The following is a 57671-nucleotide window of genomic DNA, read 5'->3' as shown; positions in this document are numbered from 1 at the left end:
GGGGGCTATTTTTGGATTCATTTCCATTGGGCGGGAGTCATCTTGTTTATCACAGCTTTATTGCTATCAAGCTTACCTTTTATTCGGTATGCTGAGAAACGTCTTTAACCGTCAGAAAGTATAATAGATTAGTGCAGAAAAAAAACGCTTAGCCTGTCGGAAGAACTGAACGTTTTTTCAAGAAAAAATTTATGGTGTTCGGATTATCGTGCAAATTCCCATAAAAATTAGAGATGGATCAGCATGTCATAAGCAGAAAATTGCATGGAATTCCTGTAAACTGTCTACTGTTTTACACAGCTCATTTCACGTAAAATCCCTCCAAAAATGCCACTTTTCAAAATAAAAATATGGCAACCTTCATCTTTAAAAAGTTCCAGAAAATAACATCTTTTTCTATTGACTTTTACGTTGCGTAACACCTTATAGTTGCTAACGCAGAGATGTAATAGGTGACAATGAAGGTAAAAGAAGCAGGGGCTTTTCAAATAATCAAAATTTGCAAGGTGGAAGCAATGAAAATAGTCATCGAAAATACAATCGAACAAGATGAAATTGTTCGATTTCTTTCAAATCTTGCTTGATATATAAAACTTGTAGTAATTGATATGTGGAACTCTTATAAACTGTCAATTGTGATAGCTAAAATTCATATTGTTAAGTCAGCAAACAAAACCTGATAGAAAATCCGGAAGGCTGTCAGTTAGAATGGATTAGCCAAATGAATGGGTTTATGAAAAAGTGTTAGATCATGATTTTCTATTGTAGCTAAAAGCATGGAAGAGGGTGTTTTTACCCTCTTTCCACACTTTTTTAGATTTCCAAAATTATATTAATTGAAGAGAAACGAACTTAATTTCTAGGAATTCGTCCAGCCCGTAGTGGCTTCCTTCTCTTCCAAGGCCGCTCTCTTTCATTCCGCCAAAAGGTGCTTGGGCGACAGACGGAAGGCCGTCATTGATTCCGACAATGCCGTATTCTAGATTTTCAGAAAACCAAACAGCCTTTTTGAGAGATTGGGTGTAAACATACGCAGCCAAACCAAATGGTGTACCATTTGCACGTTGGATAACTTCTTCATCATCTGAATATGTGCTGACCGGTGCCAATGGACCAAATGTTTCTTCCTGCATGCACAACATATCATCTGTTACATCAGAGATTACAACCGGCTTCATAAAATATCCTTTGTCCATATTCACGGCAGGTCCTTCATGGAGTTTCGCGCCTTTTTCGACTGCATCTTCTAATTGATGTTGAACTTTTTTGACTGCATTTTCGTCAATAAGCGGTCCAATGTCTACCTTCTCGTCAAGGCCATTCCCTACTTGCAGTGTTAAAACAGCTTCATGAAATGCTTTTAAAAACGGCTCCTTAATTGACTCATGGACATAAATCCGGTTGGCGCATACGCACGTTTGACCCGCATTTCTGAATTTTGATTGCACAACGCCCTTTACAGCTTCTTGAATATTTGCATCTTCTGTTATGATAAAAGGTGCCAAGCCTCCAAGTTCAAGCGATACTTTTTTTACAGTATCCGCTGCTTTTCTCATTAACAGCTTTCCAACTGGAGTAGACCCTGTAAAAGTAACCTTCTTAACGCGTGAATCTTCCATCCAAACATCAACGACTTCAGCTGGTTTTTCAGTCGTTATAACATTGATGACACCTGCTGGAAAACCTGCTTCATGAGCACATTCTGCTAATAAAAGTGCTGTAAGCGGTGTTTGTTCAGCCGGTTTTATGACAACTGTGCATCCGGCTGCAAGGGCAGGGGCGACTTTCCGTGTGATCATCGCCGCCGGAAAGTTCCAAGGAGTTATGGCAGCAACAACTCCTACAGGTTGTTTTTGAACGATAATTCTCTTCGAATGAACAGATGCCGGAATCGTTTCGCCATAAATCCGTTTCGCTTCTTCTGCAAACCATTTCACAAAGCTGTTTGCATATTGTATTTCGCCTTTCGCCTCGGCGAGCGGTTTTCCCTGCTCGATTGTCATCGTGGATGCCAACACTTCCAGCCGATCATTTATGAGCTTATACCATTTTTCCAGTAATTCTGCTCGTTCATAGGCTGTCGTTTTTGACCAAGTTTTAAAAGCTTCGTGAGCTGCATCGACAGCCAGCTTTGCTTCCTTGGCGGTTCCGTTCGGCACATAACCAACTGTTTCAAAAGTGGCAGGGTTTTGAACGACAAAATTGTCATCCAACTGAACAAATTCTCCGTTAAGATACAGCCCTTTTGTCAATGGTTGTTCTTTCATACTGCTTGAATCTCCTCTCTTTCTTTTTCTTCATTCGAGTGGTGCGTAAATATGCGGTCGTTTTCTCCGCGCAGAAAATCTTTTCCATAGAGCAGGATGCATAAAAGGATGCCGGCAGCAAAAGCCATTGTTGCTCCTTTTATGACGAGGATTGCACCAACAATCCCCGCAATTCCGAGATCACGCTGGCTGCGGGACTGCATGACACCGATACGAACGCTTACATAACCTTGTACCAACAATGTCAAAGCTAAAGCAACTCCAAGTATCGGTTGTACTAAACTTACTATAGGCAGCAAAAATAATCCAGTATTTGTACCCCAACGGAACGATCCTGCTCCGCCGAAAAACGAATGCATCGCTTCTTTACCTTTTTTAAACCGCTCGATCACGACCACTTGCATGGCAGCCCACATCGGACCGCACATCGTAATATCAGGGCCGATCATGCTCATTAGAATGTTTCGGCCACCAAATATTAAGTGGGCGCGGTTCGGATTGTAATCAACTTTTTCATCCGTACGTATGACATCAGATTCAGAAAGGAGAGCTTTCGTTTTCAGCACATCTCCAAACACAACTAAATACGTTGCAAAAACAGCAGGGACTGCCTTCACGAAAAACGATAACGCAGGGAAGCCCAGGCCAAATACCGTATATTCCGCCCAAAGTGTGGCGAAATCTGGTTTACTGAAGCCCCATTGAATGTCCGGCCATTTCGCTTCTCCAACAAGAGGCGCTACGAAAACAGCTAGCAAAATAGCTGGTAAAATCCCTAAATTCCCCAACAAAGCCCAGCCTTTGTTTTTTTGCTTTAATTTTTCGAAATGTTTAGAGAATATTAGATAAAACGCAAAGCCAATGCAAATTGTGATCGTAATCGGGAATAATTCAAACTTTCCTCCGGCTTCAAAAATCGATACGACAGCTCCAATTCCGGCACCCAGTATAATACCTGATTTAATGGCGTCAGGCACTAAACGCACCACTTTGCTGGCAAGTCCCGTTACTCCTAAAATGATGGATAAAATTCCAAGAGTCAACTGAAATGCAATGAGTGCATATATTCGGTCCTCACCTTCTGGAAATTGTTTAACAAACAAAACAATCAATGGAATCGCGGGAGTGACCCAACCTGGAATGACCGGGTCACCAAGCAGATGATGCAGTAAATATAAAAGTCCATTCAATACAACAACAGCGAGAGCCACTTCAAACGGCATCCCTAAATGATCCGCTAAAAGAGTAATAGCCCCAAGGTCTACCGCACACATGAGCAAACCCTGCACATAATCGGGCCATTCAAACCGATAATGAATAAACGGCAGCCGTATTTTAAAGGGACCTGCAGGGATATATGGCGTTTCAGCGCCGTGCGGACGATTTTTCCATTTCATGATCATGATTTTCCCTCCTATCAATAGGCAGCACGGTATATTTGTTCAATATCTTTTTTGCTTAATTTTCGAGGGTTATTGCGCAGAAGCCGCGTTTGCTTTAAAGCTTCCTCAGCCATTTCAGAAATCGCGGATTCCGGAATATTAAATTCACGCAAAGATTGTGGAATTTCCACATAGCGGCATATCCGGATCATCGCTTCAATCGCTGCATCAGCCGCTTGATCATCGTTTAGATGATCTACTTTTTCACCTAACGCTTCTGCGATATCACGGAATCTTTCTAAACAAGCTATTTTGTTCCATTTCATGACGTATGGAAGCAGCAAGGAGTTGCTTACACCGTGTGCTATATGAAAACGTCCTCCAAGAGGATAAGCGAGAGCGTGCACTGCTCCAACGCCTGCATTACCAAAAGCCAATCCCGCCATGAGACTCGCTGTAATCATCGCCTCACGTGATTCGATGTTTTCCGGGTTTGAATACGCTTTCGGTAAATGGGTGGAAATAAGTTTCATCGCACCAATTGCCAGTGCATCCGTAATCGGAGAAGCAAACTTCGAAATATATGCTTCCACAGCATGAACCAATGCATCCACTCCGCTTGCTGCTGTCACGCTAGGAGGGCACGTAATGGTCATGATCGGCGAAACAATTGCGACATCAGGTAATAAGAACGGACTGACAATCCCTTTTTTCACCTGCTCTTTCGTATCCGACAAGATTGAAATATTCGTAACTTCGGAACCTGTTCCGGCAGTTGTCGGAATGGCTATTAAAGGCAGCCCTGAGAAAGGTCGAGTCCAGTAGAATAGTTGATTTCTAACTTCCCGCTTCTAAAGGATGCAAAAAAAAATGAACATTGTTTAAACAAAATCGAATTTGCAAAGACTTGAATTAAAAAAAATGAATCCTTGCATAAAGTTAATCGTAAATTATATCAAAAGAATAAAACATTAACCGTCATATCGAAGATCAAATTTGCGGGGGAAACTATGTATACACACGCTACGAATAGAAGACAAATGCCCAGTGTTTTAAAGTCGTTTGCCGTTTCTTTGGCTATCGCCATGCTAGGAATGGCAGCGGGAATATATGTGCCGCCATCACTGTTTTTGCCTCTTGCCATAATTGAACTTGGCATGATTATTTTTGCATTCTTTTTGCGCAGAAAAAAAGCTATTTCTTATACATTTCTATATAGTTTTACGTTTATTTCAGGGATTACAGCCTATCCAATGATCTCGCATTATGTTTCAACAATCGGCGCGCACGCGGTCATTATGGCACTAGCCGCCACAACCGCTGTTTTTACTGGATTAGCTGTATATGCAACTGCAACAAAACGAGATTTCTCATTTCTTGGCGGAATGTTATTTTCTGCCCTGCTCGCTTTTCTGATCATTTATGTTCTTAATCTTTTTTGGCCGTTGAACTCAGGCGGCATGCTCGCATTTTCCTTCATAGGAGTATTAATTTTCAGCGGCTACGTATTATATGACTTTAATCGAATGAAGCATTACGGTGTTCATCCAGAAGAAGTGCCGTTAATAGCCCTAAATCTATATTTAGACTTCATCAACCTGTTCATTCAAATTTTACGAATCTTTGGCATTCTTTCTTCAAAAGATTGAAGGAGAGCTAAAAAAAGAAAGCTGCTTGCAAAAATTTCGGGTATTTAAAAATTTGTAGAACCGGATCAATTTTTATGTCAGAGTCATCTAGTGCCGGTTCTTCTTTTCACTCGTTAGGAAAGCTTTTACGGTTCCTTTTTTTTTATTTTACTTTTGCTTGCTGCTCTCCTTTTTTGTCCTTGCAACAAGCCTAATATTTCAGCATGTTTGTTCTTTTTGCCCGGCGTTTCACTGCAAGCTTCAAACGCGTTTGCCCTGTACGGCTGACGGTTACGTGCAACTGAAATTTGCTGTAATCAACTCTTTTTGACAAATACCCGATTTGAGTATTTTCCAGAATTATTCCAACTTACATTTTTACCTATAATCTTTTATAATAAAAAATATAGTGAAAAGAAAGGAGGCAGCCCTTTTAGTATGGAAGACGTTGCATTAAAAACAATTTTACAGGCGCTGAAAGAGCATTCTGAGCACATTGACTCAAGATTTGATCATCTTGAAAAAAGAATGGATGGCTTAGAGGCAAGAATGGACAAACTGGAATCTAGAATGGATAAGCTGGAATCTAGAATGGACAAGCTGGAATCAAGAATGGATAAACTGGAAAACGATTTGCAATCTTTTAGAAAAAACGTGGATGAACGCTTTACACGCTTAGAGAAAAAATTGGAAGGGATTCGCGCTGAATTAACAGACGCACAAGAAACCCTCGACTTCGTGTCCAGCAAAACATTGAAGCATGAAAAAAAGCTTAGACAATTATAGCTTAAGTTCTCATCTTCCAAAAATCGCTGCAATATTTTTTCCTTTCCTATTCACCTTCAGTTTCTGCATCTTTAGCCTTTTTGACAAAACGTAATAATCAAAAAATAAAAAGGGCGCCAAAAAGAAGCTTTCGGCACCCGTATTATCTAGTTATTTAATTGTTACTTTTACTTGTTTACGTCCGAATTGGATCGCATCTTGTTCAGTAGGCATATGGATATCAATTTTTTTGCCGCGGATTGCACTGCCCGTATCAGCAGCAGTATATGTCCCGTATCCTTCTATATATACTTTGCTTCCTAACGGTATAACACTTGGATCTACAGATACAACTTTTGAGTCTTTTGTTAATACAGTTCCATTTGCTGTTTTATTTCCTACTAAAGAATATGCGGTGGCTTCCATTGTAATCGTTTCGCCAGCATCTTTCGCTCCGTTATCTTCTTGAGCTTTCGTTGCAGTTTCTCTCGCTTGAACTTCTTGCTTGCTGACAGTTTGATTAGAGCTGTTTTCCTCTTTAGGTGAAGAAGACGTTGCTTCTTCTTTTTTTAAACTCTTTTCATTCGCAGCATATGTACTGGTTTTATTTGCAGATGCTGTGTTTTTATCATTCGTCGTTGTTTCTTGCTGTACGACTGGTTTGTTCACTTTCTTTTCTACTGTACGTTCCTCTTTCGCTGCTTGATCAATTATTAAAACATCACCAGCAAAAATTAAATCGGATGTTAAGTTATTCGCAGATTTTAGTGACGAAACGGTCACACCGAATTGATCGGCAATACTGCTTAACGTATCTCCAGATTTGATTGTATATTTTATTTTTTCACTTACGACTAATTCTTGATTTGGATAAATCGTTTCAGTCGTTAAGCCGTTCCATTCTTTTATATCTGCCACTGATACATTATATTCTTTAGAGATTTCCCAAAGAGAATCACCTTGTTTTACCTTATATGTTTCAGCAGAAGCTTGACCTACAAATGGAAGCGAAGTCGCTACTGCAGCTGTAAAAGCAATGATTGTTTTTTTCATGATGAAAAATCCCTCCTTTTCCCTACGACGACATCATAGCAATTTTATGTAACAATAGCTTTGCAAAAAGATATTAAATAGATAACAGTTGCTTTTCAAAGAAGAAAAAAATGTAAAATTTCATACTAATATTTAGGAATTTTTCACTTCAGTTACTGTTACACCAGTGCATAATTCCTTCTCTTCTGATTGCTCAGGCAAAATATAAGCCTTGCCATATTTTCGCTTAAACCTCACTTCACTGCTATTTCATCCAGTCCTCAAATAAATTGGTCGTGTTATATATGGAGGGATTTTCAGACATGAATTGATAGCTTATCATTCTTGATCTACATTGATTGGACAGTCGATCTTTATCCAAACCGATCTATATGTCATAAAATCTCGAAAACCAATCGTTATACACCATTCTAGAAAAACAAGGAGACGGTGCTCAGACCAACCGACTCAGTGCCATCATCATGGATATCTCTGGTAAAATAACGAAAGACATGAACCTCCATTTTTGCTAGGAGATTCATGTCTATTTCAAAAGGCCGATTTCCCCTTCTTTGACTTCAAAGTTAAATCCCTTTAATGCCGTTTTCGCTTGTTTTGGGTATGTGTAGGTTAATTGTTTAATCTCAATCATTCCTCCACCAATCCTTTCGCCAGCCATTTCGCTTGAAGCACTAACGCTTCGGCAAACTTCTCCCCTATCTCATCGCGGTACAAAAGCTGCAAAAAGAAGCTGCGTATGACCGCGACGATTGTACGTGGGTTTTCTTTTACCATAACTCCTTCGGCTTGCCATTTTTCAATAAGAGGCACAAGTGCATCTTCATCCTCTGTCGTATGCTGGTCAACATATTCCGGCGGTAACTTCCGCATTAAAAGTTCATATTCTTTTCGATCAATCATCAAGCGCAAAATCGGTTCTTGTTCGATCAACTTTACAGCTTGTACTAACAAATCTGCCAATCGTTCTTGCGTTAACGGCTTCTCTGTCCACTCAACTAGAAGCATTTCTCTTAATTTTCGTTCCTCCATTTGAAACACTTCATAAAACAACGCTTCTTTGGAGGGGAAAAATAAATAAAACGCTCCTTGTGAAATGCCAGCAGCTTCAGTCAAAGCCGCAACAGTTGTTTTTTGTATCCCGTATTGACGAAACATTGCTTTGGCTGTTTCTAATAATGTTTGACGTATCGTTTCCTTTTCTTCCTCACGAAATTTACGTGGGCATCGAATCACCTTCTTTATGTTTATATGAATATTTTTATTTTATATTCACAGAAAGTGTGAAAAAAATCAAGAAAAATATTTCTTCAAGAATGGGGCTGTCTAATAAGTCGTTTTTTCGGCTTATTGACGGCCCCCTTTTATGTTTTAGAAACGTTGATATATCATCGATGTTTATGATTTTTGTTTTCAATAGGGATTTGACTTTCTAAGACAGCTCCTTCTGTTTTTTTACCATATTTACTAAATTCTATTTCATTTTTTCCCCAAAGCATGCAGAAAATTCTCTTAAACCTGAATTTGTCCAAAATCTGACTTCTTTTTTCAAGACTTATTGCACAGCTCTTCTTTTAACAGCTTCGGTAAATAATCGATATGAAATACATCATCTGGAAAGGTGATTCCTAAGTCTTCATCTTCATATAAAAACTCTTGAAGCACCTCATTTAATGCCGTCATATAAAATTCATGCAAAAATTCGTAGCTGAAGGTTTCCCGAGGCATTAAAGATTGCGCACACACATTCGGATGGCAATAATTTAAATACGTGCGGCACGGAGTCGGTCTGACCTCGTAAACTTTGCAAGTATTGGACGACCGATCTAAAAATGGACAGCTCACTTGTTCAGAAATGTACTTGAATTTAAATTGAGGATCTTCATGAAAATCGATGGAGCATACTTTTTCCAGTTGCTCCTTGTTCGATTCGAAATAATTCAATAAATGTTCAAAAATATCTTGCTTCTGTTCTTCTGGCAGGCTTTGAATATATTGCAAAATTAATTTGGCTTCCAAGCGGGTGGTGATAATCGGAAAATAACAACAATAAGCACAGCCTTTAAAACAGGAAGGTTGTATATTCACTTTTGTTTCAATTTCTTTAATTTGGGAATCTATTAATTTTAAGAGTGCTGTAAATGTTTCTAGAATAATTTCGGAAGCACTTTTGTTTTCTGGGTTTTCTAAAATATGATCAATCGTGTCATAAAACAGCTGCTCATCCGGAATATAATGTATATTAATTGTTTCACAGATTTTCAACATGTCTTCGTAGGTTAATCGATTATCCAAAAGACTTCGACTCCTTGCAACAATGTCTTTTCAATATCGTAAATCATCGCCTTCAAAAAATCCATCAGGTACATCTTTTAAAATTTCAGCAACCAAAATGCACCTTTGGCCGTCAAACCGCTTCCAATCAGCCGCTTTCTACAAATGATTCGATAATTTTAACATTCGTTACAGTCCCAGTTTGTCTCAAGTACTTTCAGGTGCTGAGCGCTGGAATATGTCTATTTTCAGGAGATCATTCCCAAAAGACTTTCCTTATTTTAAATATTTCAAAATAAGCTCATAGCAAGTTTTCTTATAAAACTCATGAAGATGATCTTCATCACGCATTAACCACTGAATGAGACATCCATCGATGATCGAGCGAATCATTTTGGAAGCTGTATCGACATCAATGTCAGCTGAAAACGTTCCTTCCTCTTGACCAAGAGCAACAATGTCACGGCCGATTTTCCAGCAGTTTTCGTAAAACTTGAGATTTATAAGCCGATATTGCGGATTTCGGCTCGCTTGTGCCATAAAATCAAGATACACTTTGTAAAATTTTTTATTCTTTTTTGGATCGATAAAAACAGAATGGATATAAGCCTCTAATTTATTTATCGCTGCTGTCTGCTTACTAACCGCTTTATACTCTTGTTGATAAATGCGATCCGTCACCCATTCCAGCAAGCTTAAAAAAACGTCCTCCTTATTTTCAAAGTAATAATTCGTAACCCCTTTGCTTACACCTGCATAATCAGCAATATCCTGCAATGTTACCGTTTCGTACCCTTTATCTGAAACAGCTTGAAAAGCAGCCCTTAAAATTTGTTCTCGCCTTTCTTCTGCTTTTTTCTTCATAAAAACACCCCTCGAACTTCGGTCATAACGATATTATACATGAATTTTTGACGATAAAAATATTTTGACCGGTCAGAATAATTTTGTTATCGTAAAAGCAAGAATATGAAAAACAATAAGGGGGATGTCGAGTGGACCACTTCAAAGCGTTAGTAGTGAACAAAACGGAGACAGATTTTTCAGTGAAAGTACAAACCATTTCCATGAATGACCTTCCAGAAGGAGATGTCGTCATAAAAGTTGCTTATTCCAGTGTCAATTATAAAGATGGATTAGCTTCCATTCCGAATGGGAAAATTGTAAAATCGTATCCGTTCGTACCAGGTATCGATCTAGCCGGCACTGTTGTTTCTTCTAAAGATCCGCGCTTTAAAGAGGGAGACGAAGTTATTGCAACAAGCTATGAAATCGGCGTGACACATTACGGCGGCTACAGCGAATACGCCCGCATTCCTGCAGATTGGATTGTCCCTCTTCCAAAAGGATTGACACTAAAAGAAGCTATGGCTTTAGGAACAGCTGGATTTACGGCGGCATTGTCTGTCCATCGTTTAGAAGAAAATGGGTTAACTCCTGACAAAGGAAAAGTACTCGTTACAGGAGCAACCGGCGGAGTCGGAAGCATCGCAGTTTCCATGTTGGCAAAACGAAACTATCATGTTGTCGCAAGTACAGGCAAAGAAACAGAACATGAATATTTACGCGAGCTTGGCGCAAAAGAAATCCTTTCTCGCGAAGAAGTTTGTCCAGAACAGATCCGTCCGTTAGATAAACAATATTGGGCAGCAGCCGTTGACCCTGTAGGCGGGAAAACCCTTGCCGCAATCCTTAGCAGAATTCAATACAACGGCTCTGTAGCAGTCAGTGGGCTAACTGGAGGCAGCGACGTTCCAACGACTGTCTTCCCATTTATTCTACGCGGAGTCAACCTGCTTGGCATCGATTCGGTCTATTGCCAAATGGAATTGCGAAAACAAATTTGGGAGCGAATGGCCGCTGATTTAAAACCTGATAAACTACTAGAATCTATTGCGCAAGAAATCACACTCGATCAGCTTCCTGACGCATTATCGAACATTCTAAAAGGCAAACTGCGCGGCAGAACGGTTGTAAAGCTCTCATAATACTCGCAGCATTTTCTGGGTTTTGATTGAAAATAGTTCCCTTTTTGAAACGGGAAATCGGTATTTAAAAAAATTTTTAGTGAATTGATGACAAAAAGCTCAGCATATGCCGAGCTTTTTGTCTGTCAACAGTTCTTAAAAAAGTTTGCAACTCATTACTAGCAACTAATCCGCAGTTTTTTTAGATAAATTATTTCTTTTAGTTCGGTCTCAGTATTTTACGTACATGGTATGCAACAGAAAATTCGACCCTAGCTCTACACCTTTGTTTACACAGTCAACTTGTTTAAAACAGCGGAATAGGTTTAATCATTTGCTGTTTTTATCCTTAACTAGAGATTACACAAGAGACTGAATATTCAGTCTCTTGTACGGAAAATAGGAACCATTTTTTTACCTTAGTTAAGTTCATCTAATTGTGCAAATTTTGTATGAATGATTATTGCAATGTCAATTCGGCTTCTGATTGAAGAACTGTTGGATCATCATGCTTTTTTCGAACGAGAAGCAGTGCCAAGGCTGCGCAAATGCCCGGAGCTGCAAAGGCAATAAAGCATATGCCAATCGGTGCTTTCAGAGATAAAAGCATCCCGCCCAATGTAGGGCCAACCATGCCGCCGAGACGTCCTACACCATTCGCCAATCCAACCCCTGTTGAACGCACATGTGCGGGATAATACTGGGAAACAAATGCGTTTAATAAGCTTTGGTTCCCCATCGTACAAACACCAGCAATGGCGATGAGCAAATAAAGGAAGAAAATATTGCTTTTGATCCCAAGAAGAGCAAGACACACTGCGCCGAGAATATACAAACCGGTAATTAATGCTTTCGAACCTCTGCGATCCGCCAAAATACCAATGATAATAGTTCCCAGCAATGCACCGCCGTTTAAGAAGATCGCAAATCCGAGACTGGAGATAAGCGGATAGCCTGCTGTCTCCATTAATTTAGGAAGCCAAGTATTTAGGCCATAGATCATTAACAACCCCATAAAGTAAACAATACAGAAAAGAATCGTAGGCAATGCCAGTTTGTTTTGAAAAAGCCCAATAAATGGAATTTTCTCTGTTTTCATCTCAGGTTCCTGTTCGGTTTCAATCAACTGCTTTTTATAGTCGGGGTCAATTTTTCTTAAAGTGCGCTCTAAATCGTCCAGTTTGCCTTTGCGAATTAAAAATTGTGGAGACTCAGGCAAAGACTTAATCATAAAAGGGATGATGAACAAAGGAATAACAGAAAACCATAGAACAGGTCTCCAGCCGAATGATGTGATAAATAAAACTCCGACAAGCGGTGCAAGTATACCGCCGACTTGGTTTCCGCACAATGCCAATGTAATCGCTTTATTTTTACTGGATTTAGGAATATATTCTGTAAGAAGTGAGATCACTGAAGGCAATGCGCCGCCAAAGCCAATTCCTGCTAAAAATCTGCACCATGAAAACAATGTTGCATTATCAACAAATCCCGATATTGTTGTCGCAAGACTAAAAATGATAATAGAGATGATGATAAGCGGCTTGCGCCCGAATTTATCTGCCAAAAGGCTGAGAATGATCGAACCGAACATCATGCCAAACAATCCATAGCTGCCAATAATGCCCGCCTGGATCGGCGACAGCTCCCATTCTTTCGATAATACCGGAACTACAGTACCATAAACAACCAAATCATACCCCTCAAAGCTAATCGTGAAAAGCCCCCAAAGCAATAAAACAGTGTGAAAGCGGTTAAATTTACTTGCATCTAAAAAATTTTTTACGGAAAGGCTTGTCATGTTCTCACTTCCTCCTTTTTTCGGCAAGATATAATAATTTAGAAAGGAAAAACTTCTTAAATGAATTTCATAGTTTTGATTACTTGTTCTTTTCAATGAAATATCGCTGAATGATTTGGTTATGGCGGAGGGGAGCGCTCCGCCACCATGGATTGCAAAAATCAAATCATGCGGGTGGACTTTTTGTGATGCTCCTCGTTCATGATCTTAAAATCATCGAGGGCATCCTTCTTCCACTCTTTTGCCAAATTCCTTCCTGAAACCTACGAAAAGCTTCAATCAAAATGCTGTGTGGAGCGGAAAGTAATGACACTATATCTCGTTAATGTTCGCTAGAATCCAATAAATCAATTAATTGGCTATAATAACTAGGAACTTGGTTGTTCAACTTTTCCCGAACTCCGCTGTCAACAAGTAATTGCAACTTCCTTTTCACAGCTTCAGACATCGTAGCATCCACATTTAACATACCGAGTGTGTCGATTACTTCATTCATCTCGGCCACCCGCCGTTCTGCATGGATGGCCGTTCTGGTCAACAACATATTAGCAGTTTCACCTAATGGTTTTCCTGTAACGGATTGATTCAATGATTCCATAACGATTTCTTCCACCCCGTATTTTCTGCTGGATTGAATGGTTTCCAACAGAAGTGCAGAAAACCCTTTCATAAAAATGCTGCGGAACATTTTGATGGCAGAAGAACTGCCGGCTTTTTCGCTAATAAATGTAAGATTCATTCCAAACTGTGTACCGATTTTTTGGAAATCTAGTGCACCTGAACCGCTTATATACATTGGCACTTTATGTTTTTTTAATGGTACGGAATCCATGACTGCCGCATCCACAAATTTTGCTCTTGTCTCAGCAACATAATCTGCAACCTTTTCCATTACCATTGGCGAAGCGGCATTTATATCAATATAGTAATGGTCGGGTGTTAAGTACGATTTGATATCTTTTGCGATAGGTTCGGCCGCTTTTGCACTCGTAGCGCAAAAAATGTACTCCGTTTTTTCACAAAGCTCTTCCAACGACGAAGCAAGTGGAATATGCAGCTTTTCCGTTCGCTCCCGGATAGCCGGTCCAAATGTCGGATGGTTAGCATTAACATCATACGCATAAATGATTTTTATTCCTTCTTGAAGCAGCCCTTCTGAAATTAAATAAGCTGCTTCGCCAAACCCTATAAAACCTACTATTGGTGCAGCCATGTACAATCTCCCCATCTCTTAGTCTAATAAACAATTAAAAATGTCCCATAACGGAATCCTGATATAGCTTCGCCTACGACAGCAAAGATTTTTTAAATGTCTCTTCATCCTCATAATAAATAACATTTTCCTTTTGTAACGTTTCTCTCAGATTGTAAAAATCAACGCTCAATTCGCCGTTTTCGATTTTTTCTTTTGTCCCTTTTTCTTTTTCCACTCTATTTTTGGCTGCTTCTAACGACGATTTAACATCTTCTTTCCGGATGACAACAATACCGTCGTCATCCGCCATAATTAAGTCACCAGGATTTACTTGCGTGCCGGCGCATACTGCCGGAGCGTTCACCCAGCCTCCTCTTGTTTTGGTTGTGCCTTCTGAATAAACTGCTTTCGACCATACTGGAAAACCAAGTTCACGAATTTGTTTCACATCTCGGATGCCGGCATCAATGACGACACCTTGTACACCGCGTTTCATAAGAGCTCGGACGATCAGCTCGCCAATCATTCCATGAACACCTTCACCGATTGTCGTAATCACTAATATATCACCCGGCTTGCAAACTTCGATAGCCGCATGAATCATCAAATTATCACCTGCATAGCAAATAGCTGTCACGGCAGGTCCGCAAATTAGTTTTCCTTCTTTAACAGGCTTCAGTTGATGTCCCAAGAGTCCTTGTTTACCTTGCGCCTCATAAACCGTCGACACGTCATAGTTTTTAAATTCCTCAATTAATTTCGGATCAGGCCGTTGAATATTTTGAACCACATATTTTTCCATTATACCAATTCACCACCAACGAGCGGGAAGAATCTGCTGAAAGCTTCCGCATATTTGTATTGTTGGTTGCCAGAGCATCTTCTTGCATGATTTCCACGCAGAGCTGCTTTAGCGGCATAATATTCAATCAAGTGCTTTTGAGCTTTAAAGCAGTTCATAGCTTCATATTTTTGTTCGTACGTATCAGTAATATCAACAATCACTTCCGGTTTAAAATCGCTGATTTCCGACTGATGCGGTTCAAAGCCGAAGATTTTCGGCTGTTTAATTTTTGGAAGTTCAACGTCGCGTACACCTGCCGAAGTTGCTAATACTGAAGCTTCAAATACAAACCGAGAAACGGTTTCATGGTCAGGATTAAACGCATCCCGCGGACCATGAGTCAAAATCACCTGCGGCTGTACTTCCCTGATTTTCTTAAGCAATTGCAGGGTGCGTTCCGGTGTGATGGTCATATGATAATCTTGATAGTCCCAGATTTCATAATCTTTAACACCTAAGCATTTGATGGCTGCCTCGATTTCGCTTCTGCGGACAGATTTTACGTTATCCAATGTTTGCCCTTCGATTTTCCATAAGTCATTGGACTCTCCTCTTGCCCCGTAGCTTAAAATAACGAGAGAAACTTTTGCTCCAGCTTTTACATATTTTGCAATGGTGCCGCCGCCTCTCCAAACAAAGTCCCCTGCATGAGCACTTACAACTAATAGATTCGTATTTTGATCAATCATATTTTTACCCCCTGTTCTTCTACCAATAATGAGGTATTAATGGTTGTCATACGCTTCACTTCCTCTTTCGTAAAACCGCCGTTATCAATTAGTTGACGAACAAATTCCAATATCCCTTCATCCGGATAAACATTTTTTTGTTGGCCTAAGTCTGTTGATAAAATGCAATGTTCAGGTCCAACATAACGGATTTCTTCAAAAACAGATTCCCAAGTCGCTTTATTTGAATATGGGGTCGTAAAACAATGTTCCATAACCGCTCCCATATCTGCTAATTCTTTTTGCTCTTCTTTTGATAGATTGATAGATGGAAAGTTAGGATGTGTAATGACAATTTTTTTTACACCCAATTTTCCTGCTTCTTTTACTAATTCATAAATTTCTTTTTTTCCTAAATGTCCGGTAGCCAAAATTAAATCGTGTTCCTTGATTACTTCCAGACAATCATACATTTCCTTTTTCAATTGATTTCCGTCAAGAATGCTTATTGTAGGCAAATGCTTCCCTTGTTCCTCCAGCTTTTGTCGCAGTTTAGCCCAGTGCGGCAGTTTTGCAGGGCTGCTCTTAGCAAAATGTTCCTGTTCGTTCGCAGAATCGAACGTAGGCATCCAAACAATTTTTGCCCCATCCCTTGCAGCCATTTCAACCGCAATCGGGTTTAATCCACCGACAGTATTATTCAAACAAATGGCCCCGATAGCATGAAAACCCGGGAAGTTTTTATTGACTAAAGATGCTCTTTCAGCTGTGCAAAAATAATGGGACTTGATGCCATAGCCTTTCATGCCGATCCGTTGGAGACGTTCTGCCATTTCAAAATCATCCAATTTACGAGGCAAAACATCCGGTCCGGTATGGACATGTAGGTCATAGGCATCTTTCAATAGCTCTTCGTACATAGAACAGCCTCTCTTTCAGAAATATTTTTAACAAAATTGTTTAACAATATTGTTGATGGTTAAAGTATATAGTATCTTTTTTCTTTCTGTCAACTCAAATTGTTTAAAAATTTAAAATTTCTATAAAACAGACGCTCGGTTAATGAAGCAGCTTCCTACCCACAGCTACTCGCATGTGCATTATTGAATATAAAAAATGGGCTGACTTTTGCTGATATGCTCCCTTAAGGTAGACAGATTAAAATATAAAAAATCTATTTTACCTTAGGGGGAGTTTTTCTATGTATAAGCAATATACTACAGAGTTCAAACTTGAAGTTTTACTTGCATATGAAAACCGAGAATGTACTATTCAAGAGCTTTGTAAAAGGTATCAAATTACTAAATATTCTTTAAGGCAATGGATAAATGAATTTGAGGAATTTGGAATAGAGGGTTTAGAACGTTCAAATTCTTGGAAAGGTTTTAAGGAAGCTGCTGTAAAAGATTATTTATCTGGTGAGTTCTCACAGTACAAGATTGTCAGGACATATGGTATTTCAAGTAGATCGATACTTCAAAGATGGATGAAGAAGTATAATAGCCATAGAGATTTACAGGATACGTCGAAAGGAAGGACAAGCTCTATGATTAAAGGAAGAAAAACGACTTGGAATGAACGGATACAAATTGTGCTTGATTGTTTAGGGAACGGAAAAGATTATAACAAAACAGCAGAGACTTATGAAGTTTCTTATCAACAAGTATATCAATGGGTGAAGAAGTATGAAAATGGTGGAGAAGAAGCGCTGAAAGACAAACGAGGAAGAAAAAAAGAAGAAGCAAAGTTATTTCCAGAAGAGAAAATGAACGCTTACGTGCGGAGAATCTATTTTTAAGAAAGTTAGAGGAAATCGAAAGGAGGCGAAAGTAAACCAAATATCGCAATCCGGGAACTTCATGAGAAAGAAAACCTAAGCATAATCTTATTATGTGAAATCGCCGGTATTTCACAAGCTGCTTACTATAAGAGGTTAAAACGTTCGCCTTCCTCCCGAGAACTTCAGAATGAAGAAATCGTAAAAGAGATGAAAGCTCTCCATGAGAAAGTTGACTGTTTTCTGCAAGAAAAAAATACAGAGTGTTGCAGTATATCTTTATCAAAATTTTGAATAAATATACATATATGTGATCTATCCATCAAGGCTTGACATGGATCCTCTGTAGCCATGATTCTTTAGCCAAGCGCCAGATTCAACAGTTTTGGCAAAACCAAAAAGGTTATCATGGCTCCTCCTCCATGTAAAGCCCCATTGCAAATCACTGCATAAGGATTTTGCAATTCTCTGCACTTTTATTTTGCAAAAAACAAGTTGACGGCATCTATGGTTACCGTCGAATGACGTTGAATATAAATCGAAAGCTTGGTCAGAACTTCAATCACAAACGAATTTATAGACTGATGAAAGTTGCCGGTATATAATGTGTTATTCGAAAAAAGAAGAAATCTTATAAGCGATCTACCCCTCAGCATGTTGCAGAAAATATATTGAATCGTGAATTCACAGCGGAAAAGCCAAATGAAAAATGGGTAACTGATGCCACAGAATTAAAATATGGTTCATCAAAGAAAGCCTAAGTGCTACCTGAATCCGTGACAAAACATCTTTACAATGGTCGCAAACCGTTGATACGATAAGGGAAAACGACGTTGACGATTCTTCATCAAGTAGGTGATGTGATGAAAGATTTCCCGATTCGGTTTGTATTGACAGATGAAGCGATTACCCCAAGTGCTGGGCTTGCTCTCGTTGGCTACTTACTCCATCGAACGAAACTGGATAAACGGGTAAACGCACTTCGGCTTCCAACGGTTCGTCGAGAAGTGCACATTTCCCATAGCGATGTCATTCGCTCGATGATTGGCTTGCTTGCCACAGGAAAAACGGATTTCGATCATATCGAAGCGTATCGTCAGGACGATATCTTTTCGGCATCGATGGGGATTCAGCACGTGCCTTCCTCTCCAACCTTGCGACAACGACTCGATCAGCTCGCTTGTCTTCCGATGACCGAAACGATTCTTTGGGAGGAGTCCATACGTCTGTTGATTCAACGACATGCCACTTTGTCCCCTTGTTGGACCAAAGGAAAGACGACATGGCTTCCCCTTGATATAGATGGTTCCCCATTTGACAACTCCGATACGAAAAAAGAAGGAGTCAGTCGAACGTATAAAGGATTTGACGGTTTTACACCGTTGTTTGCGTATGCAGGGAAGGAAGGGTATCTCGTTCATGCCGAGTTGCGTCCAGGGAAACAACATGTGCAAGACAACATGCCCTCGTTTTTAGTCACCGCTATCCGTCGAGCTCGTCAACTGACTTCATCTCGTCTGCTTGTTCGCATGGATGCAGGAAACGATGCAGAAGCGAATGTGCACGTATGCCTAAAGGAAGACGTGGACTTTGTCATCAAGCGAAACTTACGCCGAGAATCGAAAGCGCTTTGGTTCCAGATCGCTTCGCAAAAGGGCAAACGTGTCGATGATGGACAAAGCGAAGGAGTACAAACCTATGAGCTATGCCTTCCACAGAAGGCAGCGATCGATGGAAACACGTATACGTACGTTCAAGTCACCCAAGTGACGGAACGGACGATGGAACGCAATGGACAGCTGATGCTCGTTCCTGATTATGAAGTGGAAAGCTATTGGGTGCGGCTCAAAGGATACGAGCATGTTCGAATGAGCGATGTGCTCGCGTTGTATCATGACCATGCGACATGCGAACAGTTTCATAGCGAACTGAAGAGCGACTTAGATTTAGAGCGGCTTCCATCTGGGAAGATGAAAACGAATGCGCTCGTGTTGGTCATGGGAGCCTTCGTTTACAATCTTCTTCGTCTGATTGGACAAGATCTATTAAGCGATCCGAGACATCCGTTGCACCACAAAGTGAAACGCCGCCGCATCAAGACGATTATTCAGACGGTGATCACGATGGCAGGGCGACTCGTCCGTCGATCACGACAGATCTGGATGAAACTGACGCGAAGGAGTGGCTATAGCGAGCCCCTACTGAACGTCTATCAGAAATGGAGAGAGGCAAGATAACGAACGAATGTTCGGGAACTGATGTCCAACGTCACTCCCTGTGCTTTTTTGTCTATTTTTTTGGTTCGTATACCTAAAAAAGAGATTTGTTCCATTTTCGGAAATAGAGATGACATAGGTCATAAGCATAAAAAGGGTTTTATGGATTATCAATCCATCAAAATTACAACAAAATCAAAGTCGATTTCAATTCATCACGGATTCAGGTGCTATTCTTGATCTATATGATGGATCAATTGTGAGCTATGTTTTAGGACATTCCAATCATAATCATCTTGTATTCAAAACGTTGGATGAAGCCACCGCACTTTTAAATGGAGAGCATCCACTTATTCATAGTGACCGTGGGTTCCAATATACCTCTCATGGTTTTAAACGTAGGATAGACCAAGCAGGGATGACACAAAGTATGTCAAGAGTAGACAGGTGTATTGACAATGGGCCAATGGAATCTTTTTGGGGAACGCTTTAAATGCGAGAAGTATTATTTACATAAGTATCAGACATTTGAAGAATTGGCTCTTGCGATTGATGAGTACATCCGCTTTTATAATTATGAAAGGTATCCAAAAAGATTAAACGGTCTTAGCCCCATGGAATATAGAGCTAAAGCCGCTTAGGTATATTTTTATTATTTCTACTGTCTACTTGACAGGGGGCAGTTCAAAAAAGCCAGCCCATCAAAACTATATTTTTTATATAAGAAATGAGAAATTTTCCTCAATCGTTTTACGAATATTAGAAATATGTGTGCGGATCGCCTTCTCCGCTTCATCCGCATTACGGTTTTTTAATGCGAGATAGATACTTTTGTGTTCTTTTAAAGAATTTTCCTTCCTCCCTGGTATTAGAATTGTCCGGAGATGGTATCTTAACAATTGTACTTTGATCATGTTTACCATATCCACTGCCTGTTGGTTGTCGCTAGCTTCATAAATGATTTCGTGAAATCTTTTATTCATTTTCGAATAATCCTCAAAATTTCCAGAGTTTAAATATGACTCCATTTTATTTAAAATGTCTTCCAGTTCATTCAGTCTGTCATCTGTTATTTGTTTAACAGCACTGCGTATAATCAAACTTTCTAGTAATTCCCGGATTTCAAAATAGTTCACGACTTCTTTCACAGTAAAGGATTTTACCGTTGCTCCTTTATTTTCTTCCATATCAACTAAGCATTCCTGCTCCAGCTTAAATAAAGCTTTCTTTACCGTATTTCTGCTTACACCGATTTGATTAGAGAGTTCACTTTCATTCAATTTTTGTGAAGGCAAAAACGCGCCGTTCATTATTCGTTCTTTAATGTATTCGTATGCAATATCCATTGGTCTTTTCATATTCAATCGCCTCGTAAATTATAATCAATCGCAAAAAATTGTTTAACAATATTATTACACATTAATTTTGATAAATTAGTCAATACTTTACAGAAACTTTTTGAGTTTTGATCCATTGCAAGTTGTTTAAAGAAAATGGTTCAACAAGCTTACTGGATTCTCCTTCCACATGATCTATATTTCTTCCTTCATTTTACCGTCTGCAAAATAATTTATGAAAGCGCTTATTGACAAACAATTCTTAAATTTGTAGAATAAAATTGTTCAACAATTATGTTTAATAATGGGAGGGGAGAAACAGATGAATCACCCAAGGGAACTGGATTTTGACATTGCCCACCTCGGCCATGTGGAACTGTTAACTCCAAAATTCGAGGAAAGCACCTTTTTTTTTAAGAACATACTCGGTTTACAGGAAGTATATAGAAATAATGAATCGGTTTATTTGCGCTGTTGGGGGGATTACGAAGAGTATTCGATCAAATTGACGAAATCTGATCAGGCTGGAGTCGGCCATACAGCATTGCGGACGATAAGTGCGGAAGCATTGGAACGAAAAGCGAAGGCGATCGAAGCCACCGGACGCGGAATCGGCTGGATTGATGGAGATAAAGGCCACGGGAGAGCATACCGCTATTACGGCCCGGATGGGCATATCATGGAACTGTATTATGAATCAAACTTTTATCAAGCTCCTGGTCATTTACGGCCTACACTGAAAAATCAACCACAAAAGTTCACTGGACATGGAGCTGCGGTAAAAACCTTAGATCACATCAACTATTTATCCTCAAATCCGGAAGCAGATGGAGAATTTGCAGAAAATGTCTTAGGTCTCCGTTTAACCGAGCAAATCGTCATGAATGACGGCCACAAAGCAGCTGTCTGGTATCGAGCAACTAATAAATCGTACGATCTTGTATATACCGAAGATTCAACTGGATCAAAAGGACGCCTGCACCATATCGCTTTTGCCGTCGAGAGCATGTCGGACATTGTGAGAGCAGCAAACTTTTTTATTGACCATGACGTTTATATTGAATTTGCCCCAAGCAAACACGCCATCAACCAAACATACTTTGTTTACGTTTATGAACCAGGCGGAAACCGTATTGAAGTCTGTTCCGGCGGATATCTGATTCTTGCACCAGATTGGAAGCCAATTACTTGGACTGAAGAAGAACGCAAACGCGGCCAAGCCTGGGGAAATAAAACGGTTGAAACCTTCCATACTTACGGAACTCCAATTATTGCCGAACTGGATAAAGCGGGGAAAAAATAAAACGAAAGCCCTCTGCTCCTCTTTGAAGTATTGATCTTTTTCAAGGAGGAGCGATTTTTACTTTCTTAATTATGTGTTCTTTCATGTTAGTCTAACTTATAGACACACGGAATATAGAAATGAATAAAAAATTTATTAATTGACGGAATTCAAAAAATCCTGTTTCTTCTAGAAGAATCCAAGTGAATTTCCTGTGGTTTACTGATAATCTAAGCAACCATTGTTTCTGATCTTGGCAAAACCGCTGCCATTTGAATCAACGCAATGTAGGCAGCCTCTCTTCTATTGTCTCTGCAATGAATTAAGAAATTGATTGAGCAGTTAACTTTTACAGCAGTTAATCTAGTTTCGAATTCCAACAATCTCGATTTCGCATTCCGGCACAATCGCTTTTGCTAAGTCCAACACTCTCATACTTGGGATTTTAGGAATGAAAAATTCCCTTGTCTTCATACTTTCAAGAGAGTTAATCACAAACTGAACACCTTGATCAAGTGTAATCCAAAAACGAGGCATTCTTTCATCTGTAATAGGCTATTTACCAGCATGCCGAATTTTCTTAAAGAATGGAATACCAATGCCTCGGCTGCCTACAACATTTCCACAACGAACAACTGAAAATCTCGTGTTTTCACCTACGTAAGAGTTTGCAACAATAAAAAGTTTGTCCAGACGCAAGATTCGTCGCACCATACAAGTTTACAGAACTACAAGCTTTATCTGTACGTAATGCAATAACTCTTTGAACCCCCTCTGTCAATCGCTGCTTCAGTAATATTATGTGCTCTGTAAATATTTGTTTTTGCTGCTTCAAAAGGGTTGTACTCAAATGCCGGCACTTGCTTCATGGGATTAGCTAGCACAACTGCATCAATACCATCAAACGCACGATATAAACGATCTTTGTATCGTACATCCCCAATGAAAAAACGAAGTCTTGAGTCTGTATATTCTTGTGCCATTTCATATTGTTTTAATTCATCGCGGATAAAAACAATCACTTTTTTAACATCATATTTTATTATTTTTTTCAAAGCGCTTGCCAAAAGATCCTGTTCCGCCTGTAATTAAAATCTAGTATCATTGTGAATCCTTCCTCATCTTCAATTCATACCAATTATTTTTAACAGCTTAAAAATATCAATCGACAATTTCTAATATCTCTTTAAATACATCATTCAAATCCTTTTTCACCAACCGATACGATACAGCCCACTCAGCGATTAGGCGTCTATATTCCTTTACAATCACTTTTGCCTTGTTGATGAGATCAGGGCTGTTTCGGACAGCCGTTATTTCTTTTGATGCCAATTCATATTCAAATTGTGTCATTGGTCGGAGAAATGCTTTGTAAAATAATGTTTTTAACACTTCATTTGTTTTTTCATCCACTGCCGTAAATAAACGGTGCAGCTTATTCAGCTTTCTTGAATTGACCGTTTCTTCTATTTTATTTATGAAGCTATTAATTTCCTTTATTTTTCCTTCTATTTGTTCCGCATCTGTGATCAATTGCTGCCATTGTTCCTTTATATATTTGAGATTGTAATTAGGTTTTTGATCTGACAGCCAATGATTAACTACAACATTTTGGGGCAGCTCTTGCATAATTGCTGCTAATTCTTTATAAATCGTATGCTTGATTTTTGCTCCATTTTTGGTCGTATTATAAACTGTCTTATCTTTCATCCCCGATAAAATAAGTTCCATACTTGTTTTCATCCGGACAAATCCGTCATTTGTGAGGACTTTGCCTCCATCCACAGATTCTATTTCAAATGCATTCTCTATTTCTTTTTCGTTTAATTCATTTTTCACAAAATCATACTCAATTCCTGAAGCATAACGTTTATTTTGCTGATAGGAAAAATTTTGGCCTACTAAAATAATGGGATGAAAATCCAAATGATTTAATAATTGTAAAGTCATAATCGCGATTGACGGAGAATCGACTGCAATATCGATATGATCATATTCGTTATGTTTAATGGTATGTGCTGAAATATTATCTTGGCTTGTAATAAAGTGCGCCATTTTCCCCGGGTAGTCTTCCAATGTTTCAAATCCGACGCTGGAACCGAAAATGATCGGAATATCCATGATTCCTTTTTCTTTTATTTTTTGGAAAACGAACTGATTCTTTTCAGTAGGGTCGTATGTAAATGCTGCATCCGGATATATATCATGTTCAATTAATGCATTGATCGCAGAGCCGACAGAGAAAATATAAGCAGAACGATCTTTTTTAATTTTTTTTAAGTTGTCAAATTCTTCATTTAAAGACGGTCCAGCCGCTACTAAAATAGCAGGTTTGTTTTCAAACAAAGATTTATCGAAATCGGTTAATATGTTTGGCGTTTTTAATAAATACGGGAAATTTTTCAAACTATTATATGTCCAGCGTTTTTGAAAGCTGATCGTCGTGATAAAACGACTTTTTTTCTCTTTTAAATATTGTTGAAATGCAGTGAAATATCGATTGACCTCTTCTTTAAAAATTCTTTCATAGCTCGGTAACACAATGATTTGCGGGGGGTTGTTTACATCGTTGACATCTTGTAAAATCGCTGGTAAAATGTGTTCTTCTTTTTCAACTAAATGTAAATGTTTGATGTTTGAATAGACTTTTTTCTTTTTTAAATTTATGACACTGAGTGCTTTTTTTAATATGAAAGGATTAAACTCAATGATAGAAAACCAAGAAGGTGAAAACGCTTCTGCAATGGCTTCGATATAATATCCTAGTCCAAAACCTATAAAAATGATCGGCTCCCTCTCTTCTAATTTTGTTTTTATTTTTTCAACGAAAACATCTGTTTCTTTTTCAGGATTATAAGCACTGTGAATAAATTGCTTTTGGTTGTTTGTTTCGATTTGCAGCGTTTTTTGTCCGTTTTTTGCCTCAATTAATTTTACATTCTCTGATTCGTTTAATTCATCTAACCGTTCTAAAACATTTTTCGCTTTTTCCCGCAAAATGATTCGATTATCAATTAGCATTTGAATCGTCCTCTGCTTTTAATATCTCTTTCATTTGTGCAAATAACGGCAAAAGTTCATATTGAATAAAATCTGCTAAAAGAATAACATCTTGATTCTCCATTGCTTTAAGGAGCTGCTCAGATACGGAACTTATTCCGGCGACAATGTTTTCATGTTTTTCGCCCAATTTGGATTGGGAAAAAATTTGGTACAAATAATGAAGTCCTTCGGAAAGATGGACAAATTGCTGCCATATGTCCCCCGTGTTTTCCCCAGCATACAATTTTTCCGACAGCTGTATTAAAACCTGTTCTGCCCTTTCAATATATTGATAGCCTTCATGTTTCAATTCTAACATCCATTCACGTTCAGTGATTCCAACTATTTCAACAGGAACTTCCTGATTGCTGTATTCATTTATTAAATCTTGTATATCAGAATAAAATGGCGTACCGTTAACAAGAAAATGGCTAAAAACAAGCCCGTTTTCATTTAATCTATCATTTACGTGTTTCATAAACTTTTCGAGCTCATCAAGATTATCTCCGTTAATTTTTAACACTTTATCTTGAAAAATAATATTCATCGCGCTACTCCTCAACTGATGGTTTCTTATATATTATATCGACAAAATCCAACAATTTTAAATATAGAATATGTAACACAATTATCAACATATGTTCCCGTAGTGTTAGGTAATGTGCAATCAAAGTAAGCTATTAAAAATTTGTCCTAGAAAATAAAACTCGAGCTCCTTTTATTGGTGGATTGATTATTTTCAATAAAAGAAACCTGTATCTTAGGAGCCCTAGGAAAAAGGTTTAACAAGTTGTAAATTTTAACATAGAAAATGATAGAGATAGTAAACATCCCAAAAAATTCAAAAAGAGACCTCAGTAAGTATACTAAGGTCTCCTTCAAAGAAATGGTTAAAATTAACGTAATAATTGAAGAACTCCTTGCGGAAGTTGATTTGCTTGAGCCAGCATCGCTTGCGCTGCTTGAGAAAGGATGTTGTTCTTCGTGAATTCCATCATTTCTTTCGCCATCGTGCGAACATTTGCTTTCACAAATGACTAGACTATCTCTTCACCCTCAGCTTTACCTGTTAGGGGCCGGGCACTTCGGATTGATACAGGACGATGGAAGAATCCTGTACATCCTACGGACTTCATCGCCATAGCATTCGCCTTAGGCGGTATGTCCTAGTCGTTGAACCTTCTCCACTCTTTCGAGACAGGAGCTTGGCTGCTCGGTTGCCCAATCCTTTGACTTTTCAAGCCATCACGCATGCCGTTTCCAGCTACGTTGTGGCGCCAAAGGCTCTAAGGGGTTTCCAGCAATTCACCCGGTGATACTCCTAGCCGTTTCCAGCTAGGACGACTGTGCCTGTCACTGCTTAGGCAGCTAAGGCATAATCTACGTCGCGAATACGAGATTCAGCAGCAGTTAAGTTTTCAGCAGAAGCGCCTAAGTTGTTGATAGTATGCTCTAAGCGGTTTTGCATTGCACCAAGTTTTGCACGTTCTGAAGAAACTGTATTAATTGCAGTATCAATAATGGTGATTGCAGCATCTGCACCAGATTGAGTATCAATTTTTAAACCGCTAACCCCTATTCCACTAGCTTTCATGTTAGCAATTGTTAGTTCTACATTTTGCCCAGAATTTGCACCAATATGGAAAATCAGTCCACTACCTGCATTTGACAATGAACCATCCAACAAATTTTTAGTGTTGAATTGAGTTGTTTTAGCAATGCGATCAATTTCTTCAATTAATTGATCTACTTCTTTTTGAAGTTCGGTACGGTCTGTATCTGTATTTGTATCGTTTGCTGATTGCACAGCTAATTCACGCATACGTTGAAGGATGGAATGAGTTTCTGCTAAAGCTCCTTCAGCCGTTTGAATTAAAGAAATACCGTCTTGTGCGTTTTTAGATGCCATTTCCAGTCCGCGGATTTGGCCGCGCATTTTTTCAGAGATCGCAAGACCTGCTGCATCGTCGCCAGCGCGGTTGATGCGGTAACCGGAAGAAAGTTTTTCAAGGTTTTTCGCAGTTTGTGTGTTGTTAAATGAAAGTTGGCGGTAAGTGTTTAACGCCGAGATGTTGTGGTTAATTCTCATGTTCTTTTTCCTCCTTGAATTGTTGTTTTTCCACGTCCATGTGGTATGTAAAGAGCCGCGTCGGCCGCCGCTGCTCTTTACATGTTTTATATCGGATTGTTTTTTTGATGTTTAATAGTGTTTAAAGAAAAAATAGGACTTTTTTAATAGAAAAATAAAATGGTTGAACATCCTTGTTTGGTTACGGTTTTTACAGTTTCAAACCTCAGGTTTATTTTTGTTGAGCTTTTCTTGAAAATGTTTTAACAGGTCAAGGTCGGTGCGGGAAGCCGCGCTGTTTTCTGTTTGAATGGTGTCGTATATTTCCTTTCGGTGAACATCGATTTGTTTCGGAGCTTTAATGCCGAGTTTGACTTGATCGCCTTCGATGGCGGTGATGGTTATTTCGATGTTGTCGCCGATAATGATGGATTCGTTCAGCTTTCTTGTTAAAATGAGCACGGCTTCACACCTCCTTCTGTTCCATAAGTGGATGCTTCGTTTTATAAGTAGTGCCTGTTAAAATCACTTGCTTGGCCCGTTTGTTTTTCTGGTTGATGATGATTGGTGCAAGCAGATTGGCGGTTGTGTTTTCGAACGGGTCTTCTAACGTTAAAATTACATAGACAGCGACATCTTGTTCCGACTCGATTTCCAGCTGCTCAATCGTGGCATCGTCTAAGTCAATAGCATAGTCTTTGAAAAATAAAAAAGGAATAGTCATGACAAAAGCAAGTTCCTTTGTGTTGACCGATTGCAAAATAAAAAATGGCGATTCGGCGCCAAATGGCAAAAGCACAAATTCCTTTTCATCTAAAAACCCCGGAATGCCCGATGGAAATTGGATGATGCTGTCGCTTGCGGCTTCTATTTCACCATGATATTTTGTCTTAAGTCTCATGTTCTCACAACCTTTATATGTTCATTTCAAAGTTTGGTCCTTTAAAGGTGAGGTTGGCAAAGTCGATTTTTAACTTTTGGTATTGGGCGATTTTTATATCGACTCTGCCACGGTCGTAATGAATGATCGGCTTATTGGGAATGGCACGAAATTCAGCTTTTTTCAAATGCCAATTAATATCAAGCTTGCTTGGTTCGTAATCAAATTTCACACTGAACAATGATGGAATCCAGCCGACATTCACTTCATACATCGGGGATTCGCTGTTTTCTTTCGCTTGATCAGCCAGCGGGCTGCCGCCGTTTTCAATTTTCATCAGTTCATCTCCTTGCTCGGCGAGGCGGGCAATACCTTCAAGCCAAGCTTGATAGCCTTCCTCAGCTATTTTTTCAATGAAACGGAACGTGTCAGCTAAATTTCGATCTTCCCACGCTTTCGTTTGATCGATTGTCAATTTTCCAGGAGTGCGGTTGATTTCCATCGCTACTTTCGCCGGCTGTAAATCGATATCCGCTTTCGGCTGTTTGATTGACTGATTTCCAGGAGTGGTGCTAATCGCAATTTTCGCCATTTGGCTTTCCATTCTAATTTGCGGCAGGAGCATTTCTCTCACCTCCACTGACAACAAAAGTTTTAAAGCAGAAAAGAAATTCTCTTCGAAGAAACAAAAATTCAACAGACAATAATAAGCAAGTGCTTCAACTATCCCATGCAATTGAAGTTCCTTCAAGGGGGCTCTTGTCAAAAATATGAATGACTAACAAGACTATACCGTTCTAATCAACGAAAAGTGAAATTTCTTCAGTAAACTATGTACCTCTTTTAACAGTCGGAAAACATGGAACAAAAGCAAGGCATAACGATGAACAAAAAGGACCTTTATGCAGGTCCTTTCTCTCACATTATCGCAAAAAATCAACTAAGTTCGGCTGAATGATGCGGGCGCTGACAGCAAGCGCTGCTCTGTGCGCGCTTTCTTGCTCTTTCAAGTCGATAATGACCCGTTCGATGTCGGCATCTTCATTATCCGACAAAATTTTTGTAGAGATTACTTCCTGTTGACCGATGCGGTTTTCCATCTGCTCGATCCGATTGTAACGAGCGCCAAGCTCAGCCCATTCAGCGTTAAGAGCATCAATATGGCCATCAAGCTGGCCGAGCAGGCTGTCCAAGTTCGTTGTGTCGTTGTTTTCCAAAGCATTTTGAATGTCTTGAATTGTATCAAACAATGCTTGGTTAAAGACATTGTCAGGCGTTATATTCACTTGGATTTGAATGTTTTTTGAAAGCTCGATTTTAAACGGTTCATTGTTGTTATTAACGACAGGCGGGTCGCCGCTGACAGGCGCTGTGTCTGTTTTCGTTCCATTAAAAATATAGCGGCCGGCCACTTGTGTGTTGGCGACAGCAACAAGGTCGTCTTTAATTTGTTTCAATTCGCGGGCAACCGCATCACGTTCGTCTTCTGAATTTGTACCGTTTTTTGCCCGAATCAAAAGCTCGCGTATTCGTTGCAGCCCTTGGTTGGCCTGTTCTAGTCCCGCTTCAGAATTTTCGATCCAAAGGTAAGCCTCTGATAAATTTCGTTTATATTGTTCAACTTCCTTTAAGTTTGTCCGATAGTACAATCCTTTCATTGCTACAACGGGATCTTGGGACGGGCGGGTGATTTTTTTTCTTGTCAACATCTGATCTTGATATTTTCCCAGCAGCTCATAGCTTTTACTTAAATGGCGGAGCGAGTTTTGCGCAAGCATCGATTGAGTGACACGCATATGCTGCACCTCTCTTTCATTAAATAAATTTTTTGTATGAATTCATAACGTGCAAATAGTACATTCCTTATATGATTTGCACTTCATCGCCTTATTTCATTTCATACATTCTGAACCCGACAATTTTTGCTTTCATTTTCCACTATGGTTATTCAACAGTCAATTTTACTTTATCTCCCGACCAGTCCCATGCCGTTTATAATTCGGTCTAAAATTTCATCCTGCAAAGTGATCATTCTTGCTGCGGCGTTGTACATATGCTGGAATTGGATCATGTTTGTCATTTCTTCGTCTAATGAAACGGAGCTGACGGATTTGCGGCGTTGTTCAACAGATGAAACTAAGGTTTCTGAATTTTCCTTCATCCGCTCCGCTTCTTGCGTCATAACAGCCATTTCGCCGATAACAGCTTCAAAATAACTTTGAAACGAAGTATTTTTTACTTCAGCAAGCTTCAGCGCATTTTGGCCGTCGCCGATTTCTCCTGTAGCAGAAGCTGCAATTCGATCGCGATTCATATCATCCGATACTTTAATGGCAGCCGCAGCGCCTTTAGGAGAGCTTAAACCTCCGAGATCAAAGAAATCACGCTGTGTTTGAACGCCGTTGTTTATGTCCTCAAGGCTCCATCCGTTTCTGTGGACAGTGTTAAATGCGGTCGCAAAATCATATGCCATTTGATCTAAATCCGACATCATGCTAGGATAGATGCCGCGTTCAATCGTGCTGCCTATGTTCGTATAGCCGTGCGCCTCGATTAAACCTTTTAAACTTCCATTGATGTTTAAATTTTCAACAAAATCGTCTGCCCCTATCATTCTTCCACCAACAGAAATAGATTCGATAAGACCGTTCGTCTTGGATTCATTGAGGCTAAATTGTCTTACTCTGTATCTATTTCCGTCGACAAGGGTGATTGGCGGTTCGAAGCCAGCGAGCTCGACAGTTACTTTTCCTTCGGCTACTTTCAAAGCGTTGCCTCCACTTTCAACCGGCGTCACTTTAATATCAATATACGAAGAAAGCTCATCCAATAATCGATCGCGCTCATCATACAAATCGTTTGGCAAATAACCATTCGGTTCTACTTCGCCGATTTGTTTGTTAATTTGATTGATTTGCTCAAGCAAAGAGTTGATTTTCGTTGTTGCGACATCGAGTTCGTTGCGTAAATCTTTCTGATTATGCTTTAATGATTCCGCCAAATAATTGAACGTTTCTGTAACAGCTCTTCCGCGCTCAATGACAACAGAGCGGGCACCGAGGTTGGAAGGATTGGCCGCCAAATCTTGCAGCGATTGCCAAAATCTATCCATCGTTTCGTTCAAGCCTGTCTCGTTCAGCTCGTTCATCACATCTTCCATTCTCGATAATGCGTTGAATCTAGAGCTCCAGTAGCCAAGCTTAGAATTTTCGCCGCGATATTGTACATCAAGATAGCGGTCGCGGATTCGCTGCACTGTTTGTGTATCCACCCCTGTTCCAAACTGCCCAGGGATATCAGCTCGAAAACGGCCTGGTGTCGGATACGCTTGCTTTTGCACAAGGTTTACCCTCTGCCGCGAATATCCAGGTGTCTCGGCATTTGCTACATTATGTCCAATTGTATATAAAGCGCTTTGTGCGGCATACAATCCGCTTCTAGCCGCTTCCAGTCCAAAAAATGTTGATACCATTGCGAATTCCCCCGTTAAATTTTTGAATCAAACCATGAACGCCGTTTCGATTGCTTCGATTCTTGATTCGGATTCGTGTAATTCGGCGATGCTTCCTCCGGCATGAAAAGATCAAGCGTTAAATTCACAACCTGCAATGCTTGCAATGCCAGTTGTTGATTGACAAAATTCGCGTTTTTCAAATTAGCCAATACGTTTGTCAATTTTTCTTTTAGATTTATCAACCGTTCTTTATCCTCATTTTCCGCTTTTTCAATACAGGCGGAAATCGTTAAATCGTCTTCTCTTTCTAAAAAGCAAGCCGTTGCTTTGATCCGTTCCTTTTCAGCATTTTCAAGCTGCATTACATATTTCTGCTCTTCCTTTAAAAGCTGCATTAATTGATTAACATCATCTTTTTTCAGCAAATCCGTTTTTTTTACTGCCAAGTTATACAATTGTTCATGAATAATTAACTGCTTTTCTAAAACGTTAATTAAATTGGCAAGAGACACGAAAACGTCCTCCCCACAAAATTCAATAAAATCATATTTACCGGGCTTCGTTCCGAACATTGACAAGATGATCCAAAGCCGGAAATGAAAAATAATTTTTTGTTGTAAAGATGAAGATGCTAAAAATGCAGAAATGTACAATATAGTTGTCCAGCACATTTTCATTCTGTTCCAAATCAAAAATCGAAACAGGCTGCTTCGTACGCAACCAAATCAAAAACCGAAACGGATTGACGCAATTTATTCTTCATTTTTTTTCTTATAAAATTGGATCATGCTTTTCGCGATCAGGTCTGGGGCGATTTTGTAAGTCCCACTTTCAATTTCTTTTTTTATCGCCTGCACTTTTTCTTGGCGCTGAAGATCAAAACCGCTCGTCTGCTGAAGCTGTTTTGCCTGCTTGGATATTTCCACTCTATCTTTTTGGACTTCCACTTTCATCTGCTTGCTGGCATCCATTTGCTTTTGATAAGGATTAACGTTTGATGACCGATAGCTGTGAATCTTCATGGACACCGCCTCCTTTCCTGCTCTAATGGAACGATTGTTTCAGCTGGAAATCTATCTCTATATTCATTATCGGATCGATAGAGGGATTTGTTAACGTTTTTCATTATTTTTCGGTTGGATAGCGTAGTATGTTTGCATCTTCTCTTTCTCCTCCTGAAATTGCTCTTCTCTTTCCATTTGCTCAATTTGAGACTGTATTTCCTTTTTGCAAGAAACACAAAGTTTTCCCTCGCGAATAAATTTGCCGCACCGTGAACAAGGATAACCAAGGTTCGGGAAGTTCGCCAGTTGAATGCGTCCTTGATGAATAAACTTCAGTATTAAGTCCTCTTCCACTCCTGTTTTTTGCACAACTTCAGTAATGGTCGATCTACGGTTTTCCTTTTTTCTCAAAAAGTTATATACCGTTTCAAATGCCTTTTCTTCCTCTTGGTAGCAAGCATCACATATTGAACGAAGCCGCGTTTTGACAAACAAGGAACCACATTTTGGGCAGTTTGCTAATTCCCCCATAAAAATCCACCTTTCAAAAATCTTCCTATTATTATTATTTTATATCGGAAAAACGGATTTGTCATTTAGCTGCGGACAAGCGTAAATGATTCGACACTTTTCGCACCAGCGTTCATCAGCTGCTTTGCAGCTTGGCGTACCGTTGCGCCTGTTGTGTAAATGTCATCGATGATAACAATATGTTGACCATGTACTTGTTTTGGATCTGTTACAGTAAACATATTTTTCGTCTTCATTCGGTCGATCCGTGATTTTTTTGATTGTTTTGCTTTATCTGTTTTGCGCAAAGGCTCAATAATCGGAAGCTGAAGAAGTTGGGCCAATAATTTTGCTTGATTAAACCCGCGTTCCAAAAGCCTTTCTTCACCTAATGGGATGGGAACGAGAATCATCGATTTGTCGAAGTGATGGTGAAATGCTTTCACAAAAGGTTCGGAAAACATCTGCGCCAATATCGCATCCCCGCGGAATTTAAACCTAGCAAGCACTTCTTTCATAAATTCATTATATTGAAAAACAGAGCGGTTTTTCTTTATCACTCCATGATAGTCAGGATGTTTTTCCCAAGCCGCGCAATCAGTGCAATACTCGGCTTTTTCGTTTTGCCTCCCGCACATTGGACAAATGGGGCCTGATATAACGTTTAGCTTGCTGGAGCATTCTTCGCATAAAACAGGGTCTTTTTCGAGGAAAAAAAGCCGTCTCCAAGTCAAGCGGACATCTATACTTTTAAAACAATAAAGACATCTTCCCATAATTCGCATCAAGCCTTCCTATTATCACATCGTGGGTTTTCTGAAACAATTCTTGCGCATTCTGCCAGGCTGACAAGAAGAGATGTCATTTGCTGCCGATCAAAAAATTCCGCTCTTACATATGTAATTTTATCTTCACTCGTTACATAACGGGGCTGAACTCTATTTAACACTAGAGCTAAAACATCATTGCGGCAAGTTGGGCACGTGCATTCCATATGAAATTGGTCAATATATTCATCTAGCAATTCTTCCATAATTTTTTCCAGAGCGTTTACTATCATGTCCTCACCCCAAATATATGATCTCTAATCTGTATTATATTGGATCATACTGGAAAAAGGAATTTCTTTTTTCAGCCAAAATTGAAAAGATTTTTCCAACTTTACACATTCTGTATCGTTTCCTTCATTTTCTAAATACTAACGCTTTAACAAATCTTCCTTTGCCGCTTCCCGATTCATAGCAAGAATATGGTGTTTCGCTGCAATCATTTCATTTGTTTTGCCATAATGGAAAAAGATAACGGAGCCTGTTGGATTGTTCATGCTCCGTCCAACACGGCCGGATATTTGAACAAGGGCACTTTCTGTAAAAATGGTTTCTTCTGCTCCTAAAACAGCTGCATCAGTTCCAGGAACTGTTACACCCCTTTCCAAAATGGTAGTTGTGACAATGATCGGAATCCGGCCATTTCGAAATGCCCGAACCTTTTCTTTTCTTTGGGGATCTTCGGCATGTACTCCTTCAACCGCTGAATTCAATTTTTTTAGTAACGGAACGACATCATGAAGCACTTTGATTTCCGGTACAAATAGAAAAGCTTGTCTTTCCTTTTGCATTTGTTCGGCTGCCCATGTGATGATATTTTTCGGCAGCTTTCCTTTCTCCAATCTTTTTTTCCAATTGCCGCACCATTTGAATTCAGGAACAGGTAGGGGATAACCATGGTATCGAGCAGGGATTTTCACAATTTCGGAAGGCTTAAAATGCCGCTTAATTGCTGAGGAGGGAGTCGCAGTTAAATAAATAAGGGAACTGTTTCGTTTGCGTGCTTTTTCAACCGCAAATTGCAAAGCAGGATCTACAGAATATGGAAAAGCATCCACTTCGTCAAGTATCACCACGTCAAAGGCTTCTTTATACCGAAGAAGCTGATGAGTCGTTGAAATGGTAATTGGGCTCAACTTCAAACGATCTTCGCTTCCTCCGTAAAGCACTGCCACATCGATGCTCGGAAAAACGTTTTTCAAACGCGGTCCAAGCTCCAAAACAACATCCGTACGCGGTGCAGCAATGCAAACAAATAGCCCTTTCTGCAAAGCTGTGTTTATGCCGGCAAACAGCACCTCTGTTTTTCCTGCTCCGCAAACTGCCCAAATGAGACAGTCTGTACGCTGCAAAACGGACTCCGCGATCCGGTCAGATGCTCTTTTTTGCGCCGGAGACAGCTCGCCATCCCATTGCAAAAAGTTTGTTTGATCCGATTGGATCGAATGTTTTTCCTCCTTATCTCGTCTTGGAAAACTAACAAGCTTTGAACATTCACTTACTCGCCCCATCATGATACAGTTCCGGCAATAATGACAAAACTTTTTGCACCTTGCACAGTCAAAGCCTGCAAATAAAAAGGGTTGATCATTTCCACATCGATTGCAATAAAAAATACCGGATTTTTTCACAACACCTTGTTCTATTTCAACGAAGGGGGCATTTTGAACGGCATCCATTGAAAACGGGAGCTCATTTGAAAGGAGATGTCTTCCGAGAAGATGTTTTTGAAGATCATGATCATGCATATAAAACCTCCGCTTGTACATACCATATTGTTTCTTACTATTATTTTTTACCTTATATTTTCTGAAAAATCAATATATTTAATCAATTGCTCTTATTGCTTTTCGTCCGAATGAAAGATGCTAGATGAATCATTTATATCCTTCATTTCTGTAAAAAATAAAAGGTGCTTTTTGCACCTTCAGATGGTCAGACACCGTTCCATTTTTTGGTGGATCGCACCTTTTCTCGTTTTGAAGGGGAAGTTCTTTTAAGAGGATGGATACAGCCATTTTTCACAATGGGTTTAACGTTTCCTTGCAATTACTTTTTATACCAGCAGAGACCCATAGCTCCCTCTCCTAGATGAGTTCCAATGACAGCGCCAAAATAGCTGATAATAAATTCAGAATTTGGATATTTACTTTCGAGCTCCTCTTTCATTTTTTTGGCATCCTCCGGTCTGTTGGCATGAATGACAGCCGCCCGCACCGGATGTTTGCTTGCAGCTTCGTCAAATAATTGATAGATACGTTGGATTGCTTTTTTGCGCGTACGAATTTTTTCATACGGCACGATCACTTTATCAACAAAATGAAGAAGAGGCTTCAGTTGCAGCAGGTTCCCTATTAAAGCTTGAGCACCGGTTAATCGTCCGCCGCGCTGAAGATGAGAAAGATCGTCCACCATAAAATAAGCATCCATTGATTTTTTAATTTCATCAAGGCGAGCGATGATCTCTTCCGGTTTTTTCCCTTCCTTTGCCATTTTCGCTGCTTCAATTGCATAGAATCCTTGCGCCATACAGCTTATTTCCGAATCGTAAGGATATACCTTAATGCTGTCTACCATTTGACCTGCTGTAACAGCACCATTGTAAGTGCCGCTGATACCGCTTGAAAGATGAATGCTGATGACTGCATCATATTCTTTCGATAAGCTTTCAAACAACTCGACAAATTCACCAACTGGCGGCTGAGAAGTTGTAGGCAGCTCTTTCTGGCGCTTTATTTCTTCCCAAAAACTCTCTGCTGTCATATCTATCTCTTCACGATAAGACTCGTCTCCAAAAATAACGCTAAGAGGAATCATATGTATGCCATGCCTCTTTCGAACTTCTTCAGGAATGTAAGCAGTACTATCTGTTACAATCGCAATTTGCATCATGTTTTTCCTTTCCTTTTAATAATTTCATTCTCTCCTTTATAAAACTATTTTATAAAAAAAGCAAGCTTTTATCATTAACTTTGCCGGATTTCCATGAAACTGCAAGAGGATGAAAAAAATTTTTTAGCTGCTTCAAAGTCTTTATACTGCCATTTATGCGGATTTCGTTTTGTCGATCGGCTCATTACGATTTTCGTTGAGGTTATTCTTATGAGGTCTACACCTTTTTAAAGGATTTTTGAGCAGCTTAAACGGAGCTTTTATGTGGATTCCAATTGCGGTTACTAATTTTGCTACATTTTTTCTTGTTTCTGAGCAAACCGGCCTCTTCCCAGCGCCTGTTGTTATTTGAAGAGGCCGTTAACCTTCCTGTTGATACATTTTCACCTAAGTTGATTCTGCAAAACCAGAACATTGAATGTAATGCTTCCTATGATTCATTCTCGTAGCTTCTGATCAAAACATTTCTCTGGTCAGGATCCGAATAGATTGACAAGTTGCCAAATGATATTATGTTTCCAGCCGTAATGAAGAAATGCAATTGAATTCATTTATCATCGCTGGACAATCAGCCAAGTCGGAAAAAACAATATAGATACACCGAGCAAAATTGGTATTTAGAAATCAATCTCACTTTCACGGTTTGACGATTCAAATCGTTCAAAATTAATCGCCATGGAAAATATGTAACTTTACTTAACTTCCACCCAGCCGTTTTTAATGGCAAGAACTACTGCTTGTGTTCGATCGTTGCAATTTAATTTTTGCAAAATGTTGCTGACATGGTTTTTCACCGTTTTTTCGCTAATGAACAGCGTTTCACCGATTCTTCTATTGCTTTTTCCATCAGCAAGCATTTGCAAAACTTCACACTCACGTCGGGTTAAAATATGAAGAGGGCGCCGGACTGTAGCTGGAATTTGTCCATTATTGGCTGATGACAGACGGCGGAACTCATTGACTAGATTGTGAGTTACTTTTGGATGTAAATAGCTTCCTCCCTCTGCCACGATTTTAACTGCTTCTACTAAAGTGTCAGCATCCATTTCCTTCAATAAATATCCTCTCGCTCCGGTCTTCAAAGCATGTATCACATAATTTTCATCATCGTGGATCGATAATATAATAACCTTCGTATCCGGATATGAATTAACCAGCTGCTTAGTAGCTTCAACGCCATTTACACCAGGCATATTAATATCCATAATGACAACATCCGGCATATAGCTTTCAACAACTGTTAAAGCTTCACTGCCGTCATAAGCTTCCGCAACCACTTCAAAATTAGGCTCAAAATCAAGAATACGTTTTATACCTTCCCGAAACAGAGCATGGTCATCTATTATGACAATTTTAACTTGATTATTCATTTACAATCCTCCCCATTATTATTTTTTCAGTGATGTATGCATGAAGTCAATCAGACCATTTCTCTATTTCATAGATTAGTAGGCAATTGAATAATAATGAACGTTCCTTTTCCGGGTGCAGAATGGACTGCCATTTTCCCATTCAACAGCTCCACTCGTTCTTTCATTCCCATTAAACCGAATGACTCCTTTTTTTCTTTAAACACTTTCTTTATATCAAAGCCTTTGCCGTCGTCTTTTATTGCAACATTTACTTGGTTTGGACGGACTTCAAATTTAACGTCAATTTGCTTTGCTTCCGCATGCTTCAAAGCGTTCGTTACAGATTCTTGAACAAGCCGGAACAGGGCCACTTCAAATTTCGGCGGGAGCCGTTTTTCTTCCACATCACTGATGTTTTGAAAATTGATTTTTATATCTTTTTCATATTCTTGAATAGTCGAAAGGTACTTTCTAAGTGTTGGAACGAGTCCTAAATCATCCAATGCCATAGGTCTTAAGTCATAGATAATGCGGCGAACCTCAGATAACGCATTTCTCACCATTTTTTTTAAATTTTGAACTTCTTGAAACCCTTCTGCAGTCCCTTTTTCCCGAAAAACCCGTTCAATCAGATCAGAGCGCATCAGAACATTTGCAAGCATTTGGGCTGGTCCGTCATGTATTTCACGTGACACCCGTTTTCGCTCTTCTTCCTGCGCTTCTATAATTCTTAAGCCAAAGGCTTGTTTTTTCTTTGCATCTTCCAGCAAATCGCCAACCTGCCGCAAATCTTGGTTTAAATATTGCAGCACAACAGTAATTTGACCTACTATGACCTCTGCTCGTTCAATCATTTCTTTTAATGATAAAAGCCGGCGGTCCAATTCATCCCGCCGTTTTCTTAATTGTTTTTCTTTTTCTTGGAGCATGGCCAGTTCAATTTGAATATTTTGCGCTTTTTCATAGGCATTCAAAATATCTTGTTCTGAAAACTTGTAGAAGTTGCGGCTGACTTCCACGAGGCGCTGCCGTGCGATTTTCGATTGAATCGTCAGCTTATCGGTTTGCTTTATCACCTCACTTACTTGCTCTTTCACTTCTTCCAATTCTTCTACTATTTTCTCATACTCTGTGCGGGATTTTTCACCGATTTCAAAAATTTGATCTTTGCTCGATTGGACGGTTTCGATCATTTTATTTAAAATATCGTCTATTATAGCAGAATCTAATTTTTTGGAGTTCACAGCCTTTTCCTCCATTTTAAAAAAGTTGTTACAAAAACTTTATCAGTTCATAATTGAAGTAAAAATTTTGTCGTTTTATAATATTCTAATGTGAGTGTTTTTTTATAAAAAAAGTCGATTTTTGTCAAAAAAAGTTATGCCGTTTTGTTTCTTCTGCGGAGGTGATACACAATTGCTTTCCTCCTATTATACCGTAGCTGGTTTTGGAGAGCATGAAATCGTGATTCAAAAATCACGATTTATCTGCTATATTAATCGTGCCAAAACTGAGAAAGAAGCTCAAGAGTTTATTGATACAATCAAAAAAAAACATTGGGATGCCACACATAACTGCTCCGCATATTTAATTGGAGAGCATGACCAAATTCAAAAAGCGAACGACGACGGAGAGCCAAGCGGAACAGCAGGAGTGCCGATGCTTGAAGTGTTGAAAAAGAAACAACTAAAAGACACTGTCGTTGTTGTCACCCGTTACTTCGGCGGGATTAAACTCGGCGCCGGCGGGCTGATCCGTGCATACGGAAAAGCTGTTTCAGAAGCCATTGACCACGTTGGCATCGTTGAACGCAAGCTAATGAAAATTATTCGAACCACATTCGATTACAGCTTTCTCGGCAAAATCGAAAACGAATTGCGCTCGTCTGTCTATAAGCTGAAAGACATCTACTATACCGATCATGTGGAAGTTGAAACATATGTAGAGGAAGGCCAGGTTCAAAGCTTCAAAGACTGGATGACCGATCTCACCAATGGGAAATGTGTGATCAAAGAAGGCGACTTAGTATATTTGGAGGAGAAGGTTAAAAACTAAATTTAAAAACAAGGAGTTAGACATGAATAGAAGAACGAGAAAAAAGAAAAAGAAAAAAAAATTAAGAGTCTTTGGCTGTTTATTTTTAATCCTGTTTTTAATTGCTGGCGGTTACGCCGTTTATCTATCGATCAAATTAGCTAATGCTTCTTTTCTAGCACAAGAAGATCTGGAGAGAGGAAGGAAATCTGAATTAAGGGAACAACCAGTTGATCCGAAAAAAGATAATTTTTCGGTGTTGTTCATTGGAGTCGATGCGCGGCCAGGTGAAAAGAAAAGCCGATCTGACGCCTTAATCCTGGCATCATTTAATAAAGATGAAAAATCGATTAAAATGGTCAGCATCCCTAGAGATTCAAGGGTGGAAATCCCAGGACATAATCTGGATAAAATTACACACGCCCATGCCTTTGGTGGAAAAGATTTAACGGTTCAGACAGTTGAAAACTTGTTGAATATTCCCGTCGATTATTATGTTGAATTAAATTTTAACGCTTTTATTGATATTGTAGATGCTCTTGGCGGAGTTGAAGTGAACAGCGACAGAGAATTTACTGAGCAAGATAGCAAAGGGCGAAAGAACGCCATCCATATTAAGAAAGGCGTTCAAACGTTAAACGGTGAAGAAGCTTTAGCTTATGTCCGCATGCGCAAAAAGGATCCATTAGGTGATATCGGTAGAGGGAAGCGGCAGCAAGAAGTAATAAAAGCAATCATTGAAAAGAGCTCCTCTTTATCAGCCATAACGAAATATGACGACATCATCGATTCTTTAGGGAAAAACTTAACAACCAATTTCAGCATTGGCAATATCTTGGCGTTGCAAAAATACGCCGGTTCCATCAGCAGCATTGAATCCTTAACGATTGACGGGTATGACAATCCAATCAATGGGACTTACTATTACCAACTGGAAGAGGATTCTTTGGAAGAAGTTTCAACGGAGTTGAGAGAGCATTTGGAGTACAACGCCATGCTGTCATCAAACCTAGATCAATGATTTCTGTATGAATCAGGCGGGAAGCCTGATTTTTTTATTCCTGTAAATGATCATGTGCAAACAAAAAAAGAGATTCGTAATGGAACAAAAATTCATTACAATCTCTTCTGCTTATTTATCGGTTTTTCATATTTTCAACTTTTATTTCTCTAAACAGCTTTAATATCGGTTTGTAATTTGAACCAATTAATCCTGTTATCTCAACCACCAATTCAATGGCAATCAATAAAATCGAAATGACAATTAATGAAACCCACATTGTCGCTTGCGAAAAAATGATGGCTACTCCTCCAAAAATTGCACTCATTGTATAAATGATTAAAACAGTCTCCCTATGTCCAAAACCTAAATTTAACAAACAATGATGCAGATGTGATTTATCAGGAGAAGACAATGGTTTTTTCCTCACGATACGGCGAATAATAGCAAAAAACGTGTCAGAGATTGGCACTCCTAGAATAATAATTGGTACAATAAATGATATAAAGGTGACATTTTTGAATCCCAACAATGAAAGTACAGCAATCATATATCCTAAAAATAATGCTCCAGTATCCCCCATGAAAATTTTGGCGGGATAAAAATTATAGACAAGAAACCCTAACGTACTCCCTAACAAAATTAAACACATGCCGGCAACGAAAAAATCCCCCATAATAATTGCCATCACAAAAATGGTAATAATCGCAATGGATGACACTCCTGCTGCCAATCCATCTAAGCCATCAATAAGGTTGATCGCATTTGTAATCCCGACAATCCATAATAAAGTAATCGGTATCGTAAAAATTCCAAATTCGATCTGGCCTCCAAAAGGCAAATTAATAAATTCAACATCTAAACCATGATAAATGACAATGGATGCAGCTAATACTTGTCCTAATAATTTAAATTTTGGAGATATTTCATAAATATCATCAATTATGCCGGTAATCACAATAATGAAGCTTCCAATTAAAATCGGGATGCTGTATTGGTTTTCCGGCCTTAAAAGTAAAAATCCGACCAAAAACGACACAAATATTCCTAATCCGCCAATTCTTGGCATTAACTTGCTATGTACTTTTCGATTATTAGGTTTATCAACAGCTCCGATTTTAAAAGCAAATTTTTTTATAATTGGTGTTATGAGAACAGAAACGACAAAACAAATGATCAAGGATATATATATCATTAAAATTTTCCTCCTCAACCCTTAATGTAACCACATCTCAAATCTCCATACGCTTTAGGAACCCTAGCAAAAAAATTCCACAACACCATTTTAGATTATACCACAAGTAGCAGACGATCAGCGCAAACCTTTGCACCTTTTCACATAATATCTAATATTTTTTTATAGGTACTGTAAATGCTTTCGGAAAATTTTTGAATCGAATAATTTTTAGAAGCTTTTAAATAAAGCCTTTCACCAAATTCTTTCAATTTTCCCCGTTTTTTTAATGCAGAAGCTTCCATTATAGATCTTTTTAATTTTTCATGATCGCCGATCGGGACAATCCAGCCTAAGCTTTTATCGGAAATTAAATGGTGAACGCCGCCGACATTCGTTGTTATGACAGGTATTTTGGCTCTAGCCGCTTCTAAAATGACAAGCGGAAAACTTTCACTAAACGATGAAAGCAATAGTACATCTGCAATTGGCAAAATTCTCTCTACATCTTCTCTATAACCAAGAAAATGGACCCGGTTTTGCAACCCCTCTTTCACAACTTTTCGTTTCAACTCATTTTCTAACGAACCGCTTCCTATCAATAGCAGATGGCTTGACGGACAGCTTTGAAGCACCTGTTTAAATGCTTTAAATGCTATAAGGTGCCCCTTTATTTTTTCCAGCCGGGCAACCATCACAATCACAAAAGCATCTTTGCTTAAATTAAACTCCTCCCGCTTATAGGGTGGTTCCAGCGTTTTCGAAAAATCTATTCCATTGAAGATCGTTGTTATTTTTCTTTCTTCGATTTGTAAATCAATTAATATTTTTTTAAAACGTTCGGAAATCGCAAAAATATGATCAGCTCTGCGAAAGGAGAATATATTTAAATTTGAAAGCATTTTTCCGATAAACCCCTTGGCAATAAAATCTTGTCTTGGGTCACTATGAACAGTCACAATCCATTTACAGGGAGTGAATAAGCGTACTAGTGCCCCTATTACATTTGCTCTCGGACCGTGGGTATGATACATATCGATGTGATGCTCACGGATAAATTGTACGATATTTTTTACGATAGTAATATCACATTTCGTTTTTTGTGGAAATAAAACTGTCTTTATCCCCAATTCATTTGCTTTCTCAAGAAGCTTCCCTTCTTCAAAAACGCCTAGAATGAATTCGTCCCTATTGAATTCTTTCAATAATGACAAAATATGAACCATGCCTCCGCCTGTTTCATTTCCAGCATTTAAATGCAGGACTTTCATAAATTTAACCTCATCCTCACATTTTTTTTGAATTTTAACCATATAATTTTGATAAGAAACTGCGGCAATGCTATCATGCGCTTCCAACGGGAAGGTTGTTGAATGAGCCGATAAAGCCATTCAATATTTAATTTTTGCCATAAAACAGGTGCTCTTTTTACTTTTTCAGCCAAAACATCGAAACTGCCGCCAACACCAATAAAAACGCCTTTAGTAAACATTTGATAATATTTAGAAATCCACATTTCTTGTCTTGGAAAACCTAATGCAACCAAAATTAAGTCTGCATCCGAATGAAGAACTTTTTGTGCTATTTCTAGATCGTCCAATTGAAAATATCCATGATGATAACCGACTATTTGAATTTGCGGAAACCTTTCAGAAATTTTTTGAGCCGCCTTTTTTACAACTGCAACTTCTGCCCCAAGTAAAAAAATTTTTTTCTTCCGTTTGTTAATTTCACTTAACAAATCCATCATCAAATCAAAGCCAGCCACCCTCTCCGGCAAATAATCCCGTATTATCCGTGAAGCAATAATTATTCCAATTCCATCCGGTACGATATAATCTGCTGAAAGAACAGTTTTTTGATATTCAGCATCTTTTTGGGCATGCATAACAATTTCCGGATTGGCCGTCACAACAAAGCATTTTTCTTGATAATCCATTTTATCAATAAGCAATTTTGTTAATTCTTCTCTTTTAGTTTTTATAAAAGGTATTCCTAAAATGTTTACTTTTTCTTTCATAGTCATCCCCAAATTCTCATAACCCCTTCTTAGGAAAGTATAGGAATCATTTTATTCTTTTTTAACAAATCTTTTTCAATTGTACTTGATTATATATTTCAGAAACTTTCTTGGCTGCTTCAATATGCGAATATTCTCGTTCAATTTTTTCCCTTGCATGTTTAGCAAGATTTTGGCTTAATTGCGGATCTTTGAGCAATTTTATAATTGCTGCCGAAAGCTCCTCTGGATTTTTTTCTTCTACTAATAGACCATCCTTCTGATCATTAATTATTTCCTTCAATCCACCGACAGCTGAAGCTATGACGGGAGAACCAGATCCCATCGCTTCCAAGGCCGAAATCGATGTCGCCTCTTCTACTCCATAGGAGTGAACGCTGGGTATTAGCACAACATCAGCCGCGGAATAAAGCTGCATCATTTGGTCATGAGGAACAGAGCCTAGTAGCTGAACATGATGTTCTAATTGTAATTGTTGCACTTTTGTTGAAATATTTTCCATTTGCTCTCCTGTGCCAGCATAAACTAAAAACGTTTCTGGAAATATTTCTAATACATTAGGGAGTGCGAGTGTTGGATAAATGACCCCGTTTTTCTCCGTCAATCTTCGTGGTACAAATAAGATCTTCCTGTTTTCTGGAAGGCCCAAACGTTTTCGAACTTCTTGTTTATGATATAATTGCGGCTTAAATTCATTTGTATTGATAAAATTTTTTATAACGGTCGCTTTTTTATTTGTTTTATCAAAAATATATTGTTGAATTCTTGTGTCAACTGCTATTAAATGGTCCGCTTTTTCATATGCCTCCTTTTCAATCAGCTGAATATATTGATCTTCTTTACTATCCTTCAAAATTGCTCCCCTGCTGATCGCTTCATATGAAAAATATCCATGTACAGTCGCAACCGTTGGCATGTTTGTTTCAACAGCTGCAAGAGCAGCGTACACATCATGGCAATGGATGACGTCATAACGCTTTTTTGTTTTTTTCAATATCGATTTCAACATTTTTTTCCGTTGGCCATCATTGATCACCTGTCCTTTTCCTTTTTGAATCTTATTAAGTAAATATCCTGGCGCTTGTGCATAAATTTTTTTCAAAATGGGATTCATACTAGAAAATGACAATATATCGACGTTATGCCCAAGCTCTTCTAATCCATTTTTTAAAGTTAGAACATGTGTTGATAAACCACCCTCATGTGGAATGTCAAAAATTGTTGTCATTAAGATATTCATAACTCATCCCCTACATTTTTTGATTGAATGGAAGCGAAAATTTCCTGTGTTTGTTTAATAAGAAGCCCAAGACAATATAAAAATAAAGTGTAAATGTTTTATCTTCCAAAATATTGTAAAATACTGCGGCTGTTGCACCAACAATTAGAAATGCTAATACTATCCATTTTTCCATTTTTTCGCGATTACTGCGAATAATCGTTATGATTACCATTACAAAAAAAAGAAAGAAAAACAAAGCGCCAACTACACCTGATTGAACTAAAATTTGTATATATTGATTATCGGAGTAGATTGGATTTTGAATTCCATAAGCCTTTAAAATCGGAGAACCAAACGCCCATGAGGCTGAATCGCCGTAAGTTCCAAAGCCGGTTCCAATCAGCGGATGTTCTTTAAAAATTTCTATTCCCTTTTTAATAATAAAAATTCTGCCACCTTCTGTGCTTTTTGAAATGGTATCATCTGAAAACATGTCGAAATAACGATTCTCTTTATGTATCTTTTTCTGAGATTGCTCTGCCAGCTGCTTGTCATTAAAATAATTTTCTATATATTCAGCAGTATAAGCAGTCGGCAAAAATATGATAAACAATGCAGCCGCAATCACAATGGTTTGTGATTTCACTAATTTCCACTGACGTGTTGCAGCAATAAAAACAAGATAAGCAATTGCGAATGAAAGAATCGTACCTCTTGAATAGGTCAATAACACAACGCCAAAAATTAGCGTTGCGATCACATATAAAAGTGGTTTAAAACGATCAAACTTTTTGATTAAATAAAAAACCGAAAAAAATGAAATCATTAAATACGTCGCTAAAATGTTCGGATTTCCGGCAAGTCCATAAATGCGAATTCGGTTTGTTTCTGCCAAATCCATTTGAACCCACGCTTCTGGAAGAAGCAATGTGCGTAATGATAGCTTTTCAATTAAGCCATGAACAGATAAAACAGTTGCTAAACAGACAGTCACAAGAAAAAATTGGGCAATGTCTTTTTCAGTAATTTTCAATTCACTAATAATGAACATACATAAAAAAGTAAGTACGAATGCCCTGATTTGAAAAATAATGGAAGTTATCTCCACTCCTGTTATGAATGCTGAAACAACACCAATTAAACAAAAGAGAAGAAAAAAGACTGAAAATAAAAAAGTGCGTCCAAACCGTTCTTTATGTATGATAACTTTTTGTATGACAATAAGGAAAAATAACACACAAATGATTCCGTCCCCTAAATATTTCAATCCCGGGTTCATTTCAATTAAAAATGGGCGAATAGGGAAATAGATGATCAAAACAAAAATGGCAGATTTCCAATTTACCGAAATTAATGCAATAATGAGCAAGGAAATGAAATAGCCAATATATTGATTAGAGGTAAATAAAGCTGCTACCAATAATATTAGCGAAATCATGAACGACGAGTTCCTTAACCGTTCCATCATTATCACCCAATCATCATCTTTTCTAATTTATTATGTTTTAATACCAGTAATCATAACAAACCATTTTTAAGAAATTATTGATTTTTGCAAACAGAGTATTAAAATATCGTAAAGATTTCACCATTATTATTTCATTAGCAGCTTTTTAAAGCGGTTATATCCGTCTCGATAGAAAAAATATATGCCAATTGCATAGACAATAGCTGCAACTATAGAAATGACCAGCAGCTGAAATAATGAATAAACATTTTGTAAAAATGCCGCTCTTCTTATCAAAATAATAACGGCAGCCATCATTACACATGGAACTACAATCCTTACTAAAAGCTGCAAAAGTTTTTTTTGCTCGCTAACGTGAAATTGGCGATAAACGTAAATGATTGTCAAAGCAAGATAGTATAATGAAACAATGGAGCTCGATAAAGCTAAACCAATATATCCAAGTTTTATTGCAAAAAAATAATTTAAAATAACATTGAGCACTATTGTACTTACACTAACTATAAACAGAAATACTGTCTTTTCTTTTACATAGATCGCTTTAGAAACTACCGATTGTGTACCCTGTAATAAAATTAATGGTGCATAATAAATTAAGGCGGCAAACGTTTTTTTCGTATCCGCACTGGTAAATTCTCCTCTTTCATATACAAATGAAATGGCTAAATCCCCCAACAACATTACACCGATTGTTACAGGCAATAAAAATAGCACGGATGATTCAACGCCAAGAAATACGGTTCTCTCAAAGCTTCGATCGTCCTCTGACTTTTCAGACAAAATCGTAAATATAATGGCCGCAATCGTTGTGCTGAAAATAGTGAAGGGAATGCTTACAATTAATGAAGCATTGTTTAAATATGTGACAGCTCCGCTAATTGTACTTGTAGCAAAAATTTTGTCAACGAACATATTAATTTGACCGACTACCGAATTGGCGACTGAAGGGAGAAATAATACAATGATGCTTTTTCGAAATTGCCTCTCTATATTAAAAGTAAATGCCCAATGATAGCCATTTTTTTTTAAATAAAAAAATTGAATGAACACACCCAAAAGGGTACCGATAATAAATCCGTAAATTAAGCTGTAAATTTCTAATGCTTCCGATAATGTCAATGCAAATATTGCGGCAAACAACGTTGGCAGCAATTTTGATACATGAGCAGGAATAAAACTTCTTTTGCTTTGCAAATACGTATCCAAAATTCCGCTTAATACAATTAAACTTATAAAAGGCAGGAAAATCGCGGTTATTTTTACAGCTACATGTTCTGTTACTGCATTCATAGCCGGAAATAAAGTTTTCAAAATGATTGGATAGAAAGGAAATACAACAATCGATAAGCATAAAAAAAGGAAAACTGTATAATTTAATACAGCATTTGCATTTTGATCTGCTAATTGGCTATTTTTGTTCTTCTCTTTTATATATATTGGTAAAAAGGCATGATTAAATCCGCTAGAAATCATTGCTACGACTAATGTTATGAAAGAAAAAGCAATTAAATAGCCATCCGTATATTCATTTGCTCCAAACTCCTTGGCCATGATACTTTCTCTTAAAAAACCGGAAAGCTTCAAAACAATAGCCAAGATCGTTGACCAAATCGCCGCTTTTTTGAGTGTTGACATCATGACACCTTCTTTGCCATAAACATTTACAAAAAGTTTTCTTTCATGAGATAAATATTCCTTTTTGCTTCCTGCTGCAAATCTTGAATACTTTTTGTTAATTTCATTTTAACGTTTTGTTTCTCCATCAATATTGCCCGGAAGTTTTCCAGCAAGCGCTGCTTTTCAAGATTTTCCATTGAAAAAGAATAACACCACAATCCGGTTCTTTCCAGAAAGTTTTTTACCTTCGGATCATAACTTATTCCAATATGCGGTGTCCCCATTTTGGCGGCAAAGATAAGGAAATGAAGCCGCATACCAATCGCAATTTTGGCATGCCTAAAAAAATATAAATATTGATGCGGTTTAAAGTCAGTGCTCAAAATATAGCACTTATCACGGTTCTTCATTAAACCCATCACTTTTTCAGACTGTATCCTGTCATGTTCTCCCTCCATTGGAACAAAGACGGGCGTGAATTGATCCTTTTCAATTAATTCATCAAGCGCGTCCGCTAAAACTTGAAATGCCTGATGATGACGAAACCATGGACGAACTGAGACAGCAATAATTTTTTCTTTACCTGTTAACGGTAAACTTTTATAACAGGCATCATCCTGCTTTATTTTAAAAGCAAACACAATATCCGCCGTTACGACTGTTTTCGGCTTATTTATCCCCAATTTTATAAGCAAATCCTTTGAAAACTCATCCCTTACTGTTATAAAGTCTGCCATATTTGCAAATATTTTCATTAAAATTTTTGCCCATCGGGTTTCAATCGGCCCGATACCTTGGGAAAAAAACATTACCTTCGTTCCACACAGCTTCGCTAAAAACACAATTAATAAATAATATGGCAAAGGTCCAAATAAAAATTTTGTCGAATATGTATCCTGCAAAAGCCCTCCGCCTCCACTTAACAATAGATCAGCCTCGCGAAGTGTCTGAATCTTTTTTAGAAAATCACGACGCCAGCCTCTATATATACTTTTTACTTGATGCTTCCGTGAGGTCTCTTCAGGGGACAGTGAAAAAACAGTTATATTAATCGGATCAATTTCCTCCCTTAAATTATCGATCATTGATTCCAATATAGCTTCATCTCCCGTATTCCCCGCACCGAAAAACCCTGATATCACGACCTTCAAACACAACCCCTCCAAAAATGTGAATATTTATGTGCTGATATGATATTATTTTACAATTGAAGAAAGCTCAAAATATGGGATTTAAAAAATTTTTACAATAAATTAATATTAACGCAAACAATTATGATTCATTATTTCCTTTCAAAATTAATGGTAACCTCATTTAATAAACAAAACCCTTAAAAAGTTAACTATCAGTTAGTTTATCTTTAATTATTTTTCGAATCTAAAAATAATGAATAAATTAAAAAAATCCCCTTACTAGGAATTTTCACAACCTAGAAAGGGAATTCTTTATAAAGAATACTGTCGAGTTTACAATTTCGATTAGCCCACAACCTGAAAGTTGCCAACATGCAACATCTGCTTTCAAGTAAAATCTATAATTACAAGCGTCAGTGAAGAAAAACAACTCATTTATCTTCACTGATTTCATTTTAGGGCTTATCGGACAGTACTTTGAACCACTTACCTCTTTATGAAAGATTCATGTATCCAAACTATTTTTCCATCTAACCTTCCGCGATACCATGTGTTTTTCCCAACAGTTTCAGTCAAATGTACTTCGAAAGCCTTTCCTTTATATTGGGAAAGATTTTCATAGACTAAATCTTTCTTTCCACCCCAAGCCTTGCTATAGGCGCTACCGATTCCTTTGATCGTAAACAATTTTGCTTGTTTGTCTACTGCTTTGTGGGTATTTACAGACATATTTTTTGCTTGTACCCATCCGACTATACCATTTATACTGCTTGGCTCTAAACTAATTAAATAATACAAATCTCCATTAAAGGTCGCTTGTTTTTTAATATAGTATACTCGGTTGGTATACTCTACGCCTGAAGTAATGGCTGTCGATGGATCACCTAATGTTTTGTAAATTTTCACTTGTCGTGTCCGAATATGCCCTAGCTTGCTTGTAGTTCTTGTAGCAGCTAGGTTGACCGAGTGAATCCATACTTTTTTATTATCTAAAAGACCTCTGTACCAAGTGTTGTTACCAACTTTTTCTGTAAGGTCAACTTTGAATTCTTTTCCCTTATAATCTGATAAGTCTGTATAAACAATATTTTTCTTACCACCCCAAGCTTTATTATAAGCACTACCAGTCCCTATGATTGTAAACAATTTTGCTTGTTTGTCTACTGTTTTGTGGGTATTTATGGAAACATTTTCTGCTTTTACCCATCCGACTACACCATTGGAGCTGCTCGGTTTTAGACTAAGCAAATAGTACACTTGGCCATTCACAGACGCCTGTTTTTTAATATAGTACACTTGATTAGTATATTCTGCACCTGATGTAATGGCTGTCGATGGATCACCTAATGTTTTATAAATTTTCACTTGTCGTGTCCGAATATGCCCTAGCTTGCTGGTGGCTGTTTCTTGGGCTTTTGTCACATAACTTGAATGAATAAATACCGTTTTGCCGTTTAATGTTCCGCGGTACCAAACATTCTTTCCTACATTTTCCGTCAAATGGACACGGAAAACCTGATCTGTAAATTGGGAAAGATTTTCATAGACTAAATCTTTCTTTCCACCCCAAGCTTTCCGATAAGCGCTGCCGGTTCCTTTGAGATAATAGGTTTTTCCCTGTTTATCCACTGTTTTATGACTGTTAACCGCCATGTTTTCTGCCCTTACCCAGCCAACTACTCCTGATGTACTGCTTGGGTTTAAACTTATCAAATAGTATTTTTGACCAGTGACAATTGCTTGCTTTTTAATATAATACACTTGGTTTGTATATTGTGATCCAGCTTTAAAACTTGATGTACTATCCCCTATTTTTTTGTGAATTTGCACATTACTATTGCGGATATGTCCGAGCAGGCTTGTTGCATATTGTTTAGATAAATAATTTGATTGGATCCATATTTGTTTACCATTTAAACTTCCTCTGAACCAAATCGTGTTTCCAACTTTTTCTGTTAAATTGACGACAAATTGTTTCCCTTCAAATGCAGATAACGTATTATATATGATATTTTTTTGGCCTCCCCAAGCCTTATTATAAGCTTTGCCTGCACCTGTAACTACAAACTCCTGTTTATTATTTTTAATGCCCACATGTTCTTGAACAGTTAGATCTTGTGCCTTGACCCAACCCACTAATCCTTCTCGATTACTTGGTTTTAAACTCAATAAGTAATATTTTATTCCATTTAAGCTGCTTTCTTGTTTAATATAGTAAACTTGATTTGTATATTTTTCTCCAGCAACCATATAATTTGCTGGATTAAGTGGATTAGGGTAGATACGCACGTTTCGTGATCGAATATGTCCTAGTTTGCTAGTATATTGCTTTCTCTTTGCAGTTAGCTCATTATACTTTTGTTTAACAAGTGTTACAAATTGATTCCAATTATATCCCCACTTTTGAAAATATCCATGGGGATCAACATGATCCGTACCGCCTAAATGGATGCTGACTGCTCTGTGTGACCATAATGTTCCCTGGCCAGCGGTTTCAGCACTTGTAACACCTAAATTATATCTATATAAGATATTTGCAATGTAGCTAGCATAGTTATTAATAGATCTAGCAAACTGATCAAAGGTCTTAACTCTTACTAATTCTACGTGAACAAAGCGAGGATTGGCATATTTTCCTGCACCCCAAGCCTTTAAGTCAGTTGGATGAATTTCAATAATTCTTGAATGGTCAACAAAAGCATGGACAAATGCATTATTATAGTGTCTTACCATATAATTAATTTCATTTGTTATTGACGAATTATCATTTGCCGTTTCATGAGCCACTACGCCTTCTACTCGACCATAGCCATAACGATAATTCATTTTAGGAAATATCATGATATGATTATATTCTGTTCTAGCTACAGGTAATTTTTTCGAATTAATGTAACGATTGACGTCTGGATAGCTTTTAGCTTCTGCATAAGATGGAGCTATAAAACTAAAAATAATTACAATAAAAATTGAAAAGAATGCTATAACAAAATTCTTCATATTACCTCCTACTTCCCAAACTTTTACTCTATATTATTTTATCGGCCAATTTTCCCAAAAATAAAGAACTAAAAAAAGGGGCTGTCCGATAAGTCCCTAAAATGAAGCAAGTGGAGAAAAACAATTCGTTTCTCTCCACTTGCTTTTATATTTTTTCGATTTTTATCTGAAAGTAGCTGGCGGATGCCGGCTACTTTCAGTATGTTGTGGGCTAATGCCACAATCCCAAACTCAACATGTACCTTGTCGAGGCCCCGCAAAGAAAATCTGCGGAACGACCGATTGCCCTTGATGTGACCGAACACACTTTCTGCCTCGACTTTGCGTCGAGCGTAGATGGCGGCTTTCTCTTCACATTCAAGGGCTGTTTTGGCCTTTGCTTTCATTTCTTCGAAGATGGGATTCCAGTGAACTTGACGATTTCCCTTCGCTTTTGTGCATTTCGCTTTCAATGGGCAATCGGTACAATCTTCACATTCGTATATTTTGAAGCTTTGTTCATAGCCAGATGGATTCTTTTTGTTTTGGTATTTTTTAAACGTTACTCTCCTTCCATTCGGGCAAATAAAACAATCATCCTCTTCACAATAGGTCCAGTTTTTGGCATTTTTAATGTCTTTTTTGTATGTACGTGTTTGTTCTTTTACATAGCTCCCATAAGGAATTAGAAACTCAAAACGGGGCTCTTTCTCATCACCAACTGCATATACATAGTTTTCTTCACTACCATAGCCTGCATCCGCAATGACCGTTTTGGGCATCGGTAATGAACTGGAGGCTAGCTTCTCCATATGTGGGATAAAGCAACGTGTATCGGTCGGTCGTTGATGAATGGTATAAAACAAGATAAACTGATTCTCTGTCCCCATTTGCACGTTGTATCCGGGCTTGAGCTGACCGTTTTTCATATGGTCTTCTTTCATGCGCATGAAGGTTGCGTCTTTGTCTGTTTTCGAGTAGCTGTTACGGTCACCGAACATTTCCTTTTGTTCCTTGTATCTTGCCATTCGGGGCAGGAAATCTTCCCGAATTTGTTTCACCGATTTCTTTAATTGACTGCGTTTTTTTCGCTTCTCTTTCCGAATGGATGTATCGGTCTCCTTTTCGATTTCTTCCGTTAGCGTTTCAACTTTTTCTTCTATTTCTTTTGCGATTTCCTCCAGGTTTTGTTCGGTGATCTCTGTATGTTGATCGCTTTCCTTTTGCCCTGTTCCGGCTTCTAATTGGGTTAATTCATGAATGTGCTTTAGTGTTTCTTGGATTTTTTCTTTTAATTTCTCTTCGAATTTCAAAGTGGATTTTTTCCACACAAAAGAATACTTATTGGCATTGGCTTCGATCTTAGTGCCATCCAAAAAGTAGTTTTCCATCGTGATGTAATGTTCTTTTATCAATTTGAGAATCATGACTTCAAAGAGCTCATCCATGAAAGCTTTCATCCGTTCCCCTCGGAACTCATTAATGGTGCGAAAATCTGGTTGTTGCATCGCTGAAAGCCACATGGCAGGAATATTTTCTTTAACGAGTTTTTCGATTCCTCGGCAGGAATAAACCTTTTGAGAATAAGCATACAGAATGATTTTCAGCATCATTTTGGGATGATAGGAACTTCTGCCGCCGCCTTTATAATGAGAAAACAATTGTTTATCTGGTATCGCCTCCACCATTTCGTCCACGACACGTGCCACGTGATGTTCGGGTATAAGAGATTCAATATCATAAATCATTTGAACTTGACGGTTGTCATATGGTTTGAAAGTAGGGGCTAAATTTCTTTTGGCAGGAGTTTTTTCTTCTTTTCCATCTAGAGGAAGTGTCATTTGTGTGTTATAATTTTCACGAGTAATCATTTGATTGCTCATAAAAAATCGTCCTTTCTGTAATGTTGTGTGGTAACTTCATTTTACTAGAAAGGACGATTTTTTTGTGCATTTTTTTTAAAAAGTGAAAAAATGAGGGGCTCCAAAAAGTCAGTTACCCTGACTTTTTGGACAGCCCCTTTTTTATCACTTATTTTTTATACTCCGGTATTTCAAGAACCAAAGTATACGAATCTAGTAATTTGTACATATTTTACATACTAGCTGTTTGTTTATATGCCCAACCGATATCTGTAGCATATTGCTTTCCGTATCTTTTGTTTACATCAGCAAAATCAGGATCCCATCGCATTTTATATAAAGTGTCCCGCCCATCGTAAACATACTTTTAAGCAATAAACTTCGCACCGCATTTTATTTATAACATTTTGTTAATAATAATGTTCTTCAAACATTCACTGGAGCACTTCATGAGTTTCGGCAAATCCTCGCAACTTTCGTCTTGCCCATTTCTCGATAAAAATCTTGAATGGTCAAATACAGCGGCTTCTAAGCTGCTAAACTGTTCATGACACTTCCGAATCTCTTTGATCAAACTTTCACACATATAAAAAGGTGTGCACCCAAACAATTGACATAGAACCTATTAAAAACATCCGTTGTCTAAGACAACGGATGTTGAATAAATTTGTTTTATTAGCTTTTTCGTTCAGAATTTGTACTCTCATTTAATCAATACCACTGTTACAAAGTAATTTTTTCCTTTTCAAACAATTCTTTAATAAACTGTGTAATCTGTGGCTTTAATTCCTTATCCCTTAAAGCAAATTGTAATGTCGTTTTTACAAATCCAATTTTCTCACCGACATCATATCGTTCACCTTCAAAATCATATGCAAACACACGCTGAATTTTGTTCAGATCTTGAATGGCATCAGTTAACTGAATTTCTCCTCCTGCTCCGACTTTTTGCTTATCTAAAAAATGAAAGATTTCAGGTGTTAGCACGTATCGTCCCAAAATAGCTAAGTTTGATGGTGCTGTACCTGGTTCAGGTTTTTCTACAAAGTTTTTTACTTGATATAGTCTTCCATCATTGGATAATGGATCAATTATCCCATATCTGTAAGTTTCATCCTCAGGAACTTGTTGAACTCCAATAATGGACGAAAAAGTTTGATTATATTGATCAATCAATTGTTTGAGCGCAGGAACATCATTTTGGACAATATCATCACCAAGGAGAACGGCAAATGGTTCATCACCAATGAAATTACGAGCACACCAAACCGCATGCCCTAAGCCTTTTGGCTCTTTTTGGCGGATATAATGTATGTTAGCAAGATTCGATGAATACCGAACTTTTTCCAACAAGTCATATTTTCCTTTTTCCTCCAAACTGCGTTCCAATTCCAAAGCATTATCAAAATGATCCTCAATAGCCCTTTTAGTTTTACCTGTAACAATGATAATATCTTCAATACCAGATGCTACCGCTTCCTCGACAATATATTGAATCGTCGGCTTATCCAAAATAGGTAACATTTCTTTTGGCATTGCCTTTGTAGCTGGCAGGAATCGTGTTCCCAAACCAGCTGCCGGTATAATTGCTTTTCGTACTCTTTTCAAAATGAATGCCTCCCTCTATATACTTTAATTTTCTCCCGAATACTCCCGTCTTCTCTAAATTTCATTGACACCTAATAGTTGATCCACCGAAAATCATGGTGATAAATTGAATTTCTTTAAATTCCTTACAGATGGGGGACATCCTATCAACCAAACTGGTATTGTTTAGTAATAACAGTTATGACCGTGCGCAAAATCTCCACTCATCTCACGGTCGCTAACCCTCCCATGTATCACCGGATTGAGATCCATACATTCCTTCGTCCTGCGTATCCATGAGGTGGAGGTCGGATAAGCTCCTCGGCTGGGTCATAAGCCCGTATGGTAAAAATAAACTCCGACTCGGCACTATTGGTGTTTGTCTTTAGAAATACTTGAAGTATTCGATCGTAATTTAGTTAATATGTTGGTTAATAAATCGGTTTAAGCAACTTGTAAGGTAATTTGAGGTAACCCTCGCAATAATTTTGAACCATCAAATTCACACTGTTTTTGACCAATGACAAATAAGACACGTAATAGCTTACAACACAAAGCAATGAGGGACTGTTGCTTTTTTAAAGGCCTTTCAGATCGTTTTGTATAGTATTGATGTAAAGCTTTAAAAGTTGGATTATGGGCAACGAGTGGCCGAATCGCTAAGTACATAGCTTTACGCAGCCTGCTTCGTCCCCGTTTCGTTATTCTGGTTTGTCCTTTAAATGTTCCAGAACTATGCTCACGTAATGAAAGGCCTGCCAGATTAACTAATTGCTGAGGGTGACTGTACTTTGTGAGATCACCCACTTCAGCGAAGAATAGAGCGACTGTTGTAACACCTAACCCAGGAATATTCATCATTTGCTTAGCACCTGGGATCGTTTCTACAAGAGCTTCTAGCTCCTGATCCAACTCTTCCAACTGCGTTTGATAAAGCTCATATTGGTCAATCAGATATTCCATTTCACGTTTGGTAAACTGAATCCCGATTTGAATTCCAATGCTCTTTTTGGCCGTTTCTACTAGTTTCGTTGCTCGCTTCATTCCAACTGCTCGTTGTACAAATGGCTTCCATTTTGAGAGAACCTCTTCAGGT

50 protein-coding genes and 4 pseudogenes (2 of these 54 only partly in view) are annotated in these 57671 nt (G+C 38.3%); 11 read left to right on the top strand and 43 right to left on the bottom strand.

The genetic code is table 11. From position 1 onward, the window contains the following. Both NSU02_RS03560 and NSU02_RS03555 read left to right on the top strand, forming a co-directional pair. Positions 1 to 108: the final stretch of an MFS transporter gene (locus NSU02_RS03560; RefSeq protein ID WP_261308702.1), read on the top strand. The gene continues 1071 nt to the left of window position 1, outside the view; 108 of the gene's 1179 nt are visible here — the last part of the coding sequence; its start codon lies beyond the left edge, outside the window; its stop codon occupies positions 106 to 108. Positions 109 to 458: 350 nt separating this feature from the next. Beyond that, positions 459 to 584 (top strand): hypothetical protein, encoded by a 126-nt coding sequence (locus NSU02_RS03555; protein WP_339194261.1) that lies wholly within the window; start codon positions 459 to 461, stop codon positions 582 to 584. A 243-nt stretch (positions 585 to 827) separates the two neighbouring features. On the opposite strand, the gene NSU02_RS03550 is transcribed toward NSU02_RS03555, so the two are convergent. Genes NSU02_RS03550 through NSU02_RS03540 form a run of 3 tightly spaced genes read right to left on the bottom strand, consistent with a single transcriptional unit; the run spans position 828 to position 4395 of the window. Next, positions 828 to 2267 carry an NAD-dependent succinate-semialdehyde dehydrogenase gene (locus NSU02_RS03550; protein WP_339194259.1) on the bottom strand — a complete coding sequence of 480 codons (1440 nt, stop codon included), beginning with the start codon at positions 2265 to 2267 and terminating at the stop codon, positions 828 to 830. Beyond that, positions 2264 to 3664, bottom strand: coding sequence for a hypothetical protein (locus tag NSU02_RS03545; RefSeq protein WP_063389297.1), 1401 nt, complete (start codon positions 3662 to 3664; stop codon positions 2264 to 2266). The genes NSU02_RS03550 and NSU02_RS03545 overlap by 4 nt, the downstream gene beginning before the upstream one ends. 20 nt (positions 3665 to 3684) lie before the next feature. Beyond that, positions 3685 to 4395 carry an iron-containing alcohol dehydrogenase gene (locus NSU02_RS03540; RefSeq protein ID WP_339195660.1) on the bottom strand — a complete coding sequence of 237 codons (711 nt, stop codon included), beginning with the start codon at positions 4393 to 4395 and terminating at the stop codon, positions 3685 to 3687. Positions 4396 to 4659: 264 nt separating this feature from the next. Between NSU02_RS03540 and NSU02_RS03535 the strand changes: the two genes are divergently transcribed. Together NSU02_RS03535 and NSU02_RS03530 are read left to right on the top strand one after the other, a co-directional pair. Further along, positions 4660 to 5298 (top strand): Bax inhibitor-1/YccA family protein, encoded by a 639-nt coding sequence (locus NSU02_RS03535; RefSeq protein ID WP_311066873.1) that lies wholly within the window; start codon positions 4660 to 4662, stop codon positions 5296 to 5298. A 417-nt stretch (positions 5299 to 5715) separates the two neighbouring features. Next, positions 5716 to 6063 carry a hypothetical protein gene (locus NSU02_RS03530; RefSeq protein WP_063389277.1) on the top strand — a complete coding sequence of 116 codons (348 nt, stop codon included), beginning with the start codon at positions 5716 to 5718 and terminating at the stop codon, positions 6061 to 6063. A 150-nt stretch (positions 6064 to 6213) separates the two neighbouring features. Here NSU02_RS03530 and NSU02_RS03525 read toward each other — a convergent pair whose 3' ends face one another. The 4 genes from NSU02_RS03525 to NSU02_RS03510 form a co-directional block, all read right to left on the bottom strand. After that, entirely contained in the window at positions 6214 to 7095 is an 882-nt protein-coding gene (locus NSU02_RS03525; protein WP_066246834.1) for a LysM peptidoglycan-binding domain-containing protein, read from the bottom strand. 627 nt (positions 7096 to 7722) lie between these two features. Beyond that, the gene (locus NSU02_RS03520; protein WP_339194254.1) at positions 7723 to 8328 is read right to left on the bottom strand and encodes a TetR family transcriptional regulator; all 606 of its coding nucleotides are present in this window, start codon (positions 8326 to 8328) and stop codon (positions 7723 to 7725) included. Positions 8329 to 8640: 312 nt separating this feature from the next. Continuing rightward, on the bottom strand, positions 8641 to 9387 hold the full coding sequence (locus NSU02_RS03515) for a YkgJ family cysteine cluster protein (RefSeq protein ID WP_261308704.1): 747 nt from the start codon (positions 9385 to 9387) through the stop codon (positions 8641 to 8643). A 255-nt stretch (positions 9388 to 9642) separates the two neighbouring features. Beyond that, the gene (locus NSU02_RS03510; RefSeq protein WP_339194251.1) at positions 9643 to 10230 is read right to left on the bottom strand and encodes a TetR/AcrR family transcriptional regulator; all 588 of its coding nucleotides are present in this window, start codon (positions 10228 to 10230) and stop codon (positions 9643 to 9645) included. Positions 10231 to 10361: 131 nt separating this feature from the next. Between NSU02_RS03510 and NSU02_RS03505 the strand changes: the two genes are divergently transcribed. Further along, positions 10362 to 11354, top strand: a complete 993-nt coding sequence (locus NSU02_RS03505; RefSeq protein WP_339194249.1) for an acryloyl-CoA reductase — start codon at positions 10362 to 10364, stop codon at positions 11352 to 11354. Positions 11355 to 11793: 439 nt separating this feature from the next. On the opposite strand, the gene NSU02_RS03500 is transcribed toward NSU02_RS03505, so the two are convergent. From NSU02_RS03500 to NSU02_RS03480, 5 genes are all read right to left on the bottom strand, one after another. Further along, positions 11794 to 13134: an aromatic acid/H+ symport family MFS transporter gene (locus NSU02_RS03500; protein WP_339194248.1), complete on the bottom strand. Its 1341-nt coding sequence runs from the start codon at positions 13132 to 13134 to the stop codon at positions 11794 to 11796. Between the two features lie 322 nt (positions 13135 to 13456). Beyond that, a complete protein-coding gene (locus tag NSU02_RS03495; RefSeq protein WP_339194246.1) occupies positions 13457 to 14347 on the bottom strand; it encodes a DUF1932 domain-containing protein in 891 nt (296 codons plus the stop codon). A gap of 73 nt (positions 14348 to 14420) precedes the next feature. Further along, complete coding sequence (locus tag NSU02_RS03490) at positions 14421 to 15131, bottom strand: 4-carboxy-4-hydroxy-2-oxoadipate aldolase/oxaloacetate decarboxylase (RefSeq protein ID WP_339194244.1); 711 nt, start codon at positions 15129 to 15131, stop codon at positions 14421 to 14423. Further along, positions 15131 to 15862: a PIG-L deacetylase family protein gene (locus NSU02_RS03485; RefSeq protein ID WP_327847949.1), complete on the bottom strand. Its 732-nt coding sequence runs from the start codon at positions 15860 to 15862 to the stop codon at positions 15131 to 15133. Before NSU02_RS03485 ends, NSU02_RS03490 begins: the two co-directional genes overlap by 1 nt. Beyond that, positions 15859 to 16761, bottom strand: a complete 903-nt coding sequence (locus NSU02_RS03480) for a DUF6282 family protein (RefSeq protein ID WP_339194242.1) — start codon at positions 16759 to 16761, stop codon at positions 15859 to 15861. The genes NSU02_RS03485 and NSU02_RS03480 overlap by 4 nt, the downstream gene beginning before the upstream one ends. Before the next feature lie 281 nt (positions 16762 to 17042). Between NSU02_RS03480 and NSU02_RS03475 the strand changes: the two genes are divergently transcribed. The 3 genes and pseudogenes from NSU02_RS03475 to NSU02_RS03465 form a co-directional block, all read left to right on the top strand. Continuing rightward, entirely contained in the window at positions 17043 to 17639 is a 597-nt protein-coding gene (locus NSU02_RS03475; RefSeq protein WP_339194240.1) for a transposase, read from the top strand. An 842-nt stretch (positions 17640 to 18481) separates the two neighbouring features. Further along, positions 18482 to 19855: an IS1380-like element ISGsp2 family transposase gene (locus tag NSU02_RS03470; protein ID WP_044899598.1), complete on the top strand. Its 1374-nt coding sequence runs from the start codon at positions 18482 to 18484 to the stop codon at positions 19853 to 19855. Positions 19856 to 20045: 190 nt separating this feature from the next. Beyond that, positions 20046 to 20475, top strand: a pseudogene (locus NSU02_RS03465) (IS3 family transposase); the annotation flags it as partial. Between the two features lie 75 nt (positions 20476 to 20550). On the opposite strand, the gene NSU02_RS03460 reads toward NSU02_RS03465, so the two are convergent. Then, positions 20551 to 21192, bottom strand: a complete 642-nt coding sequence (locus tag NSU02_RS03460) for a GntR family transcriptional regulator (protein ID WP_063386285.1) — start codon at positions 21190 to 21192, stop codon at positions 20551 to 20553. A gap of 301 nt (positions 21193 to 21493) precedes the next feature. Between NSU02_RS03460 and NSU02_RS03455 the strand changes: the two genes are divergently transcribed. Continuing rightward, a complete protein-coding gene (locus NSU02_RS03455) occupies positions 21494 to 22474 on the top strand; it encodes a catechol 2,3-dioxygenase (protein WP_339194238.1) in 981 nt (326 codons plus the stop codon). Between the two features lie 348 nt (positions 22475 to 22822). On the opposite strand, the pseudogene NSU02_RS03450 reads toward NSU02_RS03455, so the two are convergent. The 19 genes and pseudogenes from NSU02_RS03450 to NSU02_RS03360 form a co-directional block, all read right to left on the bottom strand. Then, positions 22823 to 23548: pseudogene (locus NSU02_RS03450) on the bottom strand (polysaccharide biosynthesis protein); the annotation flags it as partial. A 66-nt stretch (positions 23549 to 23614) separates the two neighbouring features. Further along, positions 23615 to 25474: a 6-hydroxymethylpterin diphosphokinase MptE-like protein gene (locus NSU02_RS03445; RefSeq protein WP_339194236.1), complete on the bottom strand. Its 1860-nt coding sequence runs from the start codon at positions 25472 to 25474 to the stop codon at positions 23615 to 23617. Further along, on the bottom strand, positions 25464 to 26042 hold the full coding sequence (locus NSU02_RS03440; protein ID WP_327847944.1) for a hypothetical protein: 579 nt from the start codon (positions 26040 to 26042) through the stop codon (positions 25464 to 25466). Before NSU02_RS03440 ends, NSU02_RS03445 begins: the two co-directional genes overlap by 11 nt. A 349-nt stretch (positions 26043 to 26391) precedes the next feature. Then, positions 26392 to 26505 (bottom strand): annotated as a pseudogene (locus NSU02_RS03435) (flagellin); the annotation flags it as partial. 350 nt (positions 26506 to 26855) lie between these two features. Next, complete coding sequence (locus tag NSU02_RS03430; RefSeq protein WP_339194233.1) at positions 26856 to 27584, bottom strand: flagellin; 729 nt, start codon at positions 27582 to 27584, stop codon at positions 26856 to 26858. A 198-nt stretch (positions 27585 to 27782) separates the two neighbouring features. Further along, positions 27783 to 28025 (bottom strand): carbon storage regulator CsrA, encoded by a 243-nt coding sequence (gene csrA, locus NSU02_RS03425; RefSeq protein WP_339194231.1) that lies wholly within the window; start codon positions 28023 to 28025, stop codon positions 27783 to 27785. A 4-nt stretch (positions 28026 to 28029) separates the two neighbouring features. After that, on the bottom strand, positions 28030 to 28464 hold the full coding sequence (gene fliW, locus NSU02_RS03420) for a flagellar assembly protein FliW (RefSeq protein WP_339194229.1): 435 nt from the start codon (positions 28462 to 28464) through the stop codon (positions 28030 to 28032). 13 nt (positions 28465 to 28477) lie between these two features. Next, positions 28478 to 29068: a DUF6470 family protein gene (locus NSU02_RS03415; RefSeq protein WP_339194228.1), complete on the bottom strand. Its 591-nt coding sequence runs from the start codon at positions 29066 to 29068 to the stop codon at positions 28478 to 28480. A gap of 298 nt (positions 29069 to 29366) precedes the next feature. Further along, a complete protein-coding gene (flgL, locus tag NSU02_RS03410) occupies positions 29367 to 30239 on the bottom strand; it encodes a flagellar hook-associated protein FlgL (protein ID WP_339194227.1) in 873 nt (290 codons plus the stop codon). A 170-nt stretch (positions 30240 to 30409) separates the two neighbouring features. Then, positions 30410 to 31915: a flagellar hook-associated protein FlgK gene (gene flgK, locus NSU02_RS03405; RefSeq protein ID WP_339194226.1), complete on the bottom strand. Its 1506-nt coding sequence runs from the start codon at positions 31913 to 31915 to the stop codon at positions 30410 to 30412. A gap of 14 nt (positions 31916 to 31929) precedes the next feature. After that, entirely contained in the window at positions 31930 to 32409 is a 480-nt protein-coding gene (locus NSU02_RS03400; protein WP_339194225.1) for a flagellar protein FlgN, read from the bottom strand. A gap of 240 nt (positions 32410 to 32649) precedes the next feature. Continuing rightward, on the bottom strand, positions 32650 to 32919 hold the full coding sequence (gene flgM, locus NSU02_RS03395) for a flagellar biosynthesis anti-sigma factor FlgM (RefSeq protein WP_063386297.1): 270 nt from the start codon (positions 32917 to 32919) through the stop codon (positions 32650 to 32652). 90 nt (positions 32920 to 33009) lie between these two features. Then, positions 33010 to 33432: a TIGR03826 family flagellar region protein gene (locus tag NSU02_RS03390; RefSeq protein ID WP_339194224.1), complete on the bottom strand. Its 423-nt coding sequence runs from the start codon at positions 33430 to 33432 to the stop codon at positions 33010 to 33012. Between the two features lie 65 nt (positions 33433 to 33497). After that, a complete protein-coding gene (locus tag NSU02_RS03385) occupies positions 33498 to 34196 on the bottom strand; it encodes a ComF family protein (RefSeq protein WP_339194223.1) in 699 nt (232 codons plus the stop codon). Beyond that, positions 34196 to 34471, bottom strand: coding sequence for a competence protein ComFB (locus tag NSU02_RS03380; RefSeq protein ID WP_063386299.1), 276 nt, complete (start codon positions 34469 to 34471; stop codon positions 34196 to 34198). Before NSU02_RS03380 ends, NSU02_RS03385 begins: the two co-directional genes overlap by 1 nt. Before the next feature lie 138 nt (positions 34472 to 34609). After that, the gene (locus NSU02_RS03375) at positions 34610 to 35986 is read right to left on the bottom strand and encodes a DEAD/DEAH box helicase (protein ID WP_339194222.1); all 1377 of its coding nucleotides are present in this window, start codon (positions 35984 to 35986) and stop codon (positions 34610 to 34612) included. 301 nt (positions 35987 to 36287) lie between these two features. Beyond that, complete coding sequence (locus NSU02_RS03370) at positions 36288 to 37127, bottom strand: DegV family protein (RefSeq protein WP_066247016.1); 840 nt, start codon at positions 37125 to 37127, stop codon at positions 36288 to 36290. Between the two features lie 695 nt (positions 37128 to 37822). Then, positions 37823 to 38500 (bottom strand): response regulator transcription factor, encoded by a 678-nt coding sequence (locus NSU02_RS03365; RefSeq protein WP_063386301.1) that lies wholly within the window; start codon positions 38498 to 38500, stop codon positions 37823 to 37825. A gap of 68 nt (positions 38501 to 38568) precedes the next feature. Continuing rightward, positions 38569 to 39726 (bottom strand): histidine kinase, encoded by a 1158-nt coding sequence (locus NSU02_RS03360; protein WP_339194221.1) that lies wholly within the window; start codon positions 39724 to 39726, stop codon positions 38569 to 38571. A gap of 172 nt (positions 39727 to 39898) precedes the next feature. On the opposite strand from NSU02_RS03360, the gene NSU02_RS03355 reads away from it, so the two are divergent. Next, positions 39899 to 40537, top strand: a complete 639-nt coding sequence (locus NSU02_RS03355; RefSeq protein ID WP_339194220.1) for a YigZ family protein — start codon at positions 39899 to 39901, stop codon at positions 40535 to 40537. 22 nt (positions 40538 to 40559) lie between these two features. Beyond that, positions 40560 to 41537, top strand: coding sequence for an LCP family protein (locus NSU02_RS03350; protein ID WP_339194219.1), 978 nt, complete (start codon positions 40560 to 40562; stop codon positions 41535 to 41537). A gap of 115 nt (positions 41538 to 41652) precedes the next feature. On the opposite strand, the gene NSU02_RS03345 is transcribed toward NSU02_RS03350, so the two are convergent. From NSU02_RS03345 to NSU02_RS03295, 11 genes and pseudogenes are all read right to left on the bottom strand, one after another. Beyond that, positions 41653 to 42711, bottom strand: a complete 1059-nt coding sequence (locus tag NSU02_RS03345) for an MraY family glycosyltransferase (protein ID WP_066246873.1) — start codon at positions 42709 to 42711, stop codon at positions 41653 to 41655. A 140-nt stretch (positions 42712 to 42851) separates the two neighbouring features. Beyond that, positions 42852 to 43961, bottom strand: a complete 1110-nt coding sequence (locus NSU02_RS03340) for a glycosyltransferase family 4 protein (protein WP_066246874.1) — start codon at positions 43959 to 43961, stop codon at positions 42852 to 42854. Further along, a complete protein-coding gene (locus NSU02_RS03335) occupies positions 43958 to 44710 on the bottom strand; it encodes a WecB/TagA/CpsF family glycosyltransferase (RefSeq protein ID WP_144597240.1) in 753 nt (250 codons plus the stop codon). Before NSU02_RS03335 ends, NSU02_RS03340 begins: the two co-directional genes overlap by 4 nt. A gap of 61 nt (positions 44711 to 44771) precedes the next feature. After that, positions 44772 to 45950: a glycosyltransferase family 4 protein gene (locus NSU02_RS03330; RefSeq protein ID WP_144597238.1), complete on the bottom strand. Its 1179-nt coding sequence runs from the start codon at positions 45948 to 45950 to the stop codon at positions 44772 to 44774. 10 nt (positions 45951 to 45960) lie between these two features. Continuing rightward, positions 45961 to 47370, bottom strand: coding sequence for an O-antigen ligase family protein (locus tag NSU02_RS03325; RefSeq protein ID WP_339194218.1), 1410 nt, complete (start codon positions 47368 to 47370; stop codon positions 45961 to 45963). Positions 47371 to 47526: 156 nt separating this feature from the next. Beyond that, positions 47527 to 49038 (bottom strand): lipid II flippase MurJ, encoded by a 1512-nt coding sequence (locus NSU02_RS03320; protein ID WP_339194217.1) that lies wholly within the window; start codon positions 49036 to 49038, stop codon positions 47527 to 47529. 23 nt (positions 49039 to 49061) lie between these two features. Continuing rightward, entirely contained in the window at positions 49062 to 50159 is a 1098-nt protein-coding gene (gene csaB / locus NSU02_RS03315; protein WP_339195657.1) for a polysaccharide pyruvyl transferase CsaB, read from the bottom strand. A gap of 477 nt (positions 50160 to 50636) precedes the next feature. Continuing rightward, positions 50637 to 53147, bottom strand: a complete 2511-nt coding sequence (locus tag NSU02_RS03310; protein ID WP_339194216.1) for a GW dipeptide domain-containing protein — start codon at positions 53145 to 53147, stop codon at positions 50637 to 50639. A 68-nt stretch (positions 53148 to 53215) separates the two neighbouring features. Further along, positions 53216 to 55009 (bottom strand): IS1182 family transposase, encoded by a 1794-nt coding sequence (locus NSU02_RS03305; protein ID WP_339194215.1) that lies wholly within the window; start codon positions 55007 to 55009, stop codon positions 53216 to 53218. A 702-nt stretch (positions 55010 to 55711) separates the two neighbouring features. Then, positions 55712 to 56596, bottom strand: coding sequence for a UTP--glucose-1-phosphate uridylyltransferase GalU (gene galU / locus NSU02_RS03300; RefSeq protein ID WP_339194214.1), 885 nt, complete (start codon positions 56594 to 56596; stop codon positions 55712 to 55714). 423 nt (positions 56597 to 57019) lie between these two features. Next, positions 57020 to 57671 (bottom strand): annotated as a pseudogene (locus NSU02_RS03295) (IS110 family transposase) (it continues 630 nt past the right edge of the window).

The organism is Aeribacillus sp. FSL W8-0870 (assembly GCF_037963755.1).
GTDB lineage: Bacteria > Bacillota > Bacilli > Bacillales > Aeribacillaceae > Aeribacillus > Aeribacillus composti.
The sequence above is the reverse complement of the archived record's forward strand: the minus strand, read 5'-3'. Positions and strand labels throughout refer to the sequence as shown.

Excerpts from the sequence above, each read along its gene's own strand:
- NSU02_RS03555 (WP_339194261.1), top strand. The coding sequence starts at position 459 with ATGAAGGTAAAAGAAGCAGGGGCTTTTCAAATAATCAAAATTTGCAAG.
- NSU02_RS03550 (WP_339194259.1), bottom strand. The coding sequence starts at position 2,267 with ATGAAAGAACAACCATTGACAAAAGGGCTGTATCTTAACGGAGAATTT.
- NSU02_RS03545 (WP_063389297.1), bottom strand. The coding sequence starts at position 3,664 with ATGAAATGGAAAAATCGTCCGCACGGCGCTGAAACGCCATATATCCCT.
- NSU02_RS03535 (WP_311066873.1), top strand. The coding sequence starts at position 4,660 with ATGTATACACACGCTACGAATAGAAGACAAATGCCCAGTGTTTTAAAG.
- NSU02_RS03530 (WP_063389277.1), top strand. The coding sequence starts at position 5,716 with ATGGAAGACGTTGCATTAAAAACAATTTTACAGGCGCTGAAAGAGCAT.
- NSU02_RS03525 (WP_066246834.1), bottom strand. The coding sequence starts at position 7,095 with ATGAAAAAAACAATCATTGCTTTTACAGCTGCAGTAGCGACTTCGCTT.
- NSU02_RS03510 (WP_339194251.1), bottom strand. The coding sequence starts at position 10,230 with ATGAAGAAAAAAGCAGAAGAAAGGCGAGAACAAATTTTAAGGGCTGCT.
- NSU02_RS03500 (WP_339194248.1), bottom strand. The coding sequence starts at position 13,134 with ATGACAAGCCTTTCCGTAAAAAATTTTTTAGATGCAAGTAAATTTAAC.
- NSU02_RS03495 (WP_339194246.1), bottom strand. The coding sequence starts at position 14,347 with ATGGCTGCACCAATAGTAGGTTTTATAGGGTTTGGCGAAGCAGCTTAT.
- NSU02_RS03490 (WP_339194244.1), bottom strand. The coding sequence starts at position 15,131 with ATGGAAAAATATGTGGTTCAAAATATTCAACGGCCTGATCCGAAATTA.
- NSU02_RS03485 (WP_327847949.1), bottom strand. The coding sequence starts at position 15,862 with ATGATTGATCAAAATACGAATCTATTAGTTGTAAGTGCTCATGCAGGG.
- NSU02_RS03480 (WP_339194242.1), bottom strand. The coding sequence starts at position 16,761 with ATGTACGAAGAGCTATTGAAAGATGCCTATGACCTACATGTCCATACC.
- NSU02_RS03475 (WP_339194240.1), top strand. The coding sequence starts at position 17,043 with ATGTATAAGCAATATACTACAGAGTTCAAACTTGAAGTTTTACTTGCA.
- NSU02_RS03470 (WP_044899598.1), top strand. The coding sequence starts at position 18,482 with ATGAAAGATTTCCCGATTCGGTTTGTATTGACAGATGAAGCGATTACC.
- NSU02_RS03460 (WP_063386285.1), bottom strand. The coding sequence starts at position 21,192 with ATGAAAAGACCAATGGATATTGCATACGAATACATTAAAGAACGAATA.
- NSU02_RS03455 (WP_339194238.1), top strand. The coding sequence starts at position 21,494 with ATGAATCACCCAAGGGAACTGGATTTTGACATTGCCCACCTCGGCCAT.
- NSU02_RS03445 (WP_339194236.1), bottom strand. The coding sequence starts at position 25,474 with ATGCTAATTGATAATCGAATCATTTTGCGGGAAAAAGCGAAAAATGTT.
- NSU02_RS03440 (WP_327847944.1), bottom strand. The coding sequence starts at position 26,042 with ATGAATATTATTTTTCAAGATAAAGTGTTAAAAATTAACGGAGATAAT.
- NSU02_RS03430 (WP_339194233.1), bottom strand. The coding sequence starts at position 27,584 with ATGAGAATTAACCACAACATCTCGGCGTTAAACACTTACCGCCAACTT.
- fliW (WP_339194229.1), bottom strand. The coding sequence starts at position 28,464 with ATGAGACTTAAGACAAAATATCATGGTGAAATAGAAGCCGCAAGCGAC.
- NSU02_RS03415 (WP_339194228.1), bottom strand. The coding sequence starts at position 29,068 with ATGCTCCTGCCGCAAATTAGAATGGAAAGCCAAATGGCGAAAATTGCG.
- flgL (WP_339194227.1), bottom strand. The coding sequence starts at position 30,239 with ATGCGTGTCACTCAATCGATGCTTGCGCAAAACTCGCTCCGCCATTTA.
- flgK (WP_339194226.1), bottom strand. The coding sequence starts at position 31,915 with ATGGTATCAACATTTTTTGGACTGGAAGCGGCTAGAAGCGGATTGTAT.
- flgM (WP_063386297.1), bottom strand. The coding sequence starts at position 32,919 with ATGAAGATTCACAGCTATCGGTCATCAAACGTTAATCCTTATCAAAAG.
- NSU02_RS03390 (WP_339194224.1), bottom strand. The coding sequence starts at position 33,432 with ATGGGGGAATTAGCAAACTGCCCAAAATGTGGTTCCTTGTTTGTCAAA.
- NSU02_RS03385 (WP_339194223.1), bottom strand. The coding sequence starts at position 34,196 with ATGCGAATTATGGGAAGATGTCTTTATTGTTTTAAAAGTATAGATGTC.
- NSU02_RS03380 (WP_063386299.1), bottom strand. The coding sequence starts at position 34,471 with ATGATAGTAAACGCTCTGGAAAAAATTATGGAAGAATTGCTAGATGAA.
- NSU02_RS03375 (WP_339194222.1), bottom strand. The coding sequence starts at position 35,986 with ATGCATGATCATGATCTTCAAAAACATCTTCTCGGAAGACATCTCCTT.
- NSU02_RS03370 (WP_066247016.1), bottom strand. The coding sequence starts at position 37,127 with ATGCAAATTGCGATTGTAACAGATAGTACTGCTTACATTCCTGAAGAA.
- NSU02_RS03365 (WP_063386301.1), bottom strand. The coding sequence starts at position 38,500 with ATGAATAATCAAGTTAAAATTGTCATAATAGATGACCATGCTCTGTTT.
- NSU02_RS03350 (WP_339194219.1), top strand. The coding sequence starts at position 40,560 with ATGAATAGAAGAACGAGAAAAAAGAAAAAGAAAAAAAAATTAAGAGTC.
- NSU02_RS03345 (WP_066246873.1), bottom strand. The coding sequence starts at position 42,711 with ATGATATATATATCCTTGATCATTTGTTTTGTCGTTTCTGTTCTCATA.
- NSU02_RS03340 (WP_066246874.1), bottom strand. The coding sequence starts at position 43,961 with ATGAAAGTCCTGCATTTAAATGCTGGAAATGAAACAGGCGGAGGCATG.
- NSU02_RS03335 (WP_144597240.1), bottom strand. The coding sequence starts at position 44,710 with ATGAAAGAAAAAGTAAACATTTTAGGAATACCTTTTATAAAAACTAAA.
- NSU02_RS03330 (WP_144597238.1), bottom strand. The coding sequence starts at position 45,950 with ATGAATATCTTAATGACAACAATTTTTGACATTCCACATGAGGGTGGT.
- NSU02_RS03325 (WP_339194218.1), bottom strand. The coding sequence starts at position 47,370 with ATGATTTCGCTAATATTATTGGTAGCAGCTTTATTTACCTCTAATCAA.
- NSU02_RS03320 (WP_339194217.1), bottom strand. The coding sequence starts at position 49,038 with ATGATGTCAACACTCAAAAAAGCGGCGATTTGGTCAACGATCTTGGCT.
- NSU02_RS03310 (WP_339194216.1), bottom strand. The coding sequence starts at position 53,147 with ATGAAGAATTTTGTTATAGCATTCTTTTCAATTTTTATTGTAATTATT.
- NSU02_RS03305 (WP_339194215.1), bottom strand. The coding sequence starts at position 55,009 with ATGAGCAATCAAATGATTACTCGTGAAAATTATAACACACAAATGACA.